Below are 57,671 nucleotides of genomic sequence, written 5' to 3' on the forward strand. Positions count from 1 at the left end.
ATGCAGGCGCACGCCTGTTCGCAATACCCATGTCCATCGCAACCACATCGTTTCACCAAGGAGAAACCCATGCGCTTAATCACCGATCAAGAACTCAGCAATATGTCGACGGAAAACAAGCGTCGTCGCCATCAAGAACTGGACAAGAAATTGTCGGTGGCCGCCGATCGAGGCTGGGCATGCGTGCCGCGCATCGAAGCCAGCCGCGCCAAAGTCCATGCCGCCATCCTGATGGACGTGGAATTGGGCCGCGATGTCGAGCCCAGAACCGAAAAGCGTCGCGACCGCATCAAGGTCAAGAACTGATAGCGGATTGAACGCCGCGGGAGCATTCCGGGGGGCATTCCGGGGGTGTGTCCCGCGGTGCATCCCTGGGATGCATTCGGGTAGTTAGCCAACCGGGGCACCAACGGCGCCGGCGCCAGGCCATCTACTGTGTGCGGAGGAATGCGGCCAAGATGGGGCTGAAAGACTGCAAATTCTAGTTGTTATGGGCAGTCAATCGGCACCCACCGTTCCCGCTAAGCCGTTGATTCAAAGCGCCTTGCGGGCACTCAGCACGGCCCCTGGGGGCCAAGCAACGGCTTTCAGTTGTATGGTGCGAAGGAGGGGACTCGAACCCCTACACCTGTTACGGCGTCAGGACCTAAACCTGGTGCGTCTACCAATTTCGCCACCTTCGCTAAAGGTCAAGCCCGCTATTGTAGCTTGCTTGTTAAAATCTTGCGTCATGAATCCGCGCCTCGATGCTTTACACCCCTACCCGTTCGAAAAATTGCGCGCGTTGCTGGCTTGCGCCGCCGCGCAGCAGAACGGTCTGACGCCTATCAACTTATCGATTGGCGAGCCCAAGCACGCCGCGCCCGAATGCGTGGCGGACGCCATTCGCGGGCATATGGACGGGCTTTCCGTGTACCCGTCCACCAAGGGCGATCCCGCGCTGCGCCAGGCGATTTCTGCCTGGCTGGCGCGCCGTTACAGCATTCCCGCCCCTGATGCCGACACGCAGGTCTTGCCCGCCCTGGGTTCGCGCGAAGCGCTGTTCGCTTTTACCCAGACCGTGATTGACCCGTCCGCTGGGTCGGTCGTGATCTGCCCCAACCCGTTCTACCAAATCTACGAAGGTGCGACGCTGCTGGCCGGCGCCACGCCCTACTTCGTCAACGCCGATCCGTTGCGCAATTTTTCCAGCGACTGGAATCAGGTGCCTGACGCCGTCTGGAAGAAGACCCGGCTGGTGTTCGTGTGCTCGCCGGGCAACCCGGCCGGTAACGTCATGTCGCTGGATGAATGGGAAGTCCTCTTCAAGCTGTCCGACCGTTACGGCTTTGTGATTGCGTCGGACGAATGCTATTCCGAGATCTATCTGGACGAAGGCGATGCCCCCCTGGGCAGCCTGCAGGCGGCGCGCCGCCTGGGCCGGGACGACTACCGCAATCTGGTGGCGTTTTCCAGCCTGTCCAAGCGGTCCAACGTGCCAGGCTTGCGGTCGGGTTTTGTGGCGGGCGACGCCGCGCTGATCGGCCGGTTCCTTTTGTATCGCACGTATCATGGCAGTGCCATGAGCCCCCTGGTGTCGGCGGCCAGCATCGCGGCCTGGGCCGACGAGGCGCATGTGAAAGACAACCGCCGCCTGTATCGCGAAAAATTCGACGCGGTCGTCCCCATACTTGAAAACGTGCTCGATGTGTCACGCCCGAAAGCCTCTTTCTACCTATGGGCGGCCACGCCGGGCTCGGATACGGCGTTTGTGCGCGACCTTTATGGCCGTACCGGTGTTACCGTTCTGCCGGGCAGTTTCCTGGCGCGGGAAGCGCATGGCGTCAATCCCGGCCACGGCCGCATCCGTATTGCGTTGGTGGCGCCTTTGGCTGATTGCGTGCAAGCAGCCGAACGCATCGCTCATTTTGTACATACTTCTGTTTGATCAACCTTTAAAAGCTGAGCCGCTATGACTCTCGACCTGCAGACCACCATCGAAAAAGCCTGGGACGACCGGACCAACCTGACTCCCTCCGACGCCAGCGCCGAAGTGCGCGAAGCGGTGGAACACACCATCGACGGGCTGGATCTGGGCCGCCTGCGCGTGGCTGAGAAAATCAACGACGACTGGGTCGTGCACCAGTGGATCAAAAAGGCCGTGTTGCTGTCGTTCCGCCTGAACGAGAACGCCATCATGGGCCAGGCGCCGCTGCAGTTCTACGACAAGGTGCCGCTCAAGTTCTCGGAATACGGCGACAACGCCTTCAAGCAAGGCGGCTACCGCGTGGTGCCGCCCGCCGTCGCGCGCCGTGGCGCGTTCATCGGCCGCAACGTCGTGCTGATGCCCTCCTATGTGAACATCGGCGCCTACGTTGACGAAGGCACCATGGTTGACACCTGGGCCACCGTCGGCTCTTGCGCGCAGATCGGCAAGAACGTGCACCTGTCGGGTGGCGTGGGCATCGGCGGCGTGCTGGAACCCCTGCAAGCCAACCCCACCATCATCGAAGACAACTGCTTCATTGGCGCCCGCTCGGAAGTCGTCGAAGGCGTGATCGTGGAAGAAAACTCGGTCTTGGCCATGGGCGTGTTCCTGTCGCAAAGCACCAAGATTTTTGATCGCGCCACGGGCAAGATCACCTACGGCCGCGTGCCCTCGGGTTCCGTCGTGGTGCCGGGCTCGCTGCCGTCGGCCGACGGCTCGCACAGCCTGGCTTGCGCCGTCATCGTCAAGCGTGTCGACGCGCAAACGCGCGCCAAGACCAGCATCAATGATCTGCTGAGGGCGTAATGAGCACGTCAGCCGTACTGGATCTGGTCAAGGACCTGATCGCCCGCCCGTCGGTCACGCCGGCGGATGAAGACTGCCAGGCGGCGTTGGCCGCCCGGCTCGAGCGCATCGGCTTCACGTGCGAAACCATCGCACAGGGCGGCGTCACCAATCTGTGGGCCCGTCGCGGCAGCGCCGCGCCGCTGACCGTGTTTGCCGGTCACACCGATGTGGTGCCTCCGGGTCCACGCGAAAAGTGGGATAGCGACCCGTTCGTGCCCACTGAACGCGACGGCTGGCTGTACGGCCGTGGGGCGGCCGACATGAAAAGCTCGATTGCTGCCTTCGTGGTGGCGGCCGAGGAATTCGTGGCGGCCCACCCGCAGCATGACGGTTCGATCGCGCTGCTGATCACGTCCGACGAAGAAGGCCCGTCCATCGACGGCACCGCCATCGTTTGCGACGCATTGAAGGCGCGCGGCGAAAAGCTGGATTACTGCATCGTCGGCGAACCGACTTCCGGCGACGTGCTGGGCGACACCTGCAAGAATGGTCGCCGCGGCTCGCTGTCGGGCAAGTTGACGGTCAAGGGCATCCAGGGCCACGTCGCCTACCCGCATCTGGCGCGCAACCCCGTGCACCAGTTGTCGCCCGCGTTGGCCGAAATCGTCTCGATTGAATGGGACCAGGGCAACGAGTATTTTCCGCCCACGACGTTCCAGGTGTCGAATCTGAACTCGGGCACCGGCGCCACCAACGTGGTTCCCGGCGAAGCGGTTGCGTTGTTCAACTTCCGTTTCTCCACGGCCAGCACGCCTGAAAGCCTGAAGGCGCGCGTGCACGCCGTGCTGGACAAGCACGGCCTGGAATACGAGCTGGACTGGGACTTGGGCGGCGAGCCCTTCCTGACCCCGCGCGGCTCGTTGACCGATGCGCTGGTGCAGGCGATTCACAGCGAAACCGGCGTGACCGCCGAACTGTCCACCACGGGTGGCACGTCCGATGGCCGCTTCATCGCCAAGATTTGCCCGCAGGTGATCGAGTTCGGTCCCGGCAACGCCACGATCCACAAGGTGAATGAGCGCGTCGAAGTGGCTTCACTGGAACCGCTGAAAAACATCTATCGGCGCACGCTGGAAAACCTGCTGCTGAAATAAAGAGACCCCCGCGCTTCGCACGCTGCGCAAGCGCTCTGCCCCCTTCACAGGGGGCGTGTTTTTTCCCGGTTCGGCATGCTGGACGGGGATATAAGGCCTGTTATGTATCAATCCGCCCGCCAAGAATTGCTGACGCTGCGCGACCTGATCCGCTATGGTGTGTCGCGCCTGAACAGCGCCCAGGTGGCGCTGGGGCACGGCAGCGATAACGCCTGGGACGAGGCCGTCTATCTGACGCTGCACGCGCTGCACCTGCCGCTGGACACGCTTGACCCGTTCCTGGACGCCCGCGTGGTCCGTGAAGAACGCGACCGCGTGCTGGACCTGCTGGAACGCCGCGTGACCGAGCGCGTGCCCGCGGCCTACCTGACCAACGAGGCCTGGCTGCGCGGCCACCGCTTCTACGTGGACCAGCGCGTCATCGTGCCGCGTTCGCCCATTGCCGAACTGCTGGACGCAGGGCTGTCGCCGTGGGTCCAGGACCCTTACGCCGTGGAAAATGTGCTGGACATGTGCACCGGGTCGGGTTGCCTGGCCATCCTGTCGGCCATGGCCTTCCCCAATGCCCACGTTGACGCGGTGGACGTGTCGGCCGATGCGCTGGAAGTTGCCCGCCGCAACGTCGACGACTACGGCTTGGCCGACCGTCTGGACCTGCATGCCAGCAACCTCTTCGACAATCTGCCGGCTTGCCAGTACGACGTCATCATCTGCAATCCGCCTTATGTGAACAGCGGTTCTATGGACGTGCTGCCCCAGGAATACCGTCATGAGCCGCAGCTGGCCTTGGCCGGTGGCGACGACGGCATGGACCTGGTGCGGCGCATTCTTGCGTCGGCGCCACAGTACCTGGCACCTGAAGGCGTGATCGTGCTTGAGATCGGTCACGAGCGCGACTTCTTTGAAGCCGCCTTCCCGCAGCTCTCGCCCGTCTGGCTGGACACGGAAGAAGCGTCGGACCAGATCCTGCTGCTTACCCGAGAGCAACTCAGCCTGTGATACGCGCCACTGGATTGACCCTGCGCCGCGGCACGAAAGTGCTGTTAGATAGCGCTGAATTTGTCGTACACCCCGGCGAGCGCGTCGGCATCGTTGGCAAGAACGGCGCGGGCAAGTCCTCGCTGTTCGCGCTGCTGACCGGCGCGCTGGACCTGGACGCCGGCACCGTGAACCTGCCGGCGGGCTGGCGCATTGCCAGCGTCAAGCAAGAGTTGGACGCCGACGACCGCCCGGCTCGTGAATTTGTCATCGACGGCGACACGCACTTGCGCGAATTGCAGGCGCGCCGCGCCGAACTGACGGACGACCAAGGCACGCAAATCGCCGAAGTGGAAGCGGCGCTGATCGAAGCCGGCGCCTGGAGCGCCGCCTCGCGCGCAGAGCAGTTGCTGGCCGGCCTGGGCTTCAAGCCCAACGAATGGATGCTGCCGGTCGAAAGCTTCTCGGGCGGCTGGCGCATGCGCCTGGCACTGGCCAGCGCGCTGATGGCCCCTTCCGAATTGCTGCTGCTGGACGAACCCACGAACCACCTGGATCTGGACGCGATGCTGTGGCTGGAGAAATGGCTGGGGGCCTATCCGGGCACCGTCATGCTGATTTCCCACGACACGGAATTCCTGGACGCGGTGGCCAAGTCCATCCTGCATTTCGACCACGCCAAACTGGTGCGGTATCGCGGTGGCTACGGTGATTTCCTGACGCAACGCGCCGAGCGCCTGCGCCAGACCAACATCGCCTACGAACGCCAGACGCGCGAGACGGCCCGCCTGCAAGGGTTTATCGACCGCTTTAAAGCCAAGGCTTCCAAGGCGAAGCAGGCGCAAAGCCGCGTCAAGGCGCTGGCGCGCATGCAGGTGCTGGCGCCGCTGCACGCTGAAGCCGGCATCGACATCCGCATCCCCTCGCCCGACCAGGTGCCCGACCCGCTGTTAACGCTGGAACACCTGTCGGCCGGGTATACGGACGCGGCAGGCAACGCCATTCCGATTCTGCGCGATGTGACGTTGATGGTTCGCGCGGGCAGCCGTGTCGGCGTGCTGGGGGCCAACGGCGCCGGCAAAAGTACCCTGATCAAGACGCTGGCCGAAGAGATCCCCGTGCAAGCAGGCGAACGGCGTGCCTCGCGTGGCTTGGCGATTGGCTACTTTCACCAGCATCAGCTGGATATGCTGGACGTGGACAGCACGCCCATCGCCCATCTGGCACGGCTGGCGCCGGACACGCGCGAACAAGAGCTGCGCAATTACCTGGGCGGCTTCGGCTTTTCGGGCGACACGGTCACCAGCAAAGTCGGCCCGATGTCCGGTGGCGAAAAAGCACGCCTTGCGCTGTCCTTGATCGTCTGGCAAAAACCCAATCTGCTGCTGCTGGACGAACCCAGCAACCACTTGGATGTCGAAACGCGCGAAGCCCTGGCCGCCGCGCTTGCCGACTTCGGCGGCAGCATGCTGCTGGTCTCGCACGACCGGCACCTGCTGCGCACGACCGTGGACAGCTTCTGGATTGTCGCGGATGGCGCGGTGCGCGAATTCGATGGCGACCTGGAGGACTACCGCGACTGGCTGGCCGCCCGCAACGCCGGCGAACGCGCCGAAGCCGCGCGCGAAAATGCCGACGGCAGCGAACCCGTCGTGGACCGCAAGGCGCAACGCCGCGCTGAAGCCGAACAGCGCCAACGCCTATCCGCACTGCGCAAACCGCTGGAGTCGAAGTTGGCCAAGGTCGAGGCCGAGATGGAAAAGCTGCGCGTCAAATTGCACGCGCTGGACGCCGTCATTGCCGACGCCGACCTGTATTCAGACGCCCGCCGCGCCGAACGCCAAAAGGTCATGGCCGAGCACGGCGAACACGGCAAGCGCATGGACGAGCTGGAAGAGCAATGGCTGGAAATCCAGGGTTCGCTGGAAGAAATCGACCAAAGCGAGGGATGATCCAAACGCACGGCTGCAACCGCTGCAAAACCCGCAACAGCGGCGCAGCGGCACAGCTTGGATTGCGGATGGAAAACGGGGGGCCGATTGGCCCCCCGCTTCTTTTATTACGAGTAAGGACGTTCGCGCAGGCGGGTGTGGTGATCGATCACGGTGTCGATCACCTCGCGCAGGATGGTCTCGGCCAACGCGGGCGGCACGCCGGCCTCTTCCGCCAGGCGTCGAATGCGCTCGACCTGTTGGCTTTCCCGTTGCGGGTCCACCAGGTCCATTCCGTGATTGGTTTTCAATTCACCAATCATGTCCGTGCAGCGAAACCGCACGCCCAACAGCAGCATGATCTGCTGGTCGATTTCATCGACCTCGGCACGCAGGGACGCCAGCTCGGCTTTCGGAGACTCGTTGTTGGCCATGTTTAACCCTGAACAATATCAAGCTTCGCGATACCCAGCGCCAAGGTTTTGGCGCCCACGTCACGAAACTGGATTTCCGCCTGGGCGTCCTGTCCAGCGCCGCTCAAGCCAATAATCGTGCCATCGCCAAACCGCGCGTGATGCACGCCCTGACCCACACGATACTGCTTGTCGCCCACCGTGACACCGCTTGCGATGCCGCGAGGTTGACGCGGCGCAATGGTATTGGTGGCTTTGCGGCCGAACGCATCACCCCGATTGCCGCCGCCCCAGCCGGCGCCCGTGCTGCTGACCGGCGCCAAGCCGGCCTTGGGCGACAGCCACTTCAGATGCTCTTCGGGAATCTCGTCAAGGAAGCGTGAGCGCATCGCGTAGCGCGTCTGGCCATGCAGCATCCGGCTTTGTGCCAGGCTGATGTACAAACGCTGCCGTGCGCGGGTAATCGCCACGTACATCAGGCGCCGCTCTTCTTCCAGCCCGGACTGCTCAAGGATGCTGTTCTCGTGCGGGAACAGGCCTTCTTCAAGACCGGTGATGAAAACCGCGTCGAACTCCAGGCCCTTGGCGGCGTGCACCGTCATGAGCTGGACGGCGTCCTGGCCTTGTTGGGCCTGGTTATCGCCGGCTTCAAGCGCGGCATGCGACAGGAACGCCGCCAACGGCGTCAGCCCGTCAGAGGCCACGATGGGCGCGTCGACGACGCCCGGCATCAGCGTTGACGACGTGGCCTGGTCGGGCACCACGCCGGCAGGCATGCCATCGTAGTTTTCTTCCGACGCGAACACGGCTGCAGCCGTGATCAATTCGTTCAAGTTTTCCAGCCGTTCGGCGCCTTCGCGCTCCGCCTTGTAGTGAGCGTTCAGGCCACTGGTTTCGAGCATGTGCTCGACCATTTCCGGCAGCGGCAGATCGCGCGTTTCTTCGATCAGGCGGTGGATCAGCTGGGCAAACTGCGCCAGGTTGGAACCACCCTTGCCGGCCACCAGGGCCACCGCGCCGTACAGGCTGGTGTCGTGCGCGCGGGCCGCGTCAGCCAGTTGCTCTAGCGTGCGCGCGCCTATGCCGCGCGTCGGGAAATTGACCACGCGCATCCACGACGTGTCGTCATGCGGATTGGCCATCAAGCGCAAGTACGCCAGGGCGTGCTTGATTTCCTGGCGCTCGAAAAAGCGCAGGCCGCCATAGACCTTGTACGGAATACCGGCCGAGAAGATGGCGTGCTCAATCACGCGCGACTGCGCGTTGCTGCGATACAGCACGGCGATCTCGCGGCGCAGGCTGCCGTCGTGGATCAACGAACGGATTTCGTCCACGATCCATTGAGCTTCCATGCCGTCGGAGGGCTGTTCGATGACGCGCACCGGTTCGCCTTCGCCCTGATCCGTCCAAAGATTCTTGCCCAGGCGGCCACTGTTATGGCCGATCAGCGCGTTGGCGGAATCCAGGATGTGGCCGAACGAGCGGTAATTCTGCTCAAGGCGGATGACGGTGCCGTGCGCGTAGTCACGTTCGAAGTCGGACATATTGCCGACGTTCGCGCCACGGAACGCATAGATGGATTGGTCGTCGTCGCCCACGGCAAAGATGGCCGCGCCACCGCCGGCCAGCAGGCGCAGCCACTTGTATTGGAACGTGTTGGTGTCTTGGAACTCGTCGACCAGAATGTGGCGGAAGCGGCGCTGGTAGTGCTCGCGTACCGGCGCATTGCGCGACAACAATTCGTAGGCGCGCAGCAGCAGCTCGGCGAAGTCGACCACGCCTTCGCGTTGGCACTGGGCTTCGTACAGCTGATAGATCTCGATCAGGCGACGGCGATGGGCGTCATAGGCCTCGACGTCTTGCGGACGAAGGCCTTCTTCCTTGGCGCCGTTGATGAAGCGCTGGACGTCCCGGGGCGGATACTTTTCGTCGTCGACGCCATTGGCCTTCATCAGGCGCTTGATGGCGGCAAGCTGGTCCGTCACATCCAGGATCTGGAAGCTTTGCGGCAAGCCGGCGTCGCGGTGATGGGCGCGCAGCATGCGGTTGCAAAGGCCGTGAAACGTGCCGATCCACAAGCCGCGCGTATCGATCGGCAAGATCGCCGACATACGCGCCAGCATTTCGCGCGCGGCCTTATTGGTGAACGTGACCGCCAGAAGCCCAAAAGGCGAAGCCTGGCCGGTTTGAATCAGCCAGGCCATGCGGGTAGTCAGTACCCGGGTCTTGCCGCTGCCCGCCCCGGCCAAGACCAGGGCGTGCTGCGGTTCTAACGTTACTGCGGCGCGTTGTTCAGGGTTGAGCTTCTCTAGCATCATGCCGCGTAGCGGCGCAGATGTTGAGCGAATTGCTCGAGCCCGGCGATGCCGCTTTGCTGGGCGCGCTGGCACCAGGCCTGCAGGTCATGAAGAAGCTGTTCGCTGCTGGCGCTGGAGCTTTCCCAGATGCGGCCGAGTTCACGACGCATCTGCACCAAGGTCGACAGCGACTTGTTTTTGGCAATGGCGCTATCCACGGCGGCAAGCTGTTCAGGCTGGAGGATTTCCTCGTTGCGGTGGATGGCACGACGCACTTGGCGCAACTTGGTGTAGTCGCAGTCTGCGTTGCCTTCCTGGCGCGAGGCCTTCAGCTTGTTCATCTCTTCGCGAGCGGCGCTCTTGATCACGTCCGCGTAGCGGGCCATGACTTCGTAGCGGTGCGTGATCACGCCTTGCAACGTGCGCAGGTCGATGCCGGTACGGCTGTCATCCAGCTTGAGCTTGGGCGCAACCTTCTTGATCTTGGCCAGGCCAAAGAACTTCAGGATGTTGATGTAGGCCCAACCGATGTCGAATTCGTACCACTTGGCCGAGAACTTGGCCGACGTGCCGTGGGCGTGGTGGTTGTTGTGCAGCTCTTCGCCGCCAATCACGATGCCCCAGGGGAACACGTTGGTGCTGGTGTCCGGGCTGTTGTAGTTGCGGTAGCCCCAATAGTGGCCAATACCGTTGACGACGCCGGCTGCCCAGAAGGGAATCCAGGCCATCTGGACCGCCCACACCGTCACGCCGACCGCGCCGAATAGGGCGACGTCGATGGCGAGCATGGACAGCACGCCCCACAAGCTGTGCTTGCTGTAGACGTTGCGTTCGAGCCAGTCGTCAGGCGTACCGTGGCCGAACTTGGCCATGGTTTCCTTGTTGTTCGATTCTTCGCGATACAGCTCCGCGCCGCGGAACAGCACCTTCCAGATACCGAACAACATGGGCGAGTGAGGATCGCCTTCCTTTTCGCACTTGGCGTGGTGCTTGCGGTGAATGGCAACCCATTCCTTGGTGACCATACCGGTCGTCATCCAGAGCCAGAAGCGGAAGAAATGCATGACGGCAGGATGGAGATCCAGACCGCGGTGCGCTTGGCTGCGATGGAGAAAGACGGTGACCGCAACAATCGTGATGTGCGTCACGACCAAGGTGAATACGACGATCTGCCACCAAGAGGCTTGGGTCAGACCACCGGCAATGAAGGAGAGGATGTAATCCATAAAGCTGTTATGAGCCTCGCTTGTTAAGTGCCTGAAGTTTAGCTTACCTTTGCCGACTTATGACAAGGGAGTTTCAAAATAGTTTTTGAGCGAAATCAAGGACTAAGCCCCGATTTCAGAGCACAAAAAACCTCTCTCGCGACCGCTTCAGGCCGATCGCGAGGCTGGTCTCGCCAATAGACGGCCTTCTGGGCCGGCTACCCCTTCTCTGTGGGGGGTATTCGCAAAGACACCAGGTTTTGGCTACATTCCGGTACTAAAGTTCCTGTCAGCAAACAGCGTTCCGCCCGCCGAGGCGCTTTGCGATGCCCGTTTGTTGCGCTCAATGCGGTCCAAAACTGTCTCTTTTGCCCCACTCATGCTGTACAGAAAACCCCGTCCCTTATTTTTCGCGGCCTTGGCGATGATGACGCTTACCGCCCACACACCCGCGCTAGCGCAGAACTTGAAGTCCGGCGATGTGACCGTGCTGGCGTCGTACTACGAGATACGAGGGTCTGACTGCCTGGCGCTGCGGGCGCCACGAGTGGTGATCACGCAAAACCCGACGCTGGGCAAGGCCAGCATCGTGCAGACGCGCGGCCAGTCCAGTGACAGCGGGCGGTGCGCTTACAAGGCCGTGCCGGTATCGCAGGTGGTGTACGCCGCGGATCAACCGGGCGCCGACACCCTGGCCTGGGAAGTGAAATACCAGAACAAGACGCTGGGCACCCGGCGCTATAGCGCGACCATCGGCGTGGCGCCGGCCCGGTAGGCTCGGCCCGGCAAGCGGGGAGCAATCCGAAGATCGCAGGACCCGCCCACCGACCGGTGTCGCCGCCCGCCCGGAGCGTCAGGCGGGTTTGTCCTGCTTACCGGCGTCGGCTGCCGGATCGGATACCGCCTCAGACGCTGCCGACTCAGGAATCAGCTGGGCATCGTCCCCAGCCTCGGGATCAACGGCTGCCGGCGGGGTGGCCGTCGCGGTCGCCGTTTCCAGTTCCAGACCCGATTGCTCGTCAGGGATGCCATCTTCCAGCAGATCGGCGTCGGCCGCTTCCGCTGCCACAACGGCGTCCGCACCCGCTGCCGTGTCGGTGGCCGCGCCCTTCTTTTTGCGCTCGAATACCGCCGCGAAGAAGCCGTCCGTGCCGTGCACGTCAGGACGCAGTTGCAGATACGGGCCTTCCAGCTTCAGGTTTTCGCAACGCGAAGCCAGGATCTCGGCCGCGTCCACGCGTTCAAAGTCGGGATGGCTGGCCAGGAAGCGCTCGGCCTGTACTTCGTTTTCTTCGGCCAGCAGGCTGCACGTGGCGTACACCAGGCGACCGCCCGGCGCCACGCATCGCGCGGCGCTGTTCAGAATGCGCTCCTGCAACTGACCCAGTTCGGCCAGTGCCTGCGGGTGCTGGCGCCACTTCAGGTCGGGATTGCGGCGCAAGGTGCCAATACCGCTGCACGGGGCGTCCACCAGCACGCGTTGCGCCTTGCCGGCCAGGCGCTTTACGCGGGCGTCGTTCTCGCTGTCGATCACAACGGGCACCACGTTCGACAGACCGCTGCGCGCAAAGCGCGGCTTGGCACGGGCCAGGCGCGCGGCCGACACGTCAAACGCGTACAGGCGGCCGGTAGAGCGCATCAGCGCGCCCAGCAGCAGCGTCTTGCCGCCGGCGCCCGCGCAGAAATCGATGATCATTTCGCCACGGCGCGGCGCGACCAGCAGGGCCAGCAACTGGCTGCCTTCGTCTTGAACCTCGATGCTGCCGTTTTCGAATTGCGGCCAGCGGTTGATCGCCGGACGCCCTTCTATGCGGATGCCCCAGGGCGAAAACGGCATGGCGACGGGCTCGTAGCGGCCTGCACTTTGTTGCAGTTCCGTCAGCATGGCGTCGCGTTCGACCTTAAGCGGGTTGACGCGCAGATCCAGGCTGGCCTGACGGTTCAGCGCTTCGACCAGCGTGTCCGGGCTGTCCATCAGCGCCAGGCGCTCGTCGAGCCAATCAGGGATGCTTCCCCGCACGGCGCGCGGCAACGTGGACAAATCGATCTGCGACACGCGCTTGAGCCATTCCGCTTCGGCGGCATCCAGGCCCTCTTCCAGCGCTTCGGCGCCCAGGGTGGCGTTCAAACCAAGAATGGCCAGGCGACGCGATGCGGGACCCACGCCGCTTTCGCCGAATTGGCGGTAGCGACGCAGGTGACGCAGCACGTCGTAAACAGCTTCGGCGACCTCGGAGCGATCGCGCGCGCCCAGGTTCGGGTGGTGGCGCAGCCAGTGCGACAGCGCGGCGTCGGCCGGATAGGTCCATTGCAGAATTTCGCCCAGCACGCGTTGGACTTGATCGATGCGGATGGCCGCATACGATTGGCGCGGACGGTTGAACTGCGGCTTTTGCGACGACTGTTCGCGATTGCCCAGCCCGGCGTCACCGCCGCGCGGGCCGGCATACTGGCCGCGTTCGCCACGGTCATCCCCACGGGGGCCGTCGTAGGACGGGCGCGGCTGACGTTCATGGCGCTCGGCGCCATAGGAGGAACCGCGTTCACCCCCACGGTGCTCGGCCCCGTAGGAACCGCGTTCGCCGCCACGGCTTCCGCCACGGGGACCATTGTTATAGGACGGACGGGAATCCGGGCGGCCTTGGCCTTGCCCGTGTTCACCACGACGTTCCGAACCATAGGAAGCACGTTCGCCGCCACGATTCTCGCCACGCGGGCCGTTGCCGTAGGACGGACGGGAATCCGGGCGGCCTTGGCCTTGCCCTTGTTCACCACGACGTTCCGAACCATAGGAAGCACGTTCGCCGCCACGATTCTCGCCACGCGGGCCGTTGCCATAGGAAGGACGCGAATCCGGGCGGCCTTGGCCTTGTCCTTGGCCACCACGGCGCTCCGCGCCATAGGAACCACGCTCGCCGCCACGGTTTTCACCGCGCGGGGCGTCGTAGGACGGGCGGGGGGCCGGGCGGCCCTGGCCTTGCCCTTCCCGGCGGTCACCTCCGAACGAGCCGCGATCGCCGCCAAAGGAGCCGCGATCGCCGCGCGCCCCCGCACGGCCTTCGCCGCGCCCTTCGCCACGTTGGGCGTCAAACGACGCGCGCGGCGCCGGGCGGCCCGCATCGCGGGCGGGACGCTCATCGCGCCCTCGCTCGGTGCGCTGCTCGCGCGCTGGCGCCTCGCGGGCTTCGCCCTTCGGACGCGAGAAAAAGGACCGACCGTCGCGCCCTTCGGAAGCGGCCCTCGGGGAGCCTGCCGGACGAGAACGCGGAGATTGGGGTTTAGTCATGGTGTGTTCCAGTGGGGCGGAGGAGTTCCGCCCGGTAAAAGCGATTCGGGGCCGCTCAGGCGGCCGGCGACCAGGTGAAAAGGCGTGCGGGATCCCCCTGCACGTCCACTCGATGGTCGGCTGTCAGGGTAACCCGGCCTTCGGCCAGCCAGCGCACGGCGGCCGGAAAAGCCTGATGTTCCACTGCCAGCACGCGGCTGGCCAGCAGTTCGGGCGTATCACCGGCCAAAACCGGCACACAGCCCTGCGCAATGATCGGGCCGTGATCCAGCACCGGGGTCACGAAATGCACCGTGCAACCGTGCACCCGCACGCCCGTGGCCAGCGCTTGCGCGTGGGTATGCAGGCCGGGAAACGCCGGAAGCAACGACGGGTGAATGTTGACCAGCCGACCGGCGTAATGGTTGACAAAACCCGGCGTCAGCACGCGCATGAAGCCGGCCAGGATGACGTAATCGGGCGCATAGCGGTCGATTTCGGCGGCCAGCGCGGCATCGAAAGCATCCCGGCTGGCGTAGTCCTTGTGATACAGGGCCGCGGTGGGAATGCCCTGGGCGGCCGCCCATTCCAGGCCGCCCGCGTCAGGGCGGCTGGCGATGACGGCGGCAATGTCAGCCGGCCAGCCCTCATTTCGGCAGGCCTCGGCCAGCGCCTGCATGTTGCTGCCCCGCCCTGAAATCAGGATGACAAGGCGGCGCTTAGAAAGTTGTGTTTCCGGCAAGATAAAGAATCCAAAGATGGCCCCCAACGCGCCCGGCTGGGACGCGGTTCGCTTGGCGCAGCGGGCTTGTCCGCCCTCTTCCCACGCCATGAAAACCGGTCGGCGCGTGAACGATTGGGGGGATTGGAACAAACCCGGAATCCAAAATTGTAAACTCTCGCTCGTGAAACCATCGCTGCGTATCTACCGATCCCTGCCTCCGCCCGACCGGCGCGCTCCTTGCGCGCTGACGATCGGCAATTTCGACGGCGTCCATCGCGGGCATCAAGCCATGCTGGCGCGCGTCTGCGAAGCCGCCCGCGAGCGCGGGCTTACCCCTTCCGTGATGACGTTCGAACCGCATCCGCGGGAGTACTTCGCCACCTTGAACCAACGCCCCGAACTGGCGCCAACCCGGGTTTCCGGGCTGCGCGACAAGCTGTCGGCGCTGGCGCGCTACGGCGTTTCCCAAGTCGTGGTGCAGCGCTTTAACGCCCGGCTGGCCGAGATGTCGGCCAACGCCTTCATCGAAAACCTGCTGGTGCAGGGCCTGCAAACCAAGTGGCTGCTGGTGGGCGAAGACTTCCGCTTTGGCCATAAACGCAGCGGCGACATCGACCTGCTGCGTGAAGCCGGCATGCACCACGGATTCGAGGTGCAAACGCTTGCCGACGTCACCGACCAGCAAGGTCATCGCATTTCCAGTTCCGAAGTCCGCACGGCCTTGGCCGTAGGCGATCTGGACCGTGCGCGCCATCTGCTGGGCCATCCGTACCATATCAGCGGCCACGTCATCCACGGCCAGAAACTGGGCCGCACGCTGGGCTACCCCACGATGAATCTGCGTGTGGCCGAACGCTGCGCCGCGCGCTCGGGCATTTATGTGGTGCAGGTTTATGGCCTGGCCGACCGGCCGTTGCCCGCCGTGGCCAGCCTGGGCGTGCGCCCAACCGTTGAAGACCGTGGCCGAGTGCTACTTGAGTCACACCTGCTCGACGACACCGTCAACGCTTACGGTAAACTCGTACGCGTCGAATTCCTGCACAAGCTGCGGGACGAAGAAAAATTTCCTGACCTCCCTTCCCTGACTGCCGCCATCGCCGAAGACGCGCGAAACGCGCGCGCCTATTTTGCCGTTCATGGACTATAAAAAGACCCTCAACCTGCCCGATACCCCCTTCCCCATGCGGGGCGACCTTGCCAAGCGCGAGCCCGCCTGGATTTCGCAGTGGGAGGAAAACCACGTCTACCAGGCGATTCGTGCGGCCAGCCGCGGCCGGCCGCGTTTCGTGCTGCACGACGGCCCGCCCTATGCGAACGGCGACATTCACATCGGCCACGCGGTCAACAAGATCCTGAAGGACATCATCGTCAAGAGCCGCAACATGGCCGGCTATGACGCGCATTACGTGCCCGGCTGGGATTGCCACGGCATGCCGATCGAAATCCAGATCGAAAAGAAATACGGCAAGCACCTGCCCGTGGCCGAAGTGCAGTCGAAGGCTCGCGCCTACGCGCTTGAGCAAATCGACCGCCAGCGTAAGGATTTCAAGCGTCTGGGTGTGCTGGGCGAATGGGATCGCCCGTACATGACGATGAACTTCAGCAATGAAGCCGACGAAATCCGCGCACTGGGCCGCATCCTGGACAAGGGCTATGTGTTCCGTGGCCTGAAGCCCGTGAACTGGTGTTTTGACTGCGGTTCGGCACTGGCCGAAGCCGAAGTCGAATACGCCGACCGCGTCGACCCCGCCGTTGACGTGGCCTTCCCGTTCGCGGAGCCGGCCAAGCTGGCGGCGGCTTTCGGGCTGGACTCGGTGGACAACGGCGCGATCGTCATCTGGACGACCACGCCCTGGACCATCCCGTCCAACCAGGCGCTGAACGTACACCCCGAAATCGAATATGCGCTGGTGCGTGTATCGCCCGTGCCCAAGTTCGGCCCGCTGCTGCTGGTGGCCAAAGACCGCGTAGAAGCGTGCCTGAAGTCGTGGAACCTGGAAGGCGAAATCATCGCCACGGCGCCCGGCCAAGCGCTGTCCGAAATCGAATTCCGCCATCCGCTGGCGCAGTTCAACCCGGCCTACGATCGCCGCGCCCCCGTCTACCTGGGCGACTACGTCACGGCCGACTCGGGCACGGGCGTCGTGCACTCGGCCCCGGCCTACGGCATTGAAGACTTTGTGTCGTGCAAGGCGCACGGCATGAAAGACACCGACTTCATCAGCCCCGTCATGGGCGACGGCAAGTACGTGGACAGCCTGGCGCTGTTCGGCGGCCTGTCCATCTGGGACGCCAACCCCAAGATCGTCGAAGCGCTGACCGAAGCCGGCGCGCTGATGCACGTCGAAAAGCACAAGCACAGCTACATGCACTGCTGGCGCCACAAGACGCCGATCATCTATCGCGCCACCAGCCAATGGTTCGCCGGCATGGACGTCGCCCCGAAAGACGGCGGCCCGACCCTGCGCGAATCGGCGCTGGCCGGTATCGACGCCACGGCCTTCTACCCGGCCTGGGGCCGCGCCCGCCTGCACGCCATGATCGCGAACCGCCCGGACTGGACCCTGTCGCGTCAGCGCCAGTGGGGCGTGCCGATGGCCTTCTTCGTCCACAAGGAAACCGGCGAGCTGCATCCGCGCACGACCGAATTGCTGGAACAGGTGGCGCAGCGCGTTGAGCAAGGCGGCATTGAAGCCTGGCAAGCGCTTGAACCGCGCGACCTGCTTGGCGACGAAGCCGACCAATACGAAAAGAACCGCGACACGCTTGATGTCTGGTTCGATTCCGGCAGCACGCACGCCACGGTGTTGGGCGGCAAGGACGGCGACTTCGCCGGCTCGCACGGCGCCGAACTGGGCTGGCCCGCCGACCTGTACCTGGAAGGCTCGGACCAGCATCGCGGCTGGTTCCATTCGTCGCTGCTGACCGGCTGCATGCTGTACGGCCAACCGCCGTACAAGGCGCTGTTGACGCACGGTTTCGTCGTTGACGGCCAGGGCCGCAAGATGAGCAAGTCGGTAGGCAACGTGATCGCCCCGCAAAAGGTGTCCGACTCGCTGGGCGCGGAAATCCTGCGCTTGTGGGTGGCCTCTACCGACTATTCGGGCGAGCTGTCCATCTCGGACGAAATCCTGAAGCGCGTGGTCGAAGGCTACCGCCGCATCCGCAACACGCTGCGTTTCCTGCTGGCCAACGTGGCCGACTTCGACGCGGTGTCGCAAGCCGTGCCCTACGGCGACCTGTTCGAAATCGACCGCTACGCGCTGGCCATGACGGCGCAGATGCAGGCCGAAGTGCAGGCCAACTACGAACGCTACGACTTCCACCCGGCGGTCTCGCGCTTGCAGACGTTCTGCTCGGAAGACCTGGGCGCGTTCTACCTGGACATCCTGAAAGACCGCCTGTACACGTCGGCCCCGGGCAGCGTGGCGCGCCGCTCGGCGCAGACGGCGTTGCTGGATATCACCCAGACGCTGCTCAAGCTGATGGCCCCGATCCTGTCCTTTACGGCCGAAGAAGCCTGGAAGGAACTGGTTGGCTCGGCACTCAAGCACCAGGCCGACGCCGCGCGCACGACCATCTTCACCGAGGTCTACCACGCGTTGCCGCCGTTTGCCGACGCCGATGCGCTGTCCGCAAAGTGGTCGCGCCTGCGCGCCATTCGTGCTGAAGTCCAGCGCAAGCTGGAAGAGGTGCGCACGGCGGGTGATATCGGTTCGTCGTTGCAGGCCGAAGTGGATCTTTACGCCAGCGGCGACGACCAGCAACTGCTGGCCAGCCTGGGCGACGACCTGCGCTTTGTGCTGATCGTGTCGCGCGCCACCGTGCACGCGGGTGAAGGCGAGACGCGCATCGATGTCACGCCGTCGACGCACAAAAAGTGCGAACGATGCTGGCATTGGCGCCTGGATGTTGGCCAGGACGCGGACCACCCCGAGATCTGCGGCCGTTGCGTGTCGAACCTGTTCGGTTCGGGCGAAGCGCGCGACAAGGCGTGAACATGGCCCGCCCCTCTGACGCCGGAGCCTCGGTCGCCACCTCTACCCGCGCCGCGCCCGCGCGCGTGGGCGGCTGGCTGGCGCTGGCGCTGCTGATCATCGTGCTGGACCAACTGACCAAGGTGTACTTCAACACCTCGTTTCAGTATGGCGAACGCGTCAACGTGCTGCCGGTGTTCGACTTCACGCTGATGTACAACCGCGGCGCGGCGTTCAGCTTCCTGGCGTCCGAGGAAGGCTGGCAGCGCTGGCTGTTCACCGGCCTGGGCTGCGTGGCCGCCGTGGTCATCACGATCATCCTGCGTCGCACGCATGGCCAGCCGCGCTTCAGCCTGGCGCTAACGTTGATCCTGGGCGGCGCCATCGGCAACGTCATTGATCGCGTTGCTTATGGCCACGTGGTGGACTTCCTGCTGTTCTACTGGAACGAGTCCTACTTTCCGGCCTTCAACCTGGCCGACGTGGGTATCAGCTGCGGCGCCGTGCTGCTGGTGCTGGACGAGTTGCTCCGCGCCCGTAAGAAGCCTCAGGCCTGACGCCTTCGCGCCGGGGCGGTCTGCCCCGGCCGCCCCTGCCCCCCCGGCTTTTGCCTCGCTTGATACCCCCTGAATGCATGACGAACGGCGCGATGCCGCAATGCAGAATAAAATCACCCTCCATTCCTCGATTTCACGGCGCTGAACCCGCCGCCACGCCCTCATGCTCGATCTCGCCCGCAAACGCATCGTCCTCGGTCTGACCGGGGGCATCGCCTGCTACAAAATCGCCGAGCTGGTGCGGCGCATGACCGAACAAGGCGCCACCGTCGATGTGGTGATGACCGAGGCGGCCACGCACTTCATCACCCCCGTGACGATGCAGGCCCTGTCGGGCCGCCCGGTTTTTGTGGACGCCTGGGACGCGCGCGTGCCCAACAACATGGCGCACATCGACCTGACGCGCGGCGCCGACGCCGTGCTGATCGCGCCCGCCAGCGCCGACTTCATGGCCAAGCTGGCGCACGGCATGGCCGACGATCTGCTGTCCACGCTATGCCTGGCGCGCGCCTGCCCGTTACTGGTGGCGCCCGCCATGAACCGCGAGATGTGGGCCAACCCGGCCACGCAGCGCAATGTGCAGCAACTGCGCGCGGATGGTGTCAGCGTGTTGGGGCCGTCGGCTGGCGAGCAGGCTTGCGGCGAAACGGGCGACGGCCGCATGCTGGAAGCGCACGAGCTTCTGACCGACCTGATCGCTTTCTTTCAGCCCAAGCTGCTGGCCGGGCGCCATGTGCTGTTGACCGCCGGCCCCACGTCCGAACCCGTGGACCCGGTGCGCGTGCTTAGCAACCGTTCGTCGGGCAAGACCGGCTACGCGCTGGCCCGCGCCGCGCGTGAAGCGGGCGCTCGCGTCACCTTGATTACCGGCGCCACGTTCCTGCCCGTGCCGCGCGGCGTGACGGCACTGTCCGTCATGACGGCGCGCCAGATGCACGACGCGGTCATGGCCAGCGCGGCGGACGCCGACATCTTCATCGCCGTGGCTGCCGTGGCCGACTGGCGCGTGAAGAACGTCAGCACGCAAAAGCTGAAAAAGACGAGCGAAGGCGGCGGCGCGCCGGTGATGGAATTCGAACCGAATCCGGACATCCTGGCTGAAGTGGCCAAGCTGGAAAACGGCCCGTGGTGCGTGGGCTTTGCGGCCGAGACCGAAAAGCTGGCCGAACATGCCGAAGCCAAGCGCCAGCGCAAGGGCATCCCGCTGCTGGTGGGCAACCTGGCGCACAAGGTCATGGACGCCGACACCACCGAACTGGTGCTGTTCGACGAGCAAGGCGCGCATCCTCTACCGGCGGGCGACAAGCTGGAAGCGGCCCGCCGCCTGATCGCTGAAATCGCGGCGCGCGTACCGGACTAGTATATTTTCTGGCCTGATTCGTTTCGGCCTGATTCGTTTCGGCCGGATCTTTTCCGACCGGATATCCCAGCAAAAAAAGAAGGGCCCTTGCGGGCCCTTCTGCTTTACTGCTCCAGGCTAATGTTCGCGGCCTTCACGATATCGGCCCATTGCTGCCGATCTTTCTCAAGAAACTGCGCCGTCTTCTCCGGCGTCATTTCCGTGACCGGCTCGGAACCCAGGCCCGCCATCTTTTCAACCAGCGCCGGGTCTTTCAGCACGTCTTGCAGCGCGGCGTAATAGGCAGCCAGCACGTCGGCCGGCAAACCCGCGGGTGCGAACACGCCCTGCCACGTTGGCATGTCGAAGCCCTTCAGGCCTTGCTCATCCAGCGTCGGCACATTGGGCAACTGCGGCGCGCGCTTGAGCGAGGCCACGGCAATCGCTTTGACCTTGCCTTGCGAGGCCAGCGGCGCGGCAGTCGAGATGTTGTCCATCGTCATGGCGATGTACCCGCCCAGCAAATCTGTGATGACCGGCGCCGCGCCACGATAGGCCGCGTGCGGCACCTTCACGCCCAACTTGTACAGCATGGTCTCGGCGATCAGGTGGTTGGAAATGCCCACGCCCGCCGTGCCGTAGGTAGCGGTTGGCGTATTCTGAAAATACGCTTTCAACTCGGCCAGATTATTGGCCGGCACGTCCTTGTTGACGATGACCACGTTGGGTTGCACCGCAGCCAGCGTGATCGGCGTGAAGTCGGACGGCTTGTAGTTCGTGCCCTTGGGATTCAGGACGTGCGTGATGGCCATGGAACCGGCGGCCGCGATGCCGATGGTGTAGCCGTCGGCAGCCGATTGCGACAGGCGGTACGCCATGATGTTGCCGCCGGCGCCGGCCAGGTTTTCAACCACAACGGACTGCCCCAGGCGCTTGGACAGCGGATCGGCAAGCAGACGCGCCAAGGTGTCGGCCGAGCCGCCGGGCGCAAAGCCCACCAGCAGCCGCACGGGCTTGGTGGGCTTCCACGCGTCGGCGGCGTGGGCAGGCGCCAACAGCGCGGGCAAGACCGTCAAGACAGTAACGGCGGACAAGGCGCCAACGGCGCGGTGCAAGGTACGGCTGAACATGAAAACAACTCCCAACAATAAATTGACGAAGACAGCTTCGTCTCCCCATGCCGCTCATCCGGCATGACGGCGGCATGAAAACGCCACTGCCACGCCGTGCTGAAACATCGGCGGCTTTATTCCAATAATTGCGACAAGGCCTGCGCCACGATGCGGTTGGACAACAGCACCGGCCGGCCGGAGGCTTGGGCCACCGCGTCGCGCATCCGCTGCCCATAGCCCATGCAATGCATGACGATCAGGTCGCACGATGCCAAGGCCTGACCGGCTTGGGCGAAGTTTTGCGCGGCCCGCAGCGCATCGGCTTCATAGGGCGACGCATGCACGATCTGCGTGCCGCAGGCCAGCGGCACCGCCAGGTGAAAGAAGTCGACCTGTTCAGCCAGGGGCACAACCAACCCCACGTTGCGGCAATGCTGCGACAGGCCCGCGACCAGGTGGTCGACGACCTGCTGCGGCTCAACCACCAAGGTGCGCATGGGCGCGATGGCGGTGCCCGTGCACAGGGGCACCAGCGCGTCGTAACCGGCGTCGTCCGCCTGCCGCATCACCTGGGCCAACCGGGCTTCGGCGGCGGCGGCGTCCAGCTCGATTTGCGTGCCGTCGCGCATGCGGGTGGCAAAGCGATATTCCCCGTCGCGCGGCGCCATCGCAGCCAGCGCGGCCGCGTCCAAGCCATCCAAGGCGCCAAATTCATCGATGTGTACGGCGTCGCCCAGCAAGCGGGCCATTTCGGGCACGACGTCGCTGCGCGGCGATTGGCCGATGGTGAAGAACGCCACGCGGCGTGTCACGGCGGCGCTCATGCCGCACCGCCATCGTCATGCCCAACGGTTTGCAAGTGCGCCATGGATCCGTATCGCGCTTGCAGCGCGCGCCATTCCGCGTCATCGACGAACGTCATCGTGCGCTGGCCATACAGCTTGGCAATTTCGATGCAGAAACGCATCGCTACGTCGGTATCCACCGCGTTGGTCACGCCGGTGGCGCAGCCGGGCACGGTGGTTTGCGCCGTCAGCGCCACGCCAACGACAGGCGCGTCGGTGACAATCGCCGGTTGCATCAGCGAGTTCACGTGCCACAGGCCGTTTTCGTAGGGCGTGATGTCCTGCGTCGTCAAAGGCAGCGTCACGGGAAGTTCGCCGCTGACCCAGCCCATCACGTCCAGCATCGTTTCGGGAATGCGCAGCAGATAGCCCTGTTTGGCCACCGGCGTCAGCGCCACGCCGCGCTTGTTCACCAGGCGGTTGCCGCGCGTGGTGTCCACGGACAGGATGGCGTCCATGCGCGGGTCCACCTCGTGCGACATCATTTCGCGCATGGGAAAAGGCGAGCGCATCATCGGCACGGGATGATGCGGACGCGTGCCGGCGCGCGGGCAGATGTGCGTGCGGATGCGCACGGTGCCCGGCATCACGTCGCCCTGGCGCGCCATGGCCATCAACTTGAGCGCCGCGGCAATCGCCACCACCGCCCCGTCGCTATCGGACACCAGGCCGGTCACGGCGGGCCGCGCGCCGATGCCGCCCAGGCGGCCGACTATGCCCAGTTGCGGCGCGGATGCATCCAGGCCCGGAATGACGATGGACAAAAAATCGGTTGCCGCGCCGTCGCGTTCCAGGTGCGTGACTTGCACCTCGCAATCGCCCGCGTCGCGCAGCACCCGCGCCACCGCCTCGCCGGTGATGTGCGCCGAGGACAGGAGTTCGATGGTGTCTATCACCTGCTTCATGCCGCGATCTCCAGCGGGCCGGGGCGGAACACGCGCGGCTCGGTGTGACCCAGGAACAACGGCGCATCATGCGGGCCGACCAGCGCCACCTTGGCGCCGCGCACGCGCAGCCCCGCGCCTTCGGGCAGCCCCAGCACCGGCATGTCGGGATTCAGGGTGCAGAACTCGGCCAGGCGTTGGGCCCGCGTTTCGTCTCGGTGGCCGGGGGGATGCGCGTTGGTGTAGTGCGGGTTGATCTGGAACGTGATCAGGCCCAGGCCGTCGAAACCACCCGGGTCGGTAATGGGCATGTCGTTGGTGGTGCAGATGGTGGGGCACGTCAGGTTGGAGCCCGCGCTCCAGCCCAGATACGCCGCGCCCTCGCGCACGCGGCGCTTCACCACGTCCAGCAGGCCTTGACGGCGCAGCTGGCCCAGCAGGTTAAAGGTGTTGCCGCCGCCCACGATGATGACGGCGGCCTTTTCCAGCGCCGCTACCGGGTCTTGCGCGCGGTGCAGGCCTTCGATGGCAAGGCCGGTGTCCGCCAGCGCGGATACCACCAGCGCGGTGTAGTCGTCCCAGTCACGCGTGACGCCGGCGAACGGCACAAAGACGGCGGGCGCGCCTTGCGGCAAGGATTCGATCAGCTCGCGGATATCCGGCATGGCGTGCACCAGGTAGCCGGCGTCGCTGCTGGAATTGCTGAGTAGCAAAAGGTTCATGGGGAAGATTCCATCAACAAGGCAAAGGGAAGAATTCAGGTCAGCCAGTAGGGGTCGTTCAGCTTGCGGCCCAGGCCGGCCACTTGCGTCAGGACCAATTCACGCAAGCGCGCCACGCGCTCGGCATCGGCCTGAAACGACACGAACGACAGGCACAGGCCGCGCAATTCGCCGGTGGCCGGGTCGCGCACGGCGGCGGCCACGGCGCCGATGCCGGGCATGGCCTGGTCGATGGCGACGCCGTAGTGATCGGCGCGCGTCTGCTCGACCAGCCGCGCCAAGTCGCCCACGGTAGCGGGGCAATCGCGGCCTTCAGTGGGCAGCGGCTGCGCGGGGTCGGCGCCATAAAGCGCCTGGAATTCGGCATCGCTCAAGCGCGACAGCAGTGCGCGGCCCATGGCGGTGCCCGACGCGTTGCGGCGGGAACCGGGCGGCGATAGCACCTGCACGGGATGGGACCCGTTCAAACGTTGCAGCACCACGGTTTCGCGCTGGTTCAAGGTGGACAGGTAGGCGGTCAGCCCGCTGTCTTCGGACAGCCGTACCAGCACATCGCGGCAGGCTTCGTCCAGCGGGGTGGCGGCCATGCCGGCGCGTACCGCCTGCGCCAGCAAGGCGCCAGGCCGATAGCGGCGCGTGGCGGGGTCCTGATCCAGCATGCCGTAACGCTGCATATGGTTCAGCAGGCGCGATGCCGTGCTCTTGGGCATGGCCAGGCGCGCGGCGACGTCGGTAAAGCTCAGTTCCATGGCGCCGTCCGCGTAGAGCGACAGGACGCGCTGGACTCCATCGAGAATGCTCATGCTTGTTCCATAAAACGGAACCTTGGTTCCTTAATAGAGAACAAGAATAATGCGGGCGCGGAACGCGGTCAATACCGATCGTTGCCGCAAAGAAAAAGCCCCCGGGGTGCCGGGGGCTGGAGGCTGGGACCGCGTGGGTTTCAGCGCGGGCGATTAGCGGTCGGCAAGCGTGGACCACTGCGCCAGCGGCAACGGCGGCTGCGCATGCAGGATGCGCGCCAGCACCAGCTTCAATTCCGCCCAACCGCCCCGCTCGCTGGGCCAGGTGGACGGCGTCACCGGCGTCCAGCCGCCGCCGGGCGTGCGCTCGGCCATCTTGAAGCGAAAGGTGTAATGGCCCGCCATGCCCATGCGCAGGTCACTGACGACCAGCGCGTCGCCAATGGCGTCATAGCGCAGCCAATCATCGGTAAACCAGCGCAGGCGTTGGTGCAAGGGCACATCGTCCAGCACCCGGGCCAGGTCCAGGTTCAGCGGCTGGCGCAGCCATTCCGGCCGGTCGCGATCAAACAGGCTGCTGACGGCTTCGTAATAATTGCCGTCCGCCGTCTTGGCGATGACCCGCCACACCAGGGTGTTGAACGGCATCGACACGGCCCGCAGCTCGGTCACGGCAATGCCTTCCTGGCGCATCGCGTCGCGTACGCGGTCTTCGGCCACCATGCGGCTGGCCAGGCCGAAACCCAGGTACGCCGTGCTGAAGATCAGCGCGCCGGCCATCAGGCGCCGCGCGCGGCCCGTCATGCCGACGGCGATGGCGAAGAACACCGCCAGCAGCAAGGGCACGGTATAGACCGGGTCAATGATGAAGATCGCCGACCAACTTTCCGGAACGGGCGTCAGTGGCCAGAAAAGCTGAGTGCCATACACGGTGAACGCGTCCAGCACCGGGTGCGTCACCAGCACCAGCCATAAGGTCAGGAACAGCCGCCTGCCGCTATACGGCGCCTGCGGCCAATATTTGCGTATCAGCCAGGCAAGCAACAGCGCCAGCCCGGTCAGCACGAATATCGAATGGGAAAAGCCCCGGTGGTAGGTCATCAGCGACACCGGGTCGGGATAGCGCATCAGCACGTCCAGGTCGGGCACGGTTGCCAACGCCGCCCCGTACACCAACGCCCGGCGCCCCTGAAACCGCCCCAGCATGACGCCCTGTATGCCCGCGCCAAGCACCGCTTGTGTTACCGAATCCATAGTTTCCCAATCAACCCCGTCAGTCGCATCGCATCAATCAGACAGCCTAGATAACATTTGGCCATCCAGGTAGGCGTTAAGATACCCGATTGCTTTCAGCTAATTTTCAGACTTCGCCTTCATGGATCAATATATCGACAAAATCGGGCTGTTCATCGAGGCCAACCAGGTGTGGGCCGGCCCCATCACCTTCCTGCTGACGCTTGGGGAATCGCTGGTATTGGTGGGCCTGTTCATCCCCGCCACGGCCCTGATGTTGCTGACCGGCGGCTTGATCGGCGCCGGCACGCTCGACCCCTGGGGCGTCATCGCGTGGGGCATCGCGGGCGCCATCGTCGGCGATGCAGTTTCCTACTGGCTGGGGCGCTGGGCCGGCCCGGGCGTGTTGCGCCGCTGGCCGCTCAAGCAGCAACGCACCGGCGTGGCGCGTGCGCGGCTGTTCTTCTACCGCTATGGCTTTGCGTCGGTACTGATAGGCCGTTTCCTCGGCCCGATTCGCTCGACCATCCCGACGGTGGCCGGTGTGATGGGCATGGCCCATCACCGCTTCCAATTGGCCAACGTCATGTCGGCCCTGCTCTGGATGCCGCTGATGCTGGCGCCGGGCTACATCACCGCGCGCAGTCTGGGTACCGCGGAAAATGCGCAGCAGATCGCCATGATGATCGGCGCGGGCCTCTCAGTGCTGCTAGGATGCGGGCTTCTGCTGGCGATGGTGCGCAAGCGCCGCCAGCCGGCGCGGCAACGGCGCAGCAACTGATCGGAGAATTGGCATGGCGATAGACCTGGAGCCCAAAGACGGCGATTTCGCGCGCTACATCGAAAACCTGTCGCAGGCGGGCGGCGTCACGCCAGGCAAGGTGCCCGAAAAGCGCCGTGCGTCCGCTCAGGCGACAGCCACGGTAGCCGTGCCCGCGCCCGCCACGGGCGATTCCTTGTCCACCGCCCCTTGGGGCAATACCGCATCGCCGCGCTCGTCCGCCGGCGCGCCGGGCGCCACTGCCCCGTCGGACGCGGCCGATGCATCGCTGGCGGGGCGCGCCCGCCAGCGCAAGGTTGGCATCATCCTGACCCTCGGCGGCGTGTTGGCCGGTTGGGCGGCGGTCAACATCGCGTTCCGCGCCCTGCGGGCTTCGCATTTCGAGCTTGATCAGCTGATGCCCGCCGTGTTCCTGGCCTTCTTCGCCTTCATGCTGCTCAAGGCGGCTGGCAGCGCGCGCAAGCCGCGCGGTATGTCGCCGGGCAAGCTGCCGCCCTTGAAGACGTCTTCGTATCGCAAGGACAGCTGAAGCCGGGCGGACGCGCATGGCAATGGTGCTAACATTTCCGCCGCTGTCGCAAAGACCCTTGAAGAATTACGGAGTGAAAGTGAATAACGTTGTCGGATTGAACCAGGCCCAGGCGGCCACGATGCTGAAGTTGCAAGACCACTTGAACAGCATGATCAATCCTGACTGGGTCAACGGCGGTTCGCGCTTCCTGCGCGCCGCCTTCGTCGAATCGGCCGAGGCGCTTGAGCACTACGGCTGGAAATGGTGGAAAAAGCAGACCATCGACCTGCCCCAGGTGCAAATGGAACTGGTCGACATCCTGCACTTTTACCTGTCGCACACCATCGTCCAGGCTGGCGGCCAGCAAGCCGAGGCGGCCAGCGCGCTGATGGCAGACCTGGCCACGCCCGCCTCCGTCACGCTTGATGGCCGAGCCTACGCGCTGGACGGCCTGCCGGTGCCGGAACTGCTGGAGCTGATCGGCGGCCTGGCCGTTTGCGGCCGCGCCAGCTACAAGGTGCTGGAACAGACCATGACGGCGTGCGAAATGAGCTGGAACGACGCCTACACCCAGTACGTGTCCAAGAACGTGCTGAACATCTTCCGCCAGCAACATGGCTACAAGGAAGGCACGTACATCAAGATCTGGAACGGCGAAGAAGACAACGTGGTGCTGGCGCGCCTGCTGTCGCAACTGGACCCGACCAGCGCCGATTTTGCCGATGCGATAGCGCGCGAGTTGGAACAGGCCTACGCAGGCCTGAAGTAATCCGAAGCCATCCTCGTTCGGACAAAAAAATCGCCGCGATACGCGGCGATTTTTTTTGTGCCCCGGTCAGCCGGGATGTCAGCGTTGGCCGAAGCGCGTTTCGCCGAACAGTTCCTTGAATTCACGCGGCTGCGAACGCCAGTACTGATGCGGCGCGGCGACCTGGCCGCCCAGCTGCGCGGCCGCATGCCACGGCCAGCGCGGGTCATACAACATGCCGCGCGCCAGGGCGACCATGTCGGCCTGCCCTTGCGCCAGGATGTCTTCTGCCTGCTGCGCCTCGGTGATCAGGCCCACCGTGATCGTGGGCATGCCAACCTGCCGCTTGATCTCGGCCGCGAACGGCACCTGGTAGTTCGGCGCCACGGGAATCTGCTGCTGCGACGATACGCCGCCGCTGGACACGTCGATGAACTCGCATCCCAGCGCCTTCAGCCGATGCGCGAACGCAATGGTCTGGTCCAGGTCCCAACCGCCCTCGACCCAATCGGTGGCCGACACGCGCACGCCCAAAGCCATCGACGCCGGCACGACTTCACGCAGCGCCTGGAAGACTTCCAGCGGAAAGCGCATGCGGTTTTCAAGCGAACCGCCATAGGCATCGTCGCGCTGGTTGGCCACCGGCGACAGGAATTGATGCAGCAGATAGCCGTGCGCGGCATGCACCTCGATGGCGTCAAAGCCCAGCCTGATGGCGCGCCGCGCGCTGTCCACGAAGGCGTTGCGCACGCGCGCCAGGCCGGCTTCGTCCAGCGCATGGGGCGGCGGTTCGGAGGCCTTGTGCGCGATGGCCGATGGCGCCCAGCCTTGCCAGCCGCCTGCCGACGGCGGCACCAACTGGCCACCGTTCCAGGGCGCGTCGCTGGACGCCTTGCGCCCCGCGTGGCCCAGCTGGATGCCCAGCTTGATGGGCGAATAGCGCCGCACCGCAGCCACCACGCGGCCCAGTGCCGCTTCCGTCTCGTCAGACCACAGGCCCAGATCCCCCGGCGAAATCCGGCCGTCGGGCTCGACGGCGGTGGCTTCCGTAAACAGCAGCGCCGCACCGGACAGGGCCAGGTGACCCAAGTGAATCATGTGCCAGTCGTTGGCACAGCCATTTTCGGCCGAGTATTCGCACATCGGCGCGATGACGATGCGATTGGACAGCTGGACGTTGCCAACCGACGTGGGACTGAACAGGTGACTCATGTAGGCCTCCGGGCTTGGGATGCGAAAGCATAGCGCCCCGGCCATGACACCGGCCGCAATCCCATCGCCCCCGTCAGGGTTAAATGCGGGAGGTCGCTGCCCCTATTGCCCTTCGATCACCGAATCCAGGAATTGACGCGTGCGCGCTTCTTTCGGATGGCTGAACAGCACGGACGATTCAGCGTCCTCGACGATGTTGCCCTGGTCGAAGAACAGCGTGCGATCCGAGCTGCGTTCGGCGAACTTCATCTGGTGCGTCACGATGATCATCGTCATGCTGCGGCGGGCCGACAGCTTGCGCAGGATCTCCAGGATGCCGCCAACCAGCTCGGGGTCCAGCGCCGAGGTCACTTCGTCGAACAGCATGATTTCCGGGCACATCGCCAGCGCGCGCGCGATGCCCACGCGCTGCTTCTGGCCGCCGGATAACTGCGCGGGGTAAACGTCCAGCTTGTCGCCCAGCCCCACCATGTCCAGGTATTCCACGGCGCGTTCACGCGCCTGGTCCTTCGTCATGCCCAGCACGTGCACCGGCGCTTCCATCGTGTTGCCCAGCGCCGTCATGTGCGGGAACAGATTGAAGTGCTGGAACACCATGCCGATCTTGCCGCGCACGCGCCGCAGGTATTCGGAATTGACGCCCACCGGCCGGCCCTGATCATCGGTCCACATCGGCTGCCCGTCGATTTCAATGTCGCCGCTGGTGGGTTGGTCCAGCGTCATCAGCACCCGCAGCAAGGTGGATTTTCCCGAACCCGACGGCCCGATCACGGCCACCGTCTGGCCCGCCGGAATTTCCAGGTTGATGCCGCGCAGCACCTCCAGCTCTCCGTAACGCTTGTGCAGATTCTTGATGGTCAAGCTGGCGCTCATCGCTTTCCTCCATATCGTTGCAGGCGGGCCTCCAGGCCGCGCACACCCCATGCCGCCACCAGGCTCAACGCCAGGAACAGCACGCCCACCAGCGTCAGCGGTTCGGTGTAGCGGAACGTGGCCGACCCGATCATCTTGCTTTGTTGCAGCAGTTCAACCACCGTGATGGCCGATAGCAGCGGCGTGTCCTTGAACATGGCAACCAGGTAGTTGCCCAGCGCCGGCACCACGGGCGGAATCGCCTGCGGCAACACCACGCCCACCGCCGTGCGCCAGCGCGACATGTTCAGCGCCGTGGCCGCTTCCCACTGCCCACGCGGCACCGCTTCGATGCCGGCGCGGTAGACCTCGGCGCAATACGTGGCGTAATGCAGCCCCAGCGCCACGATGCCGGTAGCCAGCGGCGACATCTGCGCCCCCGTCAGCGGCAGCACATAGAACAGGAAATACATCTGCACCAGCAGCGGCGTGCTGCGGATGAACTCGATCACGAAGGCGGTGGGCAGCGACACGATGCGCAGGCGCGAACGCCGCATCATCGCCAGGACCAGACCCAGGGTGACGGCCACCAGCATGCCCAGCACCGTGGCCTCGATCGTGATGATGAGCGCCGAACCGAGCGTAGGCAGGATCTCCAGCGCGAAAGCCCAATCGAATATCGGTGTCATCGGACTCGGACCCTCCGCTCAAGGGCCCGCACGCCGGCCGTGATCACCAAGGCGACCGCGAAGTACATCAGCAGCATCAAGGCAAAGATCTCGGTCGTGCGCAGGGTTTCGCTGCGCAACAGCTGGCCGCGGAAGGTCAGGTCGGTGATGGTGATGAGCGAGACCAGCGCGGTGTTCTTCATCAGTTCGATCAGCAGGTTGCCGGCGGGCGGCAGCATGGCCGGAATCGCTTGCGGCACCACGATGCGCCGCAGGATCTGCGCGCGAGTCAGGTTCAGGGCCACGCCCGCCTCGCGTTGGCCGGGCGGCACGGCACGGATCGCGCCGCGCACGACTTCGGCCCCATAGGCGCCCGCGTTCAGGGCCAGCACCACAATGCCCACCAGCATGGCCGGCAGTTGCACGCCAAACAGCGGCAGCACGAAATAGAACCAGAACAGCTGGACGAGAGCCGACGTGCCCCGGAAGACTTCAACGTACACGGACGACAGCCACCGCAATGGCCGCACGGGCGACAAGCGCCCGATTCCCGATACCAGGGCCAGCGGCACCGCCAATACGACGGCGCCCCCCATGATTTGCAGCGTCACCACCAGCCCCTCAAGCAAGGGCGGCACGAGTGTCGCGATGTGTTCGGAAACGACTTGCATCGGCGCTCCTTACTGGCCGGCGCAGAGCTTGGCGGCCGTCACACCCTGCGGCAGTTCCTGATCGGTGAAGCCAAACGGCGCCACCAGTTTCTTGTGCTCGTCGGTGCCGATGAATTTGGCGAGTTCGGCGTTGAAGGCATCGGCAAAGGCCTTGTCGTCGGTGCGGAAGGCATACGCGCCATAGCCGCGCACACCCTTGCCGTCGATCACCGGGTCGGTGAAGGGCTCCGCCTTTTCCAGGCCGCTGCCCGCCTGTGTCTTGCCCATCAGGTCGTTGATGGTCAGCGCCGTGGCCGCGTAGGCGTCCGCACGGCCCGCCTGCACGCCGGACAAGGCGCTGACGGCGTCGGGGAAGACCACCACCTGGCCGGCGGGCACCTTCACTTTTTCTGCGTACTCGCCTTCGATGGCGCCCACGACAACGCCCAGTTTGGCGTCGGGGTTCTTCACCACGTCTTCATAGCTGTGCAGGTTCTTGGGGTTGCCCTCTTTGACCAGGAAGGCCTCGCCAACGCCGTAGGTGGGGTCGGAAAACGCCACCTGCTGGCAGCGTTCAGGGGTGACGTACATGCCGGCGGCAATGATGTCGAAACGCTTGGCGGCCAGGCCGGGAATCAGCGAGCCGAATTCCGTCAGCACGCCTTCCACTTCATTGATGCCCATGCGCTTGAGCACCACACGCGCAATCTCGACGGATTCGCCGGTGACTTTGGCTTCCTTGCTGTCCATGTACGCAAACGGCGCCTCGTTGGCATAGCCGATACGGATCTTGCCGGCCGCCTTGGCGGCGTCAAGCGTGCTGGTTGCGGTAGCCGGCGCGCCGCCGGCAGCGGGCGCGGGCTTGTCTCCGCCCGAGTCCGAACACGCGGCCAACACGCCAAGGCCCAGGGCCAACAGCAAGCGTTTGGATTGCAACAAGGTCATGAATGATTTCTCCCGAATCTATTTCTAGGTGCATGGCTTCGCTAAAAATAATACGCTATTAAATGATTTCGACACTAATCATATGGGCGTAAAAAAGCGGGCCTAAGCCCGCTTTTAGCGTCCGTTGCCCTATGAAGCGTTAGCAAACGTTACGGTCCGTAGAAATCCGTGGCGGCGGCTACTGGGCGTACGAGAAGCGCCCGTTCTTGACCACGCCCATCACCCGCGCACGCTCATCGAAGCCCTGGTGGTTGTCCTTGGAAATGTTCAGGACGCCATTGGGAACGATCAGGTCGCGGGTGTTTTCCAGCACGTCGCGCAAGGCGCCGCGGAACTCCGGCGTGCCGGGCTTGGCGCCCGTTTTCAGTGCCCGGCCCACTGCCGAATCCAGCAGCATCCAGGCGCCATAGGCGTCGCCCGCGAATTGCGTCAACGTGTTGGCGCCGTACTGGCCTTCATACTTGTCGGCAAATTCCACGGCGACCTTTTTGACCGGGTTGCTGTCCGGCAGCTCGCGCGCCACGACGCCGGGGCCGGTCGGGAACAGCGTGCCTTCCACATCGCGACCGCCCACTTGCAGGAATTCCAGCGTGCCGATGCCGTGCGTCTGGTAGATGGCGCCGGTGTAACCGCGTTCCAGCAGCGTCTTCTGCGGCAAGGCCGACGGCGTGCCCGCGCCTGCGATCAGCACCGCGTCCGGCTTGGCGGCAATCACCTTCAACGCCTGCCCCACCACCGACGCGTCCGTGCGCTGGAAGCGTTCCTGGGCCACGATCTTCAAGTCAGTGCCGGCCGCCGCGGTGAATTCCTTCCACCAGCTGTCGCCGTAGGAATCCGCGAAGCCGATGAAGGCCACGTTCTTGAACCCTTTCTTCTTCATGTCGTCCACCAGCACGGTGGCCATCAATGAATCGTTCTGGGGCATCTTGAACGCCCAGGCGCGCTTGGGGTCGGATAAAGGTTCCACGATGACGCTTGAGGCGGCCAGCGCAATCATGGGTGTCTTGGTTTCAGCCAGCACGTCCAGCGCGGCCAGGGCAGCCGCCGTGGTGTTGGGGCCGACGATGGCGTCGACCTTGTCTTCGGACGTCAGCTTGCGCATGTTCTTGACCGCGCGGCTGACGTCGGTGCCATCGTCCAGCACCACATAGCGCGCCGGTTCGCCGCCCAGCGTCTGCGGCCACAGGCGGATGGCGTTATTGGTCTGGATGCCGATGGCGGCGGCGGGGCCGGTCGTGGACACATCCACGCCAATGACGATTTCGGCATGGGCGGACAAGGCGGGCAGCGCCAGCGCAACGGCGCAGGCATAGCGTAGAAAAGTGCGAGACATGACAGCAGCTCTTGGGACGGTTGAAACGGATGCCGCTATTTTGCCTGATGGCCGTGGGCCGTTACATCGGCTTGCCGTTGCGCACCGGTGGATTCCGCGTCCGCCCCCCGGCATCGCCGTATCATCGTTCATGCCTTGCAAGGCAACGCACACCGCCGTCAACGGCGGTCGTTTTTTGCACCGGCCGCGCACCACGCGCGCGCCCCCTCTACAGGAGTCACTATGAAGAAAACCGCATCCGCCGCCTGGTCGGGCGACTTGAAGACGGGCAAAGGCACGATCTCCACGCAAAGCGGCGCGCTCAAGGCCCAGCCCTATGGCTTCAATACGCGCTTTGGCGACACGCCGGGCACCAACCCCGAAGAGCTGCTGGGCGCGGCGCACGCAGGCTGCTTCACGATGGCCTTGTCCAACATCCTGTCCGAGTCCGGCCTGGTGGCCACCAGCCTGGACACCAAGGCGGAAGTGACCCTGGACAAAGTCGACGACGGCTTTTCCATCACCGCCGTGCACCTGACCGTGGAAGCCGTCATCCCGGGAGCCACCGCGCAGGCGTTCGAAGACGCCGCCCGCAAGGCTGAAAAGGGCTGCCCGGTGTCCAAGGTCTTGAACGCCAAGATCACCATGGACGCCAAGCTCAAGTCCTAAGCGCTGCGCCTGGCCAATGGCGCGTCCTGTCCCGGGCGCGCCATTGGTCGGCCCTATCCCGGGCTTGGGCAAAATCAATTTGACGGTCTCCCGGCACTTCCAGAAAATGAGAACCATTCTCAGGAGTGCCGCATGACCGGATTCATCTACGCAATTTCTGGCGGCAAGGCCGCCTTGGCTCAGGACGCGCGGGTGTCGGCCAACCTGCGGCGCATGGTCGGCTCGGGCATCCTGGTGGCCGTGGGCTACATCGATCCGGGCAACTGGGCCACCGACATCGCGGGCGGCAGCGGCTTTGGGTACGGCCTGTTGATGGTCGTCATCTGCTCCGCATTCCTGGCGCTCGGTTTTCAGATTCTGGTATCGCGCCTGGCGCTGGCCACCGGCCAAGACCTGGCCACGCTGACGGCCCGCCACCTGTCGCCGCGCTGGTCCAAGGCGGCCTGGCTGGCCGGCGAGGCCGCCATCCTGGCTACCGCCCTGGCCGAACTCATCGGCGGCGCCATTGCGCTGCGCCTGCTGTTCGGCCTGCCTTTGATCGCCGGCGTAGCGGTGACCGGCGTCGGTACGTTCGCGGTGTTGGCGCTGACGCGCGGCAATGCCGACCGCCACGAACGCGTCATCGCGGTGTTGCTGGGCGTGGTTGCCGCGTCATTCGTTTTCCTGCTGTTCAAGGCGAACCCCGCCTGGACCGCCGTGGCGCACGGCATGACGCAGACCGGCCAGGCGTTGCGCGACCCCCAAGGTTTCCTGATCGCGCTGGGCATCCTGGGCGCCACGTTGATGCCGCATAACCTCTACCTGCATTCCGGCTCGTTGGCCGAGCGCGCGCAGTCCCTGCCAGCTTCGGCGCGCGACATGGCCATGCGCGTGGCGCGCAACGACACCATCGTGTCGCTGGGCGTGGCCATGCTGATCAACTCGGCCATCATGATCGTGGCGGCGGCATCGCTGTCCGGATCCGGCCTGATCGTGTCCAGCCTGGACGACGCGCATGCCGTCATCGGCCACACGCTGGGCGTGGGCGCCGCCATCGTCTTTGCCGTTGCCTTGTATGCGGCGGGCCAAAGTTCAACGATTACCGGCGTGCTGGCCGGGCGCATCCTGTCCAAGGGGTTTCAGATTCGCAGCAACTGGTCGGACCGGCGCCGGGCGCTGGCCACGCGCTTGATCGCCGGCGCGGCGGCCGTCGGCCTGTTGATCTTCACCGGTGGCAAGGACCCCGACGAACTGCTGGTGTTAAGCCAGGTCATCCTGAGCCTGGCGCTGCCCTTCGCGTTGGGACCGCTGGTGGTGCTGGCCTGCCGCAAACAGGTGATGGGCGCATACGCGCTGCGCGGCGCCTGGGCCTGGGCCGCCGTCGGCGCCACCGTCGGCATCGTCATTCTTGATGGCTATCTGCTGATCGACATGGTGGCTTGAAGCGGGCTTGCCCCAAAAAAAAACGCCAGCATATGCTGGCGTTTTTTTAGCTGGCCCCGGGCGCTTCAGTGGCGGGCGGAGATCACCGGATGCTGCTGTCGGCCGGCGTCCATGTCGTGCAGGATTTCGCCGACGGCGCCGCCCAACGAGGTCATGCGCACCTTCAGGCGCAGCCACAGACCGCGGTTGAAGGGGCCGGACAAGGTTTCCGCTTTGACGGCCTCGCGGATCAAGGACCGCTCCAGCGCATCCGACATACGGGCATTTTTCAACGCGGTATCGCTCATGATTCTCTCCTTGAGAAAGCGCGATGTGGAACAACACGACTTGATGTTAGATCCGCGTTTGTTGCGTCGCAATAAAAACTTCAAGCATTTTTTTAATCGTTGCGCAATGGGGACAAACACCACCATTACGGTGCATGCGGCACCACATTAAGCACTAGTCTTGTGCAGCGCCCTCCCCCATTCAGCCGGCCCGATGCGCCTGGATCAGCTTGTCGGCCATGTCGGCAACCCGCGCCGCCGGGCCTCCTTCGCCAAACAGCTGGCTAGAGACAAACGCGCCCTCAATCAACAGCAGCAGGCCGTCCGCCAGGGCCGCGGGGTCTCGGGCGCCCATGCCCAACGCCATCTCGTTCAGGCGCCGGCGCAATTGCAGCTTGTGCTCGACGGCCACTGCGCGCGCGGGGTGTTCGGGTTCAGGGTATTCAACGGCGGCATTGGTCAGCCCGCAGCCGCGATACCCGTTTGCCACGGCGCGCATCGCCAGCCCCGACAGATAATCCAGCAGCTGTGCGCGCGGATCGCCGGGATGCGCGGCGCAGGCGGCGTCGAAGCGGGCCCAGAATTCGGCGTCGTAGTCGCGCAGATAGGCCGCCGCCAATTCATCCTTGGACGAAAAGCTGCGGTACAGGCTGGGTTTGGTCACGCCGGCCTGGTTGACGATGGCGTCAACGCCCACGGCGCGGATGCCGTCGCGGTAGAACATTTCGCGCGCCGTCTTGCGGATGCGGTCTGCCGCCAGTAGCGGCTTGGGGCCGGCTTTTGCGGTGGCGCCTGAGGCATTGGAAGGCTTGCTGGCCATGCTGGACTCCTGAAACGGAAGGCGGATGGCGTTCCCGCAACACGAGCGGACGGCCGCGCCTTCAAAAAACAAATCGCCGAAAAATCGCTTGACGATGTTACTGACCGGTACGTACTATTCGCTGATCTCAAACCAGATACGTACCGGTCAGTAACATGAGTATAGCCCAACCTCCGCTTCCCTTTCAGCGCGCCGGACAAAAGTACGCCTTTGTCGTGGTTGCCGTCATTTTCCTGGCCTTGCTGGTTTCCGCCGGTTTGCGCTCTACGCCCAGCGTGCTGCTGGTGCCACTAGAGGAAGCCTTCGGCTGGAGCCGCAGCTCGATCTCGTTCGCGGCGGCGGCTGGCATCTTTTTGTATGGCTTGGTCGGCCCCTTCGCCGCCGCCGCGATGGAACGCTTCGGCCTGCGCCGGGTGCTGATCAGCGCCCTGGTGCTGATGTCGGCCTCAAGCGCCGTCAGCGCCTACATGACCGAGCCCTGGCACCTGCTGATGACGTGGGGCGTGTTCTCGGGCCTGAGTTCCGGAGCGGTGGCCTCGGTGCTGGGCGCCACCATCGTGAACCGCTGGTTCACCAAGCATCGGGGCCTGGTAATGGGCTTGCTGACCGCCAGCACCGCTAGCGGCACGCTGGTCTTCCTGCCCGTGCTGGCCACACTGGCCTCGTCCGGGGATTGGACGCGCGTGGTATGGACGGTTGCAGCCGCCGCTGCCGCCATGGTGCCGCTGGCTTGGTGGTTGGTGCCCGACCGCCCGGCCAACGTCGGCCTGACGCCGTTCGGCAGCGACCCCGACGCGCCGCCCGCCCCCGTCGCGCCGCGCACCGGCATGTTGGCCGCCACCTTTGGCGCCTTGGCCCGGGCCTCGAAGACCCCCACATTCTGGTTCTTGTTCGCCACGTTCTTCATTTGCGGGTTCACCACCAACGGCCTGGTCGGCACGCATCTGATCGCCCTGTGCGGCGACCACGGCATGCTGGAAGTGCAAGCCGCCGGCCTGCTGGCGCTGATGGGCGTGTTCGATCTGGTCGGCACCACGGCATCCGGCTGGCTGACCGACCGCTACGACCCGCGCAAGCTGCTGTTTGTCTACTACGCCCTGCGCGGCCTGTCGCTGATCTACCTGCCCTATTCCGATTTCTCGTTCTACAGCCTGTCGATCTTCGCCATTTTCTTCGGCCTGGACTGGATTGCCACCGTGCCGCCCACCTTGCGGCTGACGACGGAAGCCTTCGGCGAACGCGACGCCGGCATTGTGTTCGGATGGATTGTCGCGGGCCACCAGCTGGGCGCGGCCAGCGCCGCCTGGATGGCCGGCGCGATCCGGGAAGCCCAGGGCAGCTACATGATGGCCTTTTTGATTTCCGGCGCCACGGGCCTGATCGCCGCGGTGATTGCACTGCGGATCGGCAAGAAGCGGGTGGTGCCTGTGCCCGCTTAAGATCGCTTAGGCCCGCTTAAGCCCACCTAGGCGCGTCAATTCACATCCGCAAGAAAAAGCCCGGCATTCACATGCCGGGCTTTTTTTGTTGCGCACGTCAAAGCGCGCGTCGCCGTCAGGCCGGAGCGTCCTCGACTTCGCCCAGATACGCCGCCCTGACCTTGGGGTCGTGCAGCATCTGGCTGGCCGGCCCGGACAGGATGATCTCGCCCGATTCCATCACATAGCCGCGATGGCTGTTCTCCAGCGCCAGGCGCGCATTCTGCTCGATCAGCAGAATCGTGACGCCCTCGCTGGCGATGGTGCGCACCACCTCGAACACCTTTTCGACCATCAACGGGGCCAGGCCCATCGAGGGTTCGTCCAGCAGCAACAGCTTGGGCCGCGCGATCATGGCGCGGCCCATGGCCACCATCTGCTGCTCACCGCCCGACAAGGTGCCGGCCGCCTGCTTGCGGCGTTCGGCAAGACGCGGAAACAGCGTGAACACGCGGTCGGTGTCTTGCCTGACCTGCGCGGCGTCGCGGCGAATGTACGCGCCCATGGCCAGGTTTTCTTCAATGGTCAGCTGGCCGAAGATGCCCCGACCTTCGGGCACCATGACCAGCCCGCGACGCACCAGCTCGTGCGACTTCTGACCGCCGATGGACTGCCCGTCGTAGACGATTTCGCCGCCCGCCAGCGGCACCAGGCCGCAGATGGCGCGCAGCGTCGTGCTTTTACCCGCGCCGTTGGCGCCGATCAGGCACACGAGTTCGCCTGCGTCCACGCGCAGGTCGATGCCGCGCACCGCACGGATGCCGCCATACGCGACTTGCAGGCCGCGCAATTCCAATAAGGGTTGGGATGCCGTCATGATGCCGGGCTCTCCTTGTGAATCTGCGGGTCTTGCGCGGCGCCCGCGCCCAGATACGCTTCAATGACCTTGGGGTCGCGCTGCACCTGAGCGGGCTTGCCCATGGCCAGCACCTTGCCGTATTCCAGCACCAGCACTCGGTCGCACAGGCCCATCACCAGCTTCATGTCGTGCTCGATCAGCAGCACCGTGACGCCGTCGTTGCGGATCTTTTCGACCAGCTTGCGCAGCACCACCGTTTCCGACGCGTTCATGCCGGCCGCCGGTTCGTCCAACGCCAGCAGCTTCGGGTCCGTGGCCAGGGCGCGGGCGATTTCCAGACGGCGCTGGTCGCCATACGGCAGCGAACGCGCAACGTCGTTGGCGCGATGGCCGATGCCCACGTAGTCCAGCAGTTCCTGCGCCCGCGCCTCGATGGCCGCTTCTTCAGCGCGCGTGCGGCGTGTGCGCAGCACCGCGCCGAACACACCCGCCTTCGTGCGCAGGTGCCGGCCGATCATCACGTTTTCAATTGCCGACAAATTCGCGAACAGCCGGATGTTCTGAAACGTGCGCGCCAGGCCCGCGTGGGCGACTTCGTGCGGCTTCTTGCCCGACATCGACTGCCCGTTAAACGTGCAGCTGCCGTCTTCCGGGATGTACAGGCCGGTCAGCACATTGAACAGCGTGGTCTTGCCCGCGCCGTTCGGGCCGATCAGGCCATAGATTTCGCCCTGCTCGATATCGAAGCTGACGTCGGACAGCGCTTGCAGGCCGCCAAAGCGTTTGCCCAGCCCCTGGGCTTGCAGCAGTTTGCTCATGCCGGCCCCCCTTGCGTCTTGGTGGACAGCTCACGCTTGCGCACCGCCGACGGCCACAGGCCGGCCGGGCGGAACAGCATGACGCAGACCATCGCCAGGCCGAACAACAACATGCGGATGCCTTCAGGGTCCAGCACCACCGCGCCGAACACCATGTGCTGGAAGGGTTCCACCACGGCCCGCAGGAATTCCGGCAAGGCCGCCAGGATCAGCGCGCCCAGGATCACGCCCGGGATGTGGCCCATACCGCCCAGCACCACCATGCACAGAATTGAAATGGACTCCATCAGCGAGAAACTTTCGGGGCTGACAAAGCCCTGCATCGACGCGAACAACGCACCGGCCACGCCGCCAAAAGACGCTCCCATTGCAAACGCCAGCAGCTTGATGTTGCGCGTATTGATGCCCATGGCCTTGGCCGCGATTTCGTCTTCGCGGATGGCTTCCCAGGCGCGGCCGATACGCGAATTCTGCAAACGCACGCATACCACGATGATGATCAGCGTCAGCGCCAGCAGCAGGTAATAGTACTTTTCCGGCCCGGTGAAGCGGATGCCCATCAAGGTCTCGGTACGCCCGAACGTGAATTCACCGACCTTGAACGGATCGATACGGTTGATGCCCTGCGGCCCGTTGGTGATGTTGACCGGCGCATTCAAGTTGTTCAGAAAGATGCGGATGATCTCGCCAAACCCCAGCGTCACGATAGCCAGGTAATCGCCCCGCAGCTTCAAGGTGGGCGCCCCCAGCAGTACGCCGAACAGGCAGGCCACCGCCAGCGCAATCGGCAGAATCGCCCAGAACGGCAGGTGCAGCCCGAAATGCGGCGACGCCAGCAGCGCCCACGTGTAGGCACCCACCGCGTAGAACGCGATATAGCCCAGGTCCAGCAGCCCGGCAAAGCCCACCACGATGTTCAGGCCCAGCGACAACATCACGTACAGCAACGCAAAGTTCAGGATGCGCACCCAGCTTTGGCCGGCCATGCCGATCACAAAGGGCAGCACCGCCAGCACGATACCGATCAGCGCAATGCCGATCAGGTTGCGGGTCGACAGCCCGCTGTGTTTCAAGGAGGTATTCATGCCCGGTCTCCCACGCGTTCGCCCAAGAGGCCCGAGGGGCGGAAGATCAGCACCAGCACCAACACGAAGAACGCAAACACGTCCTGGTAATGGCTGCCCAGGAAGCCGCCCGTGATGTCGCCGATGTATCCCGCGCCCAGCGATTCGATCACGCCCAGCAACAGGCCGCCGACCATCGCGCCCACCATGCTGCCGATGCCGCCCAGCACCGCGGCGGTAAACGCCTTCAGGCCCAGCATGAAGCCCATGGTGTATTGCGACACGCCGTAATAGGTGGCCACCATCATGCCCGCCACGGCGGCCAACGCCGAGCCGATCAGGAACGCCGCCGAAATCACGGTATTGATGTTCACGCCCATCAGCCCCGCCACCTCGCGGTTCTGCGCGGTGGCGCGCATCGCCGTGCCCAGGCGCGTCTTGTGCACGATGGCCAGCAGGCCGCCCATGATCAGCGCCGCGATCACCACGATGGCGATCTGTAGCGTGCTCATGCGGGCGCCAGCAAACTCAAACACGCGCGGCGACAGCACCTGCGGGAAGTTCAAGTAATTGCGGCCCCAGGCCATCATGGCCACGTTCTGCAGAATGATGGACACGCCGATGGCGGTGATCAGCGCAGCCAGCCGGGGCGCGCGTCGCAGCGGCCGGTAGGCGACGCGTTCGGCCGTCCAGCCCACCGCCATGCACAGCGGCACGGACACCAGCAGGCCCACGCCCAGCACCACGAACGCCGACACGCCAGGGTCGCCGCCCACCAGTGAAATGGCGATCGTGGTGGCCGCCATGGCGCCGATCATGACGACGTCGCCATGCGCGAAGTTGATCAGCCCGATGATGCCGTACACCATGGTGTAGCCAAGGGCGACCAGGGCGTACACGCTGCCTAGCGTGACGCCGTTAATCAGTTGTTGAATGAAGATATCCATAGGGGCCGCGAAAATAAGCCTGGAAAAATCGCGCTGCAGCGGCCCGCGCCATGATGCATGGAACGCGGCGCTCGCGGCGACACGCCGAGCGGCGTGTGCGCAAAGCGTTGGCGGACGCCGGCAGCGCCGGCACGTCCGCCCTACGGGTTCAGCCGGCCTTAGTTGGCTTGGCTGACCATCGTTTCAACCATCTCCCACTTGCCGTTCTTGACTTCGTAGATGGTGACCGAGATTTCCTTCAGGTCGCCCTTGGCGTCGTAGGAAATGTGCTCGCTGGTGGCGCCCTTGCGGTCCAGCTTGGCCAGCACCGGCAGGTATTTCTCGGGCTTGGACGAACCGGCCTGTTCGATGGCCGTGATCATGTTCCAGGCGCCGTCATAGGCGTACGGCGCGTACACGCCCGGCGCCTTCTTGAAGCGCGCCTGATAGCGCTGTTCGAAGTCCTTGCCCGCGGTCATCTTGTCCAGCGGCACGCCGGCCAGCGAGGCGAAGGTGCCGTTGGCGGCGTCCCCGGCCAGCTTGATGAAGGTGTCGCTGCGGGTCATTTCGCCCGAGACGAGCGGCGCCTTCAGGCCCAGCGTGGCCAACTGGCGCTTCATCGGTCCGGACTGCGCGTCCAGGCCGCCGTAGAAAATGGCGTCGGGCGCCGCGCCCTTGATGTTGGTCAGGATGGCGGTGAAGTCGTTGGCCTTGTCGGTGGTGTATTCGCGGCGGACCACTTCGCCACCGGCGGCCTTGACGGCCTTTTCCACTTCATCGGCCAGGCCCTGGCCGTAAGCCGTGCGGTCGTCGATGATGGCGACCTTCTTGGCCTTCAGGTTCTGCACCATGAACTTGCCGACCGCGGCGCCCTGCTGGGTGTCGCTGGTCATCATGCGGAACGTGGTTTCGTAGCCTTGCTTGGTGTATTCCGGCGAGGTCGCCATGGCGATCTGCGGCAGACCGGCCTCATGGTAGACGCGCGACGCGGGAATGGTGGTGCCCGAATTGAAGTGGCCCAGAATGCCCACGACATCCTGGTCGACCAGCTGCTGCGCCACCTGCACGCCCACGCGCGGGTCGGCCTGGTCATCACGCGACACCAACACGAACTTGGCGGGCTGGCCATCGACCTTGATGCCCTTCTTGTTGGCTTCTTCCAAAGCCAGGTTCAGCCCGTTCTGCATGTCTTCGCCGTAGTGCGATTGCGGACCGGTCAGGGGGGCGGCAAAGCCAAGCTTGATGTCGGCGGCCTGCGCGGCGGCCGTCATGCCCACAGCGGCGATGCTGGCGGCGAGAAGCTTCAAAGTGGTGCGGAACTTCATGGGAAAACCCTCCGGGTATCGGGACAGTTGGCCTTGGTCTTAAGGCCTTGTTATACCTGAGCTTTTAGCCAGGCTTTTGGTTTTTTCTACTACCGCGAGCCGGGCTGTGGCCCAGTCCCGCGTATGCATTTTCTGCAAAGTCCGGATGTCGGGTTGCGACATCCGGACTTGAAGTGCGACCGGATTTTCGTTCCAGTGCAACCTGCCCGATATTGGAGATAACCCTCGGTCATCGAGGGTTACCCCTCGGTCACCCTTAGCCGATCGTCATGAGGCTGGCGTTGCCCCCGGCGGCGGCCGTGTTGACGCTGATGGAACGCTCGGTCAAGAGGCGCTCCGGCACGTAGCTGGCGCCGGCCGCCAAGGCGTCGGACGTCAGGCCATGCACCGACAGGATGGCGCCCGGGCGCTGCGCGATGCGCTGGTTCAGCGCTTGCAGCGCGTCGCCATCGCCTTCGAACAGAACCGCCTGGTAGTCGGCCTGATCGACCTCATCGTCAGCCAGGATGCCGGCTTGCCCTTGTTGCTCGGCGTCCAGCGTGGCCAGCAGCGCCTGGGCAGCGGGCGTGTCCGCAAACCAGGCGTGGTTGCCGGTCAGACGGGCAACCGACCACTGCGCCCGCGCACCGGCTTCGGTGGCGGCCACGCAATACACGGCGCCACGCGGTTCGACCATATAGGTGTTGGTTTCACCCGTGGGGCCTGGCAGCGCGATGCGCTGGGGCAGCGGCGCGGCGGCGTCCAGCGCCGGCGGCAGGCCGGCCGGGCGCGTGCCCAGCAAGCGGTACATATACAGCGGGCCGCCCGCCTTGGGGCCGGTGCCCGACAGGCATTCGCCGCCAAACGGCTGCACACCCACCACCGCGCCCACGATGTTGCGGTTGACGTAGACGTTGCCGGCATGCACCTGCCCCGTCACGTGCGCGATGGTTTCGTCGATGCGGGTGTGCACGCCAAACGTCAGGCCATAGCCGGTGCCGTTGATGGCATCCAGCAAGGCATCCAGTTCGTCACGCTTATAGCGCACCACGTGCAGCACCGGCCCGAACACTTCGCGCGTCAATTCGCTGATGTGGTCGATTTCGATGATGGTGGGCGGAACGAAGGTGCCGTGGCGGCATTCGCCGTTCAGTTCTACCTGGTCCACGCGATGGCCGGCGGTGCGCATCGTCTCGATGTGGCGCTGGATGCCGTTGCGGGCGTCGGTGTCGATCACCGGCCCGACGTCCACCGACAGGCGGTCAGGGTTGCCCACGGACAGCTCGCGCATCGCGCCGCGCAGCATCGTCAGCACGTGATCGGCGTTGTCTTCCTGCACGCACAGCACGCGCAGCGCAGAACAACGTTGGCCGGCCGAATCGAAGGCCGAGCTCAACACGTCGAACACCACTTGTTCGGACAGCGCGGACGAATCCACCACCATGGCGTTCTGGCCACCGGTTTCGGCGATCAGCGGAATGGTGTGGCCGTCGTCGTCCAGGCGGTCGGCCAGCGTGCGCGCAATGATGCGCGCCACGTCGGTCGACCCGGTGAACATCACGCCGCGCACGGCGGGGCTGGCAACCAGCTGCGCGCCCACGGTTTCGCCACGGCCCGGCAGCAACTGCACGGCGCCAGCCGGCACGCCGGCGGCGCGCAGGATGGCCACGGCTTGCGCCGCGATCAAGGGCGTTTGTTCGGCGGGCTTGGCCACGACGGTGTTGCCGGCGGCCAGCGCGGCAGCGACCTGGCCGGTAAAGATGGCCAGCGGGAAATTCCACGGGCTGATGCACAACACGGTGCCCAGCGGGCGGTGCGTGTCGTTGCTGAATTCGCGTTCGGCCTGGTCCGCGTAGTAGCGCAGGAAGTCCACCGCTTCGCGCACTTCGGCGATGGCGTTCGGCAGCGACTTGCCGGCCTCGCGCACGATCAGGCCCAGCAGCATCTGCATCTGCTCTTCCAGCAATTGCGCGGCGCGGCGCAGGCACTGCGCGCGTTCCGCCACGGGCGTGGATTGCCAGATGGGCGCGGTATTGGCGGCGGCGCGCAAGGCGGCGTCGGCCTCGTCCGCTTGCGCTTCGATCACGTGGCCAACGACATCGCGCAGGTTGGACGGGTTGCGCACTTCAACGGCGCGCGCCGCGTCCCAAGCCTGTTCGCCTTCGCCCAACATGGGGCCGGCGCGCCACGGCGTGCCCGCGCTGGCCAGCAACGCGGCCGACAACGAGCCCAGACGGTGTTCGTTGGTGAGGTCCAGGCCGGCCGAGTTGGCGCGCGCCCCTTGTTGCAGATTGCCGTAGAGCTCGCGCGGCAGCGGAATCTTTTCGTGCGGCGCACCCAGCGGCACAATGCGCGACGCCGCGTCCACCGGGTCGGCCACCAGCGTTTCCACCGGAATGCTGTCGTCGCCGATCAGGTTGACGAACGAGGTGTTGGCGCCGTTTTCCAGCAGGCGGCGCACCAGGTAAGCCAGCAGCGTTTCGTGCGTGCCGACCGGCGCATAGATGCGGCACGGCCGGTTCAGCTTGCCTTGCGCCAGCGGGCCGACCACTTCGTCGTACAGGGGTTCGCCCATGCCGTGCAGGCACTGGAATTCGTATTGGCCGGGGTAGTAGTTCTGGCCGGCCAGCTGGTAGATGGCGGCCAGCGTGTATGCGTTGTGCGTGGCGAACTGCGGGTACACCGCTTCGGGTGCGCCCAGCAGCTTGCGCGCGCAGGCCAGGTAGGCGACGTCGGTGTACAGCTTGCGGGTGTAGACGGGGTAGCCTTCCAGGCCGTCGACCTGGGCGCGCTTGATTTCGCTGTCCCAGTAGGCGCCCTTGACCAGGCGCACCATGATGCGATGGCGGCTGCGGCGGGCCAGGTCGATCACGTAGTCGATCACGAACGGCGCGCGCTTTTGATAAGCCTGGATGACGAAACCGATGCCGTTCCAGCCTTCGAGTTCGGGCGCAAAGCAAAGCGCTTCCAGCAGATCCAGCGAGATTTCCAGGCGGTCGGCTTCTTCGGCGTCGATGTTCAGGCCGATGTCGTAGCTGCGGGCCAGCGCCGTCAGTGCCTTCACGCGCGGCAGCAGTTCAGCAATGACGCGTTCGCGCTGGCTGCGCGAATAGCGCGGGTGCAGTGCGGACAGCTTGATCGAGATGCCAGGGCCTTCATAGATGCCACGGCCGGCCGCGGCCTTGCCGATGGCGTGGATGGCCTGCTCATACGACGCGTAATAGCGCTCGGCGTCTTCGGCCGTGGTGGCCGCTTCGCCCAGCATGTCGTAGGAATAGCGGAAGCCGCGGGCTTCCATCTTGCGGTTGTTGGCCAGGGCTTCAGAGATGGTCTGGCCCGAGACGAACTGTTCGCCCATCATGCGCATGGCCATGTTCACGCCCTTGCGCACCAGGGGTTCCCCGCCCTTGCCGATCAAGCGGGTCAGCGCCTTGGACAGCGATTGTTCGCTGCTGACGGCCACCAGCTTGCCGGTGATCATCAAGCCCCAGGTGGCGGCGTTGACGAACAGCGATTGCGAGCCGCCCATGTGCGACTTCCAGTCGCCACGGGCGACCTTGTCGCGGATCAACGCGTCGCGCGTGGCGCGGTCGGGAATGCGCAGCAGCGCTTCGGCCAGGCACATCAGCGCCACGCCTTCCTGGCTGGACAGCGAAAATTCCTGGATCAGCCCTTCAACGCCACCACCACTGCGCTTGCCGCGCAGCTTCTTGACCAGGTCGGAGGCCATCGCGTGCACTTTTTCAAGATTGGGCACGCGGGCCTGGCCCAGCAACAGCGGCACGCATTCGGGCTCGGGGCGGCGATACGCAGCGGTAATCGCGGCGCGCAGCACGGACTGCGGCTGCACGTCCTGCCCAAACTCGTAGAACGGCGGCGTGGGCGCGGCGGGCGCATCGCCCGTGTCGTCTTCCGTGCCGGCGTCCACGCCCAGGTGCGACATTTCGGCGGGCAGATGGCCGCGCTCGATCTTGTCCAGATAAGAAAGGATTGCCTGCTTGTGCAGCCAGTGGGGCGTGCAGTTGAGCTTGTTCGCGGCCGCCTTCAGGCGGTCGCGCAGTGCGTCGTCAACTTTGACGCCGAGGGTCGTGCTGGCCATAAGAGATTGCTTCCTGTCGCATGGCAAAGGTGATACTGGACTCGAACGAAACCCAGTATGGGTAGGACCGTATGCTAAACAGGTTGCAACCCGGCTTGTATTAAGGTTAACCCTAGGTTAACCGGTTGACTTGGCGCAGGTTTACCGGGAAGCGCCCATATCAGTCCTGGTCTTTCGGCGAGTCCTTCAGGGGCGAACATCCCAGCATCTGCACGGACGCCGAGCCCGCTGGGGTTTGACCGCGTATGGCGGACGCCATGGCGCCGGCTAGCGCCACGACGGCGCGCTGTTGGGCCGCGATCAGCGCCGGGATGCCCGTCTCGGACACCTTTTCGGTTACGACGCTGCGGCACAGCAAGCCCGTACCCTTGGCATTGACCGGCCGGACGCGCCACGTGGCATCCAGCTGCGCCATGCTGCCCGAGACCAGCTCGAAGCGTTGGACGTCGGTTTGCACCCGCCACACGGGCGCGCCCGGGCCAGGCTTGACCATCTGCACGTCCAGCGCGCCCAATTCGCCCTTCAGGGCATCGGACAAGGCGCCGCGCAGCTCGTCGCCCAGCGGCGAACTCCAACGCTCGGAATACAGTGCCGATACGCTGCCGTCGCCCGTGCGCACCATCAACTGAGGCTGGTCGGCTTGTGTGGACAGGCTGACCGGTTGTACCTCGATCAAAAAGTCCGCGGAACCGGCGGGCGCGGCGGTGGACGGCGCGGTGGGCCCTTGCAGCGTGTAGTAATGCACGGGCGGCGACGAGCCGCAACCGGCCAGGGCGGCGCTCAGCACCAGCAAGGACAGGACAGGACGCAGGGAAGATAAAGTCATGATTCTTTAGTTCCTGACAGGGCCGGAGCCGGGAATCGGGTCTTTGCCACGGCCGCGCAGCAAGGCTTCGGGGTTCGATTGCAGGAAATCGGCCAATGCCCGCAACGAGCGCGCGGCGCGGCTCAGTTCCTGCATGGCCTTTTCGGTATTGACCGGCAGCGACGCGTCGGAAGCCAGCATCGAGTTGATGTTCGCCATGGATTCGCGGGCCTGCTTGAGCATGCCCTGCGCCTCCGGGGCCACCTGCTTGTCCAGCCGGTTCATCAGCTTGGACGTGCTGGCCAGGGTGGTGCGCAGATCCTCGCCAATCTTGTCGAACGGAATTTTCTCGATCTTGGCGACGATGTTGCTGACCTGCTGCTGCAACTGATCCAGGTTGCCCGGGATAGTAGGAATCACGGCGGGGTCGGACGGGGTGAATTCCACCGGCTTGGCATTCGGGAAGTTATCCAGCACCACGTACAGCTGGCCCGTCAGCAGGTTCGACGTGCGCAACTGCGCGCGCAGCCCGTACTTGATCATCACGCCCAGCAGGCGGTTGCCGGCCTCGTCGCCGTCCTTGAGCGCGCGTTCGCGCACTTCTTCGTACACGCGGCCCAGGCGTTCCGGGTACAGCGTGGCGTCCACGATGGAATAGAAGCGCTTGGTGGCGGGGTCGAAGTCCAGATTGATCTGCGTAACGTTGCCCAGCGTGATGCCGTTGAAGTCGATGGGCGCACCGACGGTCAGGCCGCGAATCGACTGATCGAAGCGCATGCGGATCGGGAAGGCTTCGCCGTCGGGGTTGGCCTTGGCGGCGGCCTCGGTGGGATAAAGATCGAAGTGCGCGTCGGCCGGCGCGGCGGCGCTGCCATCGCGCACGCTTTGCACCGATTCGAATGCCACGCCGCCCACCGCCATCGACACCAGCGACTGCGTGCGTACCTTCAGGCCATCGGCGTTGACGCTGAAGTCCACGCCACTGGCGTTCCAGAAGCGCGTGCCGTTGGTGACGAACTTGTCGTTCGGCGCGTCGACAAACACTTCGACATTGACCGCCGTGCCGGTCTTGTCGAGCTCGTAGCCGATGACGCGGCCCACATTGATGCGACGGAAATAGACCGGCGAACCGATGTCCAGCGAACCCAGGTCAGAGGCGCGCAGCATGAACCGCTTGCCGGCCCGGTCATGCGTGACGGCAGGCGGGATTTCCAGCCCTTCAAAGCTGAACTTGGTGGCCTTTTCCTCGCCGTTCTTGCCTTCCACCGCGTCCACGCCAATGTAGGCGCCCGACAACAAGGTGCCCAGGCCCGATACGCCGCTGACGTCCAGACGCGGCCGCACCACCCAGAAGTTGGTGCCTTCACGCGCCAGGTCCGACACTTCCTTGGCCAGCTCGGCCTTCACCACCACTTTGCTGCGGTCGGAATTAAAGCCGATGGACTTCACCGTGCCGATGTTCACGTCTTTGTAGCGCAGCTGCGTCTTGCCCACTTCCAGCCCTTCGGCCGTATTGAACGAGATCGAGATATCCGGGCCGGCCTGCATCCAGGTGCGTATGACAAGCGACATGCCCATCAGCGCAGCCACGATGGGCACCAGCCATATCCATGAAATCCGGCGTTTCTGCTTGCGCGAGATAGTCGGCGATTTGATCTTCTCTTCACCGCCGCCGGGTGCTTGGTCGGACATCTACTTTCCTTTTTCTTCTTGAGCGGGAACCACGGTTGTTGCTAGCCCACTTCCCTGCTTGTCACGGACGGCGCATGATGCGCCGCCTGGGCCGGATGCGCCCGGCCCTCGATCTCGGGCGCGTCGAAGTCGACGTCGACCTCGCCTTCAAGATCCCAACTGCGGCGCAGATCGAAGCTCATGGCCGCCAGCATGGTCAGGATCACAACGACGCCAAACGCCGCCGCCCCCGCGCCGGCGCTGATCTCCATCAGCCCTTGGAAATCGGCCAGCGCCGCCAGCAATATAACGACAAAAACATCCAGCATCGACCATTGGCCTATGAACTCGACCATCTGATACAAGCGGGTACGCGGCCGCAGATTGGTGGTGCTGCGCCATTGCTCGGTCAGCAGCAAGAGGATCAGCGCCAACAGCTTGGTCAGCGGCACGGCCACACTGGCGATAAACACGATCAGCGCAATATCCCAGGACCCCATCTGCCAGAGCTCGACGACGCCGCCCAGGATGGTATGGGCGCTGTCGCCCAACACCGAACTGACCTGCATGACGGGCAGGACGTTAGCCGGGATATAGAACACGACCGCGGCAAGCAGCAGCGCCCAGGTGCGCGCCAGATGATCCGGCTTGCGGTAATGCACGATGGCATCGCAACGCACGCAGTGATGTTCTTCTTCGGGATCGGCATCGCGCGGCAGGGCCTGCACCTGGCCGCAGACATGGCAGCCGGCCAGCACGGTTTCCGGACCGCTTTCGGGAATATGCACGGGGGCCACGCCCGCCGTTTCGGCGTAACGCCACAGTACGTGCGGCGACAAGCGCCCCAGCATTGTCAGGAAAACAGTCAGCAGGCCGAAGGCGCCCAGGCCGATACCCGGTTGCACCGCCGCCATGCCCGCCAGCTTGACCACCGCGACCAGCACGCCCAGCAGAAACACCGGCACCATGCACCACGGCGAGAGGACCCCCAGCAGACGCATGGCGCCACGGAACCCGACGGGCTCGTGGCCCCGGGACAAGGGGCCAAGCACCCACAGCAATACGGTCAGTTGCAGCAACGGCAAGGCAAAACCGGCCAGCCCCGTCATCACGGCGACCACCCAGTGGCCTTGGCGCCACGTAATGGAAATGGCGTCCAGCAGGGACGCTTCTTGCACCATGCCCTGCACGGACATGGAAGCGACCGGGTAGGCGTTAGCCACCCCGAAAACGATCAGGGCCGTGATGGCAAGCGCCAGCCAATTGGACAAAGTAAGCCCGCTGTAGCGCCACAATGTGGCCCCGCAGCGGGCGCAATTGGCGGTCTCGCCAGGTTCAAGCTGATGTCGGCGATAAACGCTTGCGCAATGTTCGCACTCGATCAGCGGCTGGCTGTCCGCGGTCATCAATCGATTAGTTCAACTTCCTGCTTGTCCGGCGCATCCGAAGACGGCGGTTTCCCGTTGTCGTCGAAGTCCAGCGTCACCTTGCCCGTGTCGTCCAGATCCACCGTAACCGAGCCGCCGTCCACCAGCTTGCCGAACAGCAGCTCGTCGGCCAGCGCGCGGCGGATGGTGTCCTGGATAAGACGTTGCATGGGACGCGCGCCCATCAGCGGGTCGAACCCCTCCTTGGCAAGGTGTTCGCGCAGTTTCGTGGTGAACACGGCTTCCACGCGGCGCTCGTGCAACTGATCTTCCAGCTGCATGAGGAACTTGTCCACCACGCGCAGGATGACCTCGCGGTCCAACGCGGCGAACGGGATGATTGCGTCCAGGCGGTTGCGGAATTCGGGCGTGAACATGCGGCGGATTTCCGCCATTTCGTCGCCCAGCATCCGCGAATTGGCAAACCCGATCGACGGACGGTTCAAGGTCTCGGCGCCCGCGTTCGTCGTCATGATGAGGATGACGTTGCGGAAGTCCGCCTTGCGGCCGTTGTTGTCGGTCAGCGTGCCGTGGTCCATGACCTGCAGCAGGATGTTGAACACATCCGGGTGCGCCTTTTCGATTTCGTCCAGCAGCAGCACGCAGTGCGGCTGCTTGGTGATGGCTTCGGTCAAGAGGCCACCCTGGTCGAACCCGACGTATCCCGGAGGCGCACCGATCAGGCGCGACACCGCGTGGCGTTCCATGTATTCCGACATGTCGAAACGCAGCAGCTCGACCCCCAGCGTGAACGCCAGTTGACGCGCCACTTCGGTCTTGCCCACGCCGGTGGGACCGGACAACAGGAAAGCGCCGATAGGCTTTTCCGGCTTGCCCAAGCCCGAGCGCGCCATCTTGATGGCGGCGGACAAGGCATCGATAGCGCCGTCCTGGCCGAACACGACGGTTTTCAAATCGCGGTCCAGCGTGGCCAGCTTGCTGCGGTCGTCGTTGGAGACGGACTGCGGCGGAATGCGGGCGATCTTGGACACGATGTTCTCGATGTCCACCTTGCCGATCACCTTCTTCTGGCGCGAGCGCGGCAGCAGGCGCTGGGCCGCGCCGGCTTCGTCGATAACGTCAATCGCCTTGTCGGGCAGATGGCGGTCATTGATGAAGCGGGCTGACAACTCAGCGGCCGCCGACAACGCGGCAGCGGAATAGCGCACGCTGTGGTGTTCTTCAAAACGGCTCTTCAAGCCGCGCAGGATCTGCACGGTTTGCTCGACGCTGGGCTCCGGCACGTCAATCTTCTGGAAGCGACGCGACAGCGCGTGGTCTTTTTCGAAGACGCCGCGATATTCGGTATACGTGGTGGCGCCGATGCACTTGAGCTGACCCGAAGACAGGGCCGGCTTGAGCAGATTGGACGCGTCCAAGGTGCCGCCCGAGGCCGAACCGGCGCCGATCAGCGTATGGATTTCATCGATGAACAGGATCGCGTCGGGGTTGCCGCGGATCTGCTTGAGCACGCCCTTCAGGCGCTGTTCGAAATCACCGCGGTACTTGGTACCCGCCAGCAGCGCGCCCATGTCCAGCGAAAAGACCTGGGCGGCTTGCAAGATTTCGGGGACTTCGCCGCGCGTGATGCGCCAGGCCAGGCCTTCGGCAATGGCGGTCTTGCCCACGCCGGCCTCACCGACCAGCAGCGGGTTGTTTTTGCGGCGTCGGCACAACACCTGAATGACGCGCTCGACTTCGTGCTCGCGTCCGATCAGGGGATCGATGCGGCCCGCCAGCGCGGCGGCGTTCAGGTCCGTGGCGTATTGGTCAAGCGGCGACTGACGCGATTCGCCCTGCTCTTCACCGTTGGTCTGCTGCTCTTTCTGCACGGCGGCGGACTCCACCTGGGGCTGTTTGGTAATGCCATGCGACAGGAAATTGACCACGTCCAGGCGCGTGACACCCTGCTGTTGCAGGTAGTACACGGCATGCGAGTCCTTTTCCCCAAAAATGGCCACCAGCACGTTTGCGCCCGTCACCGGTTTCTTGCCGGTGCCGCCTGCGGAAACATGCATGATTGCGCGTTGAATCACGCGCTGAAAGCCCAGCGTCGGTTGCGTGTCGACCTCGGCGCCGCTTGGAATCACCGGGGTGTTTTCCGAAACGAACTGACGGAGGTTGCGGCGCAAGTCGTCGAGGTTGGCCGCGCATGCGCGCAGAACCTCGACTGCCGAAGCGTTGTCGAGCAGCGACAGCAGCAGGTGCTCGACGGTAATAAATTCGTGCCGGGCCGAACGGGCCTCGACGAAAGCCATATGCAGGCTGACTTCAAGCTCTTGAGAAATCACGCTTCCTCCGTATTGCATCGAAGCGGTCAAATACACGATTCATATTCTATGCCGATCATGGCGTAACGCCAGCGATTTCAAAAACCACTCTATCGTGGCGGCCTAGCGTGTCCATGACGGTTAGCGTATACCGGCCGTCTTGCGCCAGCACTAATTTAAACGGATGACTCGACGCGCCGTGATTCACCACGCGGCCATCAAGCATCCACCATACTTCTCCTTCGGCGCCTTGCACATCCACATCCAGCGCCACTTGCCGGCTGCCCGGCACGGGCCGAAGGACCGAACCGCTGGCCACGCCACCCACGCGCAACGGCCCTTGGGTAGCGTCGGCGTAACCGGCAAATGACGGCGGCGCCGTGTCGTTCAACAGCCACGCGGCGCGCTGTTCGGGACATTGCCCCGACGGCACGCTGCCCAACCGATAACCCAGTGGCCAACATGTGACCGCCGCCTGCACCGTTTCGGGCCGGCTACGGACCTGCTGCGCGCCTTCCGGCAACGCGGCCACAATATCTTGCAGTAACGGCGCCGCCACATTCGCCCCAAAAAAACCGGGGTTCGGCGTGCCGTCCGGGCGACCTACCCAGACGCCTAGCGTCCATCTGTCGGTCACCCCGATTGCCCAGGCGTCCCGGAAACCAAAGCTGGTCCCGGTTTTCCAGGCCAGCCGCCGGGTCGGGCTGCCCGACTGGTAGAAAGGCCGGTCGGGATGCCCGCCGCCTTCAAGAATATCGCGAACGATCCAGGCGGCTCCAGGGCTCATCATACGGGACTCGATTCGAGGCTGCTCCGTCCGAAGGCGGGGCCGTCCCGAGACGCCATCGCGGGCCAAAGCCCGGTAAGCGCCGACCAGTTCTTCCAATGTGGTGCCACCCCCGCCCAAAATCAAGCTTAAATTTGGGGCAGCCCCGGCCGGCATTCGTAACCGCACGCCGCCAGTCAGCATAACCGACGCGAAACTGGCGGGGCCGACACGGTCCAGCAAGTCCACCGCGGGCACATTCAACGACCGCTGCAACGCCTGCGCCACACTGACCGGGCCCGAAAAAGCGGCCTGGAAATTGCCGGGTGCATAGCCGCCGAATGACATGGGCGCATCGATCAGCAGGCTTTCCGAATGAATCAGCCCTTCGTCCAGCGCCTGCGCATACAGAAACGGTTTAAGAGTAGAACCCGGCGAGCGCACGCCACGCACCATATCCACGTGGGCATAACGGGTATCGTCGGAAAAATCGGCGGACCCCGCGTAAGCCTTGACCTCCAGCGTATCGTTATCCATCACCAGCACCGCCATGGAAACTTTGGGCGGCAAATTATCGACACGGTCCAGCAACATTCGTTCCACCGATGCCTGCATGTCAGCATCCAATGTCGATGCGACCAGCGGCGGGCGCTGGCCCGGCCGCCTTGCGGTGGTTTTGGTACCGGCTTCCTGCAACAGGCGCTGTGCGGCCAGGGGCGCAAGCCAACGTGCGCGTAGCGGCGGCGCGATTACGTTTTCGATCTTGGCATCGGCAACTTCCGCCGGGGTCCAGCGGCCCAGTTCGGCCATGCGGTCCAGCACCTTGTCGCGCGCAGCCTGCGCGGCCTCGGGGTGGCGGTCGGGACGCAGGCGCGACGGGGCTTGCGGCAGCGCGGTCAGCATCGCGGCCTCGGCGGGGCCGAGATCACGGGCAGCCTTGCCCAGCCACAGCCGCGAACCCATTTCCACGCCTTCCACGATGCCGCCCATGGGCGCGTGGGTCAGGTACAAGGACAGAATTTCATCCTTGCTGTAGTGCATTTCCAGTTGCACCGCGCGCCACGCCTGTCGCAATTTGGCCGACATGGAGCGCGACGGCTTGCCCGCCAATTGGGGGTCAATCAGGCGGGCGACCTGCATCGTCAGGGTTGATCCCCCCGAAACAATGCGGCGGTTCGTGGCCCATTGCCAGCCGGCCCGCGCGAACGCCACCGGGTTGACGCCGGGATGCCAGTAGAACCAGCGGTCCTCGTACGTGAGCAGCGTTTCCAGGTAGCGCGGGGACACCTGGTCCGGGGTGACCGGATAGCGCCAGATGCCGTCGCGGCTGGGGTAGTTGCGCAGCGGCGTGCCGTCGGCGGCCACGACGACGGCGGCGCCGCCGGAATCGACAGGCGGCAGCGGGTAAAGGCGGTCAAGCACGAATAACAACGCGGCCAGCGTAAACAACACGCTGGCCGCGATGATGCCGCGCCGCCGCCACCGGCGAGCGCGCAAGGCGCCCGCCGTGGGGGTGGCGGCGGCGGTCAAGGACGCTTGGCGCCGCGATCGCGGATTTCGACCGTGCTCCATTGCTCACCCACGCCGCGGATTTCCGGGCGATACATATCTTCCGCCACGGTCGAGGGCACCGCATAGCGGCCCGGCGTTACGACGCGCACCAGATAGAACACGTCGACCTTGCCACGACCCAGGGACACGGCGGCCACGTAACGGTCATCGCGGAACTCACGATGCTTGATGTTGGAATCGGCCATGGCTTCGGCCACGCGGCGCCCGCCAATAGTCCATTCCTGCATCTCGGGGCTTTGCGACAGGTTCAGGTTTTCGACTTCAAAACCCGCCGGCACACGGTCCTCGATCAGCGCATCCGGAATGTTCTGGTTGGCGCTGGCCTGCACCCACACCACCAGCATGTCGCCGCTTTGCAGCGTGCCGCCATCCCAAGGCTTGCCGTCCGGGCGATACCAGCCACGCTTGAGCTGGATCACGTCGTTGCGCGGCTTGGGCGCAACCGTCGGGCTGCCCTGGATGTCGTATTCCAGGAACAAGGACTGCGCACCCGTGTTAAGGATTTGCGTGTTGGCCAGATCGGCCGCCGTCAGGCCGACGGTCTGGTCGGTCTTGCCGCCGTCCAGCGGCTTGCGCACGCCATTGACGGTCAGCGCGGCTTCCCACGGCGTGCCCTTGTCGCCACCGATGGCGCGTGCCGCCATCAACAGCGCCATGCGTTCCTGCGTGGACAGGTACGAACGGTTGCCCAGGCGCGAGGTCAGTTGCGTCAGCAGATTTTCCAGGCGCTCGTGCTTCAGGCCGTACTGGTTGGCCAGCGCGTACGACAAAGCGTAATCGCGCACGCTGCTGCCGTAGTCGCCCAGCCATTCGTCGTAGTAGCCGTTGTAATTGCGGCGCGGGAAACCGTATTCGCGCGTCATCGCGGCGTCCAGCGCGGACTTCATGCGGCCTTCGTCGCCCATCAGTTTGAACGCCGCTGCCAGCTGGATCAGGGGCAACGGCGAACGCGCGCGCTCTTGATAGTTGTCGAACAGCTGGCGCACCGTCGACAACGGCGCCTTCTTGTCGCGAGCCAACGCCAGCACGGCGGTCGACAAGCCGGCAAAACGGCGGTGGTCTTCGCGCAGGACGTTGGCATCGCTGCCGTCGATGCGGCCGGCTTCAACGTTGCGGCGCAGGTTCACCGACCACGTGCCGAAGGTGTTCGACGTCTGCTGCACTTGCTCCAGCAACCATTGGCGCGAACGGTCCAGCGTGGCTTCGGGCACTTCAAAGCCCTGGTCGCGCGCGTCTTGCAGGAAGCCCACGGCATAGGCCGTCAGCCACACATCGCGCGAGCTGGAACCGCTCCAGAGGTTGTACGAACCTACCGCGTTGCGCATGCCGGACAGGCGGCCGATGGCGCCGGACACCTGCGCGGCGCGTTCCACCTGCGAATGCGGCTTCAGGCCGAACTGCTTGGCAACGGCGTCATCGATCAACACCCACGGCAAGGCGCGGCTGATGGTCTGTTCGGCGCAGCCATACGGATACGCCAGCAAACCTTCGACCAGCTTGTTCACGTTGAACGGCGGGCGATTCGACACGGTCAGGCTGACCAGCGCCGAATCCGGGTAGTAAGACGACACCCACGAGGCTTGCGCCACGTTGGTTTCACCCGGGTTCAGGCGCAGGCGACGCACCTGGCGTTCGCCTGCGTAGGCCGGCTGCACTTGCAACACCGATTCACGCACGATGTG

Annotated in this window: 48 protein-coding genes, 1 tRNA gene and 1 pseudogene (1 of these 50 running past the window's edge); 18 read left to right on the plus strand and 32 right to left on the minus strand. The window is 64.6% G+C overall.

Annotated features, from left to right (window positions below):
* The first annotated feature begins 69 nt into the window (after positions 1-69).
* Positions 70-306, plus strand: a complete 237-nt coding sequence (locus tag YH64_RS12960) for a hypothetical protein (protein WP_046804655.1) — start codon at positions 70-72, stop codon at positions 304-306.
* A 290-nt stretch (positions 307-596) separates the two neighbouring features.
* Here YH64_RS12960 and YH64_RS12965 read toward each other — a convergent pair.
* A tRNA-Leu gene (locus YH64_RS12965) sits at positions 597-683 on the minus strand.
* A gap of 47 nt (positions 684-730) precedes the next feature.
* Between YH64_RS12965 and dapC the strand changes: the two genes are divergently transcribed.
* The 5 genes from dapC to YH64_RS12990 all read left to right on the plus strand — a co-directional run bounded on the left by dapC (position 731) and on the right by YH64_RS12990 (position 6,839).
* Positions 731-1,927, plus strand: coding sequence for a succinyldiaminopimelate transaminase (gene dapC, locus YH64_RS12970; protein ID WP_046804656.1), 1,197 nt, complete (start codon positions 731-733; stop codon positions 1,925-1,927).
* 24 nt (positions 1,928-1,951) lie between these two features.
* A complete protein-coding gene (dapD, locus tag YH64_RS12975; RefSeq protein ID WP_046804657.1) occupies positions 1,952-2,773 on the plus strand; it encodes a 2,3,4,5-tetrahydropyridine-2,6-dicarboxylate N-succinyltransferase in 822 nt (273 codons plus the stop codon).
* Complete coding sequence (gene dapE, locus YH64_RS12980) at positions 2,773-3,909, plus strand: succinyl-diaminopimelate desuccinylase (protein WP_046804658.1); 1,137 nt, start codon at positions 2,773-2,775, stop codon at positions 3,907-3,909. Before dapD ends, dapE begins: the two co-directional genes overlap by 1 nt.
* Positions 3,910-4,011: 102 nt before the next feature.
* Entirely contained in the window at positions 4,012-4,908 is an 897-nt protein-coding gene (prmB, locus tag YH64_RS12985) for a 50S ribosomal protein L3 N(5)-glutamine methyltransferase (protein ID WP_046804659.1), read from the plus strand.
* Complete coding sequence (locus tag YH64_RS12990) at positions 4,905-6,839, plus strand: ABC-F family ATP-binding cassette domain-containing protein (RefSeq protein ID WP_143215365.1); 1,935 nt, start codon at positions 4,905-4,907, stop codon at positions 6,837-6,839. The genes prmB and YH64_RS12990 overlap by 4 nt, the downstream gene beginning before the upstream one ends.
* 107 nt (positions 6,840-6,946) lie before the next feature.
* Here YH64_RS12990 and YH64_RS12995 read toward each other — a convergent pair whose 3' ends face one another.
* From YH64_RS12995 to YH64_RS13005, 3 genes are read right to left on the minus strand one after another with little or no spacing between them, the layout of a single operon-like run.
* Entirely contained in the window at positions 6,947-7,252 is a 306-nt protein-coding gene (locus YH64_RS12995; protein ID WP_046804661.1) for a chorismate mutase, read from the minus strand.
* A gap of 2 nt (positions 7,253-7,254) precedes the next feature.
* Positions 7,255-9,549 carry a UvrD-helicase domain-containing protein gene (locus YH64_RS13000; protein ID WP_046804662.1) on the minus strand — a complete coding sequence of 765 codons (2,295 nt, stop codon included), beginning with the start codon at positions 9,547-9,549 and terminating at the stop codon, positions 7,255-7,257.
* Positions 9,546-10,754, minus strand: coding sequence for a fatty acid desaturase (locus YH64_RS13005; RefSeq protein WP_046804663.1), 1,209 nt, complete (start codon positions 10,752-10,754; stop codon positions 9,546-9,548). The genes YH64_RS13000 and YH64_RS13005 overlap by 4 nt, the downstream gene beginning before the upstream one ends.
* Before the next feature lie 278 nt (positions 10,755-11,032).
* Here YH64_RS13005 and YH64_RS30770 point away from each other — a divergent pair.
* Together YH64_RS30770 and YH64_RS13010 are read left to right on the plus strand one after the other, a co-directional pair.
* Positions 11,033-11,161: pseudogene (locus YH64_RS30770) on the plus strand (hypothetical protein); the annotation flags it as partial.
* On the plus strand, positions 11,113-11,508 hold the full coding sequence (locus YH64_RS13010) for a hypothetical protein (protein ID WP_046804664.1): 396 nt from the start codon (positions 11,113-11,115) through the stop codon (positions 11,506-11,508). The pseudogene YH64_RS30770 and the gene YH64_RS13010, both read left to right, overlap by 49 nt.
* A 78-nt stretch (positions 11,509-11,586) precedes the next feature.
* Here the strand turns inward: YH64_RS13010 and YH64_RS30775 are convergent, their stop codons facing one another.
* On the minus strand, positions 11,587-13,062 hold the full coding sequence (locus YH64_RS30775) for an RsmB/NOP family class I SAM-dependent RNA methyltransferase (protein WP_046804665.1): 1,476 nt from the start codon (positions 13,060-13,062) through the stop codon (positions 11,587-11,589).
* Between the two features lie 1,012 nt (positions 13,063-14,074).
* Positions 14,075-14,740: a phosphoribosylglycinamide formyltransferase gene (gene purN / locus YH64_RS13020; RefSeq protein WP_046804778.1), complete on the minus strand. Its 666-nt coding sequence runs from the start codon at positions 14,738-14,740 to the stop codon at positions 14,075-14,077.
* A gap of 163 nt (positions 14,741-14,903) precedes the next feature.
* Here purN and YH64_RS13025 point away from each other — a divergent pair, with 163 nt between their 5' ends.
* From YH64_RS13025 to coaBC, 4 genes are all read left to right on the plus strand, one after another.
* Positions 14,904-15,869, plus strand: coding sequence for a bifunctional riboflavin kinase/FAD synthetase (locus tag YH64_RS13025; protein ID WP_046804667.1), 966 nt, complete (start codon positions 14,904-14,906; stop codon positions 15,867-15,869).
* Complete coding sequence (gene ileS, locus YH64_RS13030; RefSeq protein WP_143215366.1) at positions 15,859-18,720, plus strand: isoleucine--tRNA ligase; 2,862 nt, start codon at positions 15,859-15,861, stop codon at positions 18,718-18,720. Before YH64_RS13025 ends, ileS begins: the two co-directional genes overlap by 11 nt.
* Before the next feature lie 2 nt (positions 18,721-18,722).
* Positions 18,723-19,256 carry a signal peptidase II gene (gene lspA / locus YH64_RS13035; RefSeq protein ID WP_046804669.1) on the plus strand — a complete coding sequence of 178 codons (534 nt, stop codon included), beginning with the start codon at positions 18,723-18,725 and terminating at the stop codon, positions 19,254-19,256.
* Positions 19,257-19,419: 163 nt separating this feature from the next.
* Positions 19,420-20,616: a bifunctional phosphopantothenoylcysteine decarboxylase/phosphopantothenate--cysteine ligase CoaBC gene (coaBC, locus tag YH64_RS13040; RefSeq protein WP_046804670.1), complete on the plus strand. Its 1,197-nt coding sequence runs from the start codon at positions 19,420-19,422 to the stop codon at positions 20,614-20,616.
* A 104-nt stretch (positions 20,617-20,720) separates the two neighbouring features.
* Here coaBC and YH64_RS13045 read toward each other — a convergent pair whose 3' ends face one another.
* The 6 genes from YH64_RS13045 to YH64_RS13070 form a co-directional block, all read right to left on the minus strand.
* Positions 20,721-21,725, minus strand: a complete 1,005-nt coding sequence (locus YH64_RS13045; protein WP_046804671.1) for a tripartite tricarboxylate transporter substrate binding protein — start codon at positions 21,723-21,725, stop codon at positions 20,721-20,723.
* 116 nt (positions 21,726-21,841) lie between these two features.
* A complete protein-coding gene (locus tag YH64_RS13050) occupies positions 21,842-22,531 on the minus strand; it encodes an AroM family protein (RefSeq protein WP_046804672.1) in 690 nt (229 codons plus the stop codon).
* Positions 22,528-23,457 (minus strand): DUF1177 domain-containing protein, encoded by a 930-nt coding sequence (locus YH64_RS13055; RefSeq protein WP_046804673.1) that lies wholly within the window; start codon positions 23,455-23,457, stop codon positions 22,528-22,530. Before YH64_RS13055 ends, YH64_RS13050 begins: the two co-directional genes overlap by 4 nt.
* Entirely contained in the window at positions 23,454-24,158 is a 705-nt protein-coding gene (gene pepE / locus YH64_RS13060) for a dipeptidase PepE (protein ID WP_046804674.1), read from the minus strand. Before pepE ends, YH64_RS13055 begins: the two co-directional genes overlap by 4 nt.
* 35 nt (positions 24,159-24,193) lie before the next feature.
* The gene (locus YH64_RS13065) at positions 24,194-24,961 is read right to left on the minus strand and encodes an IclR family transcriptional regulator (protein ID WP_046804675.1); all 768 of its coding nucleotides are present in this window, start codon (positions 24,959-24,961) and stop codon (positions 24,194-24,196) included.
* A gap of 153 nt (positions 24,962-25,114) precedes the next feature.
* Positions 25,115-26,155 carry a metal-dependent hydrolase gene (locus YH64_RS13070; RefSeq protein ID WP_143215367.1) on the minus strand — a complete coding sequence of 347 codons (1,041 nt, stop codon included), beginning with the start codon at positions 26,153-26,155 and terminating at the stop codon, positions 25,115-25,117.
* Between the two features lie 121 nt (positions 26,156-26,276).
* On the opposite strand from YH64_RS13070, the gene YH64_RS13075 reads away from it, so the two are divergent.
* The 3 genes from YH64_RS13075 (at position 26,277) to YH64_RS13085 (ending at position 28,195) form a co-directional block, all read left to right on the plus strand.
* Positions 26,277-26,915: a DedA family protein gene (locus YH64_RS13075; protein WP_046804677.1), complete on the plus strand. Its 639-nt coding sequence runs from the start codon at positions 26,277-26,279 to the stop codon at positions 26,913-26,915.
* Positions 26,916-26,928: 13 nt separating this feature from the next.
* A complete protein-coding gene (locus YH64_RS13080) occupies positions 26,929-27,444 on the plus strand; it encodes a hypothetical protein (protein ID WP_143215368.1) in 516 nt (171 codons plus the stop codon).
* A 97-nt stretch (positions 27,445-27,541) separates the two neighbouring features.
* On the plus strand, positions 27,542-28,195 hold the full coding sequence (locus YH64_RS13085; protein WP_046804679.1) for a dUTPase: 654 nt from the start codon (positions 27,542-27,544) through the stop codon (positions 28,193-28,195).
* Between the two features lie 78 nt (positions 28,196-28,273).
* Here the strand turns inward: YH64_RS13085 and YH64_RS13090 are convergent, their stop codons facing one another.
* From YH64_RS13090 to YH64_RS13115, 6 genes are all read right to left on the minus strand, one after another.
* On the minus strand, positions 28,274-29,386 hold the full coding sequence (locus YH64_RS13090) for an NADH:flavin oxidoreductase/NADH oxidase (RefSeq protein WP_046804680.1): 1,113 nt from the start codon (positions 29,384-29,386) through the stop codon (positions 28,274-28,276).
* A 102-nt stretch (positions 29,387-29,488) separates the two neighbouring features.
* Positions 29,489-30,259, minus strand: a complete 771-nt coding sequence (ehuA, locus tag YH64_RS13095) for an ectoine/hydroxyectoine ABC transporter ATP-binding protein EhuA (protein ID WP_046804681.1) — start codon at positions 30,257-30,259, stop codon at positions 29,489-29,491.
* A complete protein-coding gene (gene ehuD, locus YH64_RS13100; RefSeq protein ID WP_046804682.1) occupies positions 30,256-30,927 on the minus strand; it encodes an ectoine/hydroxyectoine ABC transporter permease subunit EhuD in 672 nt (223 codons plus the stop codon). The genes ehuA and ehuD overlap by 4 nt, the downstream gene beginning before the upstream one ends.
* Positions 30,924-31,577 carry an ectoine/hydroxyectoine ABC transporter permease subunit EhuC gene (gene ehuC / locus YH64_RS13105; protein ID WP_046804683.1) on the minus strand — a complete coding sequence of 218 codons (654 nt, stop codon included), beginning with the start codon at positions 31,575-31,577 and terminating at the stop codon, positions 30,924-30,926. The genes ehuD and ehuC overlap by 4 nt, the downstream gene beginning before the upstream one ends.
* Before the next feature lie 9 nt (positions 31,578-31,586).
* Positions 31,587-32,501, minus strand: coding sequence for an ectoine/hydroxyectoine ABC transporter substrate-binding protein EhuB (ehuB, locus tag YH64_RS13110; RefSeq protein WP_082134462.1), 915 nt, complete (start codon positions 32,499-32,501; stop codon positions 31,587-31,589).
* Positions 32,502-32,679: 178 nt separating this feature from the next.
* On the minus strand, positions 32,680-33,834 hold the full coding sequence (locus YH64_RS13115) for an ABC transporter substrate-binding protein (RefSeq protein WP_046804684.1): 1,155 nt from the start codon (positions 33,832-33,834) through the stop codon (positions 32,680-32,682).
* Between the two features lie 222 nt (positions 33,835-34,056).
* Here YH64_RS13115 and YH64_RS13120 point away from each other — a divergent pair, with 222 nt between their 5' ends.
* Positions 34,057-34,482 carry an OsmC family protein gene (locus YH64_RS13120; RefSeq protein ID WP_046804685.1) on the plus strand — a complete coding sequence of 142 codons (426 nt, stop codon included), beginning with the start codon at positions 34,057-34,059 and terminating at the stop codon, positions 34,480-34,482.
* A gap of 132 nt (positions 34,483-34,614) precedes the next feature.
* Positions 34,615-35,904 carry an Nramp family divalent metal transporter gene (locus YH64_RS13125; protein WP_046804686.1) on the plus strand — a complete coding sequence of 430 codons (1,290 nt, stop codon included), beginning with the start codon at positions 34,615-34,617 and terminating at the stop codon, positions 35,902-35,904.
* A 65-nt stretch (positions 35,905-35,969) separates the two neighbouring features.
* Here the strand turns inward: YH64_RS13125 and YH64_RS13130 are convergent, their stop codons facing one another.
* Positions 35,970-36,191 (minus strand): hypothetical protein, encoded by a 222-nt coding sequence (locus YH64_RS13130; RefSeq protein WP_046804687.1) that lies wholly within the window; start codon positions 36,189-36,191, stop codon positions 35,970-35,972.
* A gap of 181 nt (positions 36,192-36,372) precedes the next feature.
* On the minus strand, positions 36,373-36,990 hold the full coding sequence (locus YH64_RS13135) for a TetR/AcrR family transcriptional regulator (RefSeq protein ID WP_046804688.1): 618 nt from the start codon (positions 36,988-36,990) through the stop codon (positions 36,373-36,375).
* Between the two features lie 155 nt (positions 36,991-37,145).
* On the opposite strand from YH64_RS13135, the gene YH64_RS13140 reads away from it, so the two are divergent.
* Positions 37,146-38,429: an MFS transporter gene (locus YH64_RS13140; RefSeq protein ID WP_046804689.1), complete on the plus strand. Its 1,284-nt coding sequence runs from the start codon at positions 37,146-37,148 to the stop codon at positions 38,427-38,429.
* Positions 38,430-38,544: 115 nt separating this feature from the next.
* On the opposite strand, the gene YH64_RS13145 is transcribed toward YH64_RS13140, so the two are convergent.
* The 12 genes from YH64_RS13145 to YH64_RS13200 form a co-directional block, all read right to left on the minus strand.
* Entirely contained in the window at positions 38,545-39,285 is a 741-nt protein-coding gene (locus tag YH64_RS13145; RefSeq protein WP_046804690.1) for an ABC transporter ATP-binding protein, read from the minus strand.
* A complete protein-coding gene (locus YH64_RS13150; RefSeq protein ID WP_046804691.1) occupies positions 39,282-40,085 on the minus strand; it encodes an ABC transporter ATP-binding protein in 804 nt (267 codons plus the stop codon). Before YH64_RS13150 ends, YH64_RS13145 begins: the two co-directional genes overlap by 4 nt.
* Positions 40,082-41,170, minus strand: a complete 1,089-nt coding sequence (locus tag YH64_RS13155; protein ID WP_046804692.1) for an ABC transporter ATP-binding protein — start codon at positions 41,168-41,170, stop codon at positions 40,082-40,084. Before YH64_RS13155 ends, YH64_RS13150 begins: the two co-directional genes overlap by 4 nt.
* Positions 41,167-42,096, minus strand: coding sequence for a branched-chain amino acid ABC transporter permease (locus YH64_RS13160; protein ID WP_006220267.1), 930 nt, complete (start codon positions 42,094-42,096; stop codon positions 41,167-41,169). Before YH64_RS13160 ends, YH64_RS13155 begins: the two co-directional genes overlap by 4 nt.
* A 158-nt stretch (positions 42,097-42,254) precedes the next feature.
* Entirely contained in the window at positions 42,255-43,400 is a 1,146-nt protein-coding gene (locus YH64_RS13165) for a branched-chain amino acid ABC transporter substrate-binding protein (RefSeq protein WP_046804693.1), read from the minus strand.
* Between the two features lie 256 nt (positions 43,401-43,656).
* Entirely contained in the window at positions 43,657-47,478 is a 3,822-nt protein-coding gene (putA, locus tag YH64_RS13170) for a trifunctional transcriptional regulator/proline dehydrogenase/L-glutamate gamma-semialdehyde dehydrogenase (protein WP_046804694.1), read from the minus strand.
* Between the two features lie 160 nt (positions 47,479-47,638).
* Positions 47,639-48,304: a membrane integrity-associated transporter subunit PqiC gene (locus tag YH64_RS13175; RefSeq protein ID WP_046804695.1), complete on the minus strand. Its 666-nt coding sequence runs from the start codon at positions 48,302-48,304 to the stop codon at positions 47,639-47,641.
* 6 nt (positions 48,305-48,310) lie between these two features.
* Positions 48,311-49,975 (minus strand): intermembrane transport protein PqiB, encoded by a 1,665-nt coding sequence (locus YH64_RS13180; RefSeq protein ID WP_143215369.1) that lies wholly within the window; start codon positions 49,973-49,975, stop codon positions 48,311-48,313.
* Positions 49,976-50,016: 41 nt separating this feature from the next.
* Complete coding sequence (locus YH64_RS13185) at positions 50,017-51,360, minus strand: paraquat-inducible protein A (protein WP_046804697.1); 1,344 nt, start codon at positions 51,358-51,360, stop codon at positions 50,017-50,019.
* The gene (gene clpA / locus YH64_RS13190; protein ID WP_039884291.1) at positions 51,360-53,672 is read right to left on the minus strand and encodes an ATP-dependent Clp protease ATP-binding subunit ClpA; all 2,313 of its coding nucleotides are present in this window, start codon (positions 53,670-53,672) and stop codon (positions 51,360-51,362) included. The genes YH64_RS13185 and clpA overlap by 1 nt, the downstream gene beginning before the upstream one ends.
* Positions 53,673-53,727: 55 nt before the next feature.
* The gene (gene pbpC / locus YH64_RS13195) at positions 53,728-55,947 is read right to left on the minus strand and encodes a penicillin-binding protein 1C (RefSeq protein WP_046804780.1); all 2,220 of its coding nucleotides are present in this window, start codon (positions 55,945-55,947) and stop codon (positions 53,728-53,730) included.
* Positions 55,944-57,671: the 3' end of an alpha-2-macroglobulin gene (locus YH64_RS13200; RefSeq protein ID WP_370512744.1), read on the minus strand. It continues 3,501 nt past the right edge of the window; only the last 1,728 of its 5,229 coding nucleotides appear in the window; its start codon lies beyond the right edge, outside the window; the stop codon is at positions 55,944-55,946. The genes pbpC and YH64_RS13200 overlap by 4 nt, the downstream gene beginning before the upstream one ends.

It is taken from the genome of Achromobacter sp. LC458 (genome assembly GCF_001005835.2).
GTDB lineage: Bacteria > Pseudomonadota > Gammaproteobacteria > Burkholderiales > Burkholderiaceae_B > Achromobacter > Achromobacter spanius_B.

Excerpts from the sequence above, each read along its gene's own strand:
- YH64_RS12960 (WP_046804655.1), top strand. The coding sequence starts at position 70 with ATGCGCTTAATCACCGATCAAGAACTCAGCAATATGTCGACGGAAAAC.
- dapC (WP_046804656.1), top strand. The coding sequence starts at position 731 with ATGAATCCGCGCCTCGATGCTTTACACCCCTACCCGTTCGAAAAATTG.
- dapD (WP_046804657.1), top strand. The coding sequence starts at position 1,952 with ATGACTCTCGACCTGCAGACCACCATCGAAAAAGCCTGGGACGACCGG.
- dapE (WP_046804658.1), top strand. The coding sequence starts at position 2,773 with ATGAGCACGTCAGCCGTACTGGATCTGGTCAAGGACCTGATCGCCCGC.
- prmB (WP_046804659.1), top strand. The coding sequence starts at position 4,012 with ATGTATCAATCCGCCCGCCAAGAATTGCTGACGCTGCGCGACCTGATC.
- YH64_RS12995 (WP_046804661.1), bottom strand. The coding sequence starts at position 7,252 with ATGGCCAACAACGAGTCTCCGAAAGCCGAGCTGGCGTCCCTGCGTGCC.
- YH64_RS13000 (WP_046804662.1), bottom strand. The coding sequence starts at position 9,549 with ATGATGCTAGAGAAGCTCAACCCTGAACAACGCGCCGCAGTAACGTTA.
- YH64_RS13005 (WP_046804663.1), bottom strand. The coding sequence starts at position 10,754 with ATGGATTACATCCTCTCCTTCATTGCCGGTGGTCTGACCCAAGCCTCT.
- YH64_RS13010 (WP_046804664.1), top strand. The coding sequence starts at position 11,113 with ATGCTGTACAGAAAACCCCGTCCCTTATTTTTCGCGGCCTTGGCGATG.
- ileS (WP_143215366.1), top strand. The coding sequence starts at position 15,859 with ATGGACTATAAAAAGACCCTCAACCTGCCCGATACCCCCTTCCCCATG.
- lspA (WP_046804669.1), top strand. The coding sequence starts at position 18,723 with ATGGCCCGCCCCTCTGACGCCGGAGCCTCGGTCGCCACCTCTACCCGC.
- coaBC (WP_046804670.1), top strand. The coding sequence starts at position 19,420 with ATGCTCGATCTCGCCCGCAAACGCATCGTCCTCGGTCTGACCGGGGGC.
- YH64_RS13045 (WP_046804671.1), bottom strand. The coding sequence starts at position 21,725 with ATGTTCAGCCGTACCTTGCACCGCGCCGTTGGCGCCTTGTCCGCCGTT.
- YH64_RS13050 (WP_046804672.1), bottom strand. The coding sequence starts at position 22,531 with ATGAGCGCCGCCGTGACACGCCGCGTGGCGTTCTTCACCATCGGCCAA.
- YH64_RS13055 (WP_046804673.1), bottom strand. The coding sequence starts at position 23,457 with ATGAAGCAGGTGATAGACACCATCGAACTCCTGTCCTCGGCGCACATC.
- pepE (WP_046804674.1), bottom strand. The coding sequence starts at position 24,158 with ATGAACCTTTTGCTACTCAGCAATTCCAGCAGCGACGCCGGCTACCTG.
- YH64_RS13065 (WP_046804675.1), bottom strand. The coding sequence starts at position 24,961 with ATGAGCATTCTCGATGGAGTCCAGCGCGTCCTGTCGCTCTACGCGGAC.
- YH64_RS13070 (WP_143215367.1), bottom strand. The coding sequence starts at position 26,155 with ATGGATTCGGTAACACAAGCGGTGCTTGGCGCGGGCATACAGGGCGTC.
- YH64_RS13075 (WP_046804677.1), top strand. The coding sequence starts at position 26,277 with ATGGATCAATATATCGACAAAATCGGGCTGTTCATCGAGGCCAACCAG.
- YH64_RS13080 (WP_143215368.1), top strand. The coding sequence starts at position 26,929 with ATGGCGATAGACCTGGAGCCCAAAGACGGCGATTTCGCGCGCTACATC.
- YH64_RS13090 (WP_046804680.1), bottom strand. The coding sequence starts at position 29,386 with ATGAGTCACCTGTTCAGTCCCACGTCGGTTGGCAACGTCCAGCTGTCC.
- ehuA (WP_046804681.1), bottom strand. The coding sequence starts at position 30,259 with ATGAGCGCCAGCTTGACCATCAAGAATCTGCACAAGCGTTACGGAGAG.
- ehuD (WP_046804682.1), bottom strand. The coding sequence starts at position 30,927 with ATGACACCGATATTCGATTGGGCTTTCGCGCTGGAGATCCTGCCTACG.
- ehuC (WP_046804683.1), bottom strand. The coding sequence starts at position 31,577 with ATGCAAGTCGTTTCCGAACACATCGCGACACTCGTGCCGCCCTTGCTT.
- ehuB (WP_082134462.1), bottom strand. The coding sequence starts at position 32,501 with ATGACCTTGTTGCAATCCAAACGCTTGCTGTTGGCCCTGGGCCTTGGC.
- YH64_RS13115 (WP_046804684.1), bottom strand. The coding sequence starts at position 33,834 with ATGTCTCGCACTTTTCTACGCTATGCCTGCGCCGTTGCGCTGGCGCTG.
- YH64_RS13120 (WP_046804685.1), top strand. The coding sequence starts at position 34,057 with ATGAAGAAAACCGCATCCGCCGCCTGGTCGGGCGACTTGAAGACGGGC.
- YH64_RS13125 (WP_046804686.1), top strand. The coding sequence starts at position 34,615 with ATGACCGGATTCATCTACGCAATTTCTGGCGGCAAGGCCGCCTTGGCT.
- YH64_RS13130 (WP_046804687.1), bottom strand. The coding sequence starts at position 36,191 with ATGAGCGATACCGCGTTGAAAAATGCCCGTATGTCGGATGCGCTGGAG.
- YH64_RS13135 (WP_046804688.1), bottom strand. The coding sequence starts at position 36,990 with ATGGCCAGCAAGCCTTCCAATGCCTCAGGCGCCACCGCAAAAGCCGGC.
- YH64_RS13140 (WP_046804689.1), top strand. The coding sequence starts at position 37,146 with ATGAGTATAGCCCAACCTCCGCTTCCCTTTCAGCGCGCCGGACAAAAG.
- YH64_RS13145 (WP_046804690.1), bottom strand. The coding sequence starts at position 39,285 with ATGACGGCATCCCAACCCTTATTGGAATTGCGCGGCCTGCAAGTCGCG.
- YH64_RS13150 (WP_046804691.1), bottom strand. The coding sequence starts at position 40,085 with ATGAGCAAACTGCTGCAAGCCCAGGGGCTGGGCAAACGCTTTGGCGGC.
- YH64_RS13155 (WP_046804692.1), bottom strand. The coding sequence starts at position 41,170 with ATGAATACCTCCTTGAAACACAGCGGGCTGTCGACCCGCAACCTGATC.
- YH64_RS13160 (WP_006220267.1), bottom strand. The coding sequence starts at position 42,096 with ATGGATATCTTCATTCAACAACTGATTAACGGCGTCACGCTAGGCAGC.
- YH64_RS13165 (WP_046804693.1), bottom strand. The coding sequence starts at position 43,400 with ATGAAGTTCCGCACCACTTTGAAGCTTCTCGCCGCCAGCATCGCCGCT.
- putA (WP_046804694.1), bottom strand. The coding sequence starts at position 47,478 with ATGGCCAGCACGACCCTCGGCGTCAAAGTTGACGACGCACTGCGCGAC.
- YH64_RS13175 (WP_046804695.1), bottom strand. The coding sequence starts at position 48,304 with ATGACTTTATCTTCCCTGCGTCCTGTCCTGTCCTTGCTGGTGCTGAGC.
- YH64_RS13180 (WP_143215369.1), bottom strand. The coding sequence starts at position 49,975 with ATGTCCGACCAAGCACCCGGCGGCGGTGAAGAGAAGATCAAATCGCCG.
- YH64_RS13185 (WP_046804697.1), bottom strand. The coding sequence starts at position 51,360 with ATGACCGCGGACAGCCAGCCGCTGATCGAGTGCGAACATTGCGCAAGC.